43 protein-coding genes (1 of these 43 running past the window's edge) are annotated in these 43,960 nt (G+C 76.9%); 28 read left to right on the top strand and 15 right to left on the bottom strand.

Going from position 1 to position 43,960, the window contains the following annotated elements; genetic code table 11:
* From ACFO3M_RS17260 to hpf, 12 genes are all read left to right on the top strand, one after another.
* On the top strand, nt 1-889 hold the 3' portion of the coding sequence (locus tag ACFO3M_RS17260) for a phosphomannomutase/phosphoglucomutase (RefSeq protein ID WP_387991489.1). The gene continues 473 nt to the left of window position 1, outside the view; the window shows 889 of its 1,362 coding nt (coding positions 474-1,362); its start codon lies off the left edge, out of view; its stop codon occupies nt 887-889.
* Nucleotides 886-1,107, top strand: coding sequence for a Trm112 family protein (locus ACFO3M_RS17265; protein WP_387991491.1), 222 nt, complete (start codon nt 886-888; stop codon nt 1,105-1,107). The genes ACFO3M_RS17260 and ACFO3M_RS17265 overlap by 4 nt, the downstream gene beginning before the upstream one ends.
* Entirely contained in the window at nt 1,104-2,246 is a 1,143-nt protein-coding gene (locus tag ACFO3M_RS17270) for an SIS domain-containing protein (protein WP_387991494.1), read from the top strand. Before ACFO3M_RS17265 ends, ACFO3M_RS17270 begins: the two co-directional genes overlap by 4 nt.
* A gap of 96 nt (nt 2,247-2,342) precedes the next feature.
* Nucleotides 2,343-3,299, top strand: coding sequence for a DUF808 domain-containing protein (locus tag ACFO3M_RS17275; RefSeq protein WP_387991497.1), 957 nt, complete (start codon nt 2,343-2,345; stop codon nt 3,297-3,299).
* A gap of 87 nt (nt 3,300-3,386) precedes the next feature.
* Nucleotides 3,387-4,553 carry a mannose-6-phosphate isomerase, class I gene (gene manA, locus ACFO3M_RS17280; RefSeq protein WP_387991500.1) on the top strand — a complete coding sequence of 389 codons (1,167 nt, stop codon included), beginning with the start codon at nt 3,387-3,389 and terminating at the stop codon, nt 4,551-4,553.
* A gap of 94 nt (nt 4,554-4,647) precedes the next feature.
* A complete protein-coding gene (locus tag ACFO3M_RS17285; protein ID WP_387991503.1) occupies nt 4,648-5,517 on the top strand; it encodes a GmrSD restriction endonuclease domain-containing protein in 870 nt (289 codons plus the stop codon).
* A 123-nt stretch (nt 5,518-5,640) separates the two neighbouring features.
* Complete coding sequence (gene ahcY, locus ACFO3M_RS17290; RefSeq protein ID WP_387991506.1) at nt 5,641-7,128, top strand: adenosylhomocysteinase; 1,488 nt, start codon at nt 5,641-5,643, stop codon at nt 7,126-7,128.
* A 199-nt stretch (nt 7,129-7,327) separates the two neighbouring features.
* Nucleotides 7,328-8,035: an MtrAB system response regulator MtrA gene (gene mtrA, locus ACFO3M_RS17295; RefSeq protein WP_387991509.1), complete on the top strand. Its 708-nt coding sequence runs from the start codon at nt 7,328-7,330 to the stop codon at nt 8,033-8,035.
* A 4-nt stretch (nt 8,036-8,039) separates the two neighbouring features.
* Entirely contained in the window at nt 8,040-9,776 is a 1,737-nt protein-coding gene (gene mtrB / locus ACFO3M_RS17300) for an MtrAB system histidine kinase MtrB (protein WP_387991513.1), read from the top strand.
* Nucleotides 9,773-11,485: an LpqB family beta-propeller domain-containing protein gene (locus tag ACFO3M_RS17305; RefSeq protein WP_387991516.1), complete on the top strand. Its 1,713-nt coding sequence runs from the start codon at nt 9,773-9,775 to the stop codon at nt 11,483-11,485. Before mtrB ends, ACFO3M_RS17305 begins: the two co-directional genes overlap by 4 nt.
* Before the next feature lie 176 nt (nt 11,486-11,661).
* Complete coding sequence (locus tag ACFO3M_RS17310) at nt 11,662-12,417, top strand: ComF family protein (protein WP_387991519.1); 756 nt, start codon at nt 11,662-11,664, stop codon at nt 12,415-12,417.
* A gap of 67 nt (nt 12,418-12,484) precedes the next feature.
* The gene (hpf, locus tag ACFO3M_RS17315) at nt 12,485-13,171 is read left to right on the top strand and encodes a ribosome hibernation-promoting factor, HPF/YfiA family (protein ID WP_387991522.1); all 687 of its coding nucleotides are present in this window, start codon (nt 12,485-12,487) and stop codon (nt 13,169-13,171) included.
* 116 nt (nt 13,172-13,287) lie between these two features.
* Here hpf and ACFO3M_RS17320 read toward each other — a convergent pair whose 3' ends face one another.
* Together ACFO3M_RS17320 and ACFO3M_RS17325 are read right to left on the bottom strand one after the other, a co-directional pair.
* Nucleotides 13,288-13,836 carry a GNAT family N-acetyltransferase gene (locus ACFO3M_RS17320; protein WP_387991525.1) on the bottom strand — a complete coding sequence of 183 codons (549 nt, stop codon included), beginning with the start codon at nt 13,834-13,836 and terminating at the stop codon, nt 13,288-13,290.
* A gap of 143 nt (nt 13,837-13,979) precedes the next feature.
* Entirely contained in the window at nt 13,980-14,372 is a 393-nt protein-coding gene (locus ACFO3M_RS17325; RefSeq protein ID WP_387991528.1) for a TIGR03618 family F420-dependent PPOX class oxidoreductase, read from the bottom strand.
* A gap of 59 nt (nt 14,373-14,431) precedes the next feature.
* On the opposite strand from ACFO3M_RS17325, the gene secA reads away from it, so the two are divergent.
* Together secA and ACFO3M_RS17335 are read left to right on the top strand one after the other, a co-directional pair.
* Entirely contained in the window at nt 14,432-17,533 is a 3,102-nt protein-coding gene (gene secA, locus ACFO3M_RS17330; RefSeq protein WP_387991531.1) for a preprotein translocase subunit SecA, read from the top strand.
* A 128-nt stretch (nt 17,534-17,661) separates the two neighbouring features.
* Nucleotides 17,662-18,177 (top strand): GtrA family protein, encoded by a 516-nt coding sequence (locus tag ACFO3M_RS17335; RefSeq protein ID WP_387991534.1) that lies wholly within the window; start codon nt 17,662-17,664, stop codon nt 18,175-18,177.
* A 3-nt stretch (nt 18,178-18,180) separates the two neighbouring features.
* Here the strand turns inward: ACFO3M_RS17335 and ACFO3M_RS17340 are convergent, their stop codons facing one another.
* Nucleotides 18,181-18,729: an Rv3235 family protein gene (locus tag ACFO3M_RS17340; protein WP_387991538.1), complete on the bottom strand. Its 549-nt coding sequence runs from the start codon at nt 18,727-18,729 to the stop codon at nt 18,181-18,183.
* Nucleotides 18,730-18,807: 78 nt separating this feature from the next.
* On the bottom strand, nt 18,808-19,515 hold the full coding sequence (locus ACFO3M_RS17345) for a LysM peptidoglycan-binding domain-containing protein (protein WP_387991541.1): 708 nt from the start codon (nt 19,513-19,515) through the stop codon (nt 18,808-18,810).
* Between the two features lie 85 nt (nt 19,516-19,600).
* On the opposite strand from ACFO3M_RS17345, the gene ACFO3M_RS17350 reads away from it, so the two are divergent.
* Nucleotides 19,601-20,170, top strand: a complete 570-nt coding sequence (locus ACFO3M_RS17350; RefSeq protein WP_387991543.1) for a hypothetical protein — start codon at nt 19,601-19,603, stop codon at nt 20,168-20,170.
* A gap of 2 nt (nt 20,171-20,172) precedes the next feature.
* Here ACFO3M_RS17350 and ACFO3M_RS17355 read toward each other — a convergent pair whose 3' ends face one another.
* A complete protein-coding gene (locus ACFO3M_RS17355) occupies nt 20,173-20,469 on the bottom strand; it encodes a helix-turn-helix domain-containing protein (protein ID WP_387991546.1) in 297 nt (98 codons plus the stop codon).
* A gap of 213 nt (nt 20,470-20,682) precedes the next feature.
* On the opposite strand from ACFO3M_RS17355, the gene ACFO3M_RS17360 reads away from it, so the two are divergent.
* From ACFO3M_RS17360 to ACFO3M_RS17375, 4 genes are all read left to right on the top strand, one after another.
* On the top strand, nt 20,683-21,606 hold the full coding sequence (locus tag ACFO3M_RS17360) for an SAF domain-containing protein (RefSeq protein WP_387991549.1): 924 nt from the start codon (nt 20,683-20,685) through the stop codon (nt 21,604-21,606).
* The gene (locus tag ACFO3M_RS17365) at nt 21,606-22,901 is read left to right on the top strand and encodes an AAA family ATPase (RefSeq protein ID WP_387991552.1); all 1,296 of its coding nucleotides are present in this window, start codon (nt 21,606-21,608) and stop codon (nt 22,899-22,901) included. Before ACFO3M_RS17360 ends, ACFO3M_RS17365 begins: the two co-directional genes overlap by 1 nt.
* A gap of 91 nt (nt 22,902-22,992) precedes the next feature.
* The gene (locus ACFO3M_RS17370) at nt 22,993-24,375 is read left to right on the top strand and encodes a WS/DGAT/MGAT family O-acyltransferase (protein WP_387991555.1); all 1,383 of its coding nucleotides are present in this window, start codon (nt 22,993-22,995) and stop codon (nt 24,373-24,375) included.
* A 68-nt stretch (nt 24,376-24,443) separates the two neighbouring features.
* Nucleotides 24,444-24,956, top strand: coding sequence for a DUF6912 family protein (locus ACFO3M_RS17375; protein ID WP_387991558.1), 513 nt, complete (start codon nt 24,444-24,446; stop codon nt 24,954-24,956).
* Between the two features lie 8 nt (nt 24,957-24,964).
* Here ACFO3M_RS17375 and ACFO3M_RS17380 read toward each other — a convergent pair whose 3' ends face one another.
* Nucleotides 24,965-29,092, bottom strand: coding sequence for an FtsK/SpoIIIE domain-containing protein (locus ACFO3M_RS17380; RefSeq protein ID WP_387991561.1), 4,128 nt, complete (start codon nt 29,090-29,092; stop codon nt 24,965-24,967).
* 154 nt (nt 29,093-29,246) lie between these two features.
* Between ACFO3M_RS17380 and ACFO3M_RS17385 the strand changes: the two genes are divergently transcribed.
* On the top strand, nt 29,247-29,540 hold the full coding sequence (locus ACFO3M_RS17385; protein ID WP_387991564.1) for a WXG100 family type VII secretion target: 294 nt from the start codon (nt 29,247-29,249) through the stop codon (nt 29,538-29,540).
* 7 nt (nt 29,541-29,547) lie between these two features.
* On the opposite strand, the gene ACFO3M_RS17390 is transcribed toward ACFO3M_RS17385, so the two are convergent.
* Nucleotides 29,548-30,462 (bottom strand): HTTM domain-containing protein, encoded by a 915-nt coding sequence (locus ACFO3M_RS17390; protein ID WP_387991566.1) that lies wholly within the window; start codon nt 30,460-30,462, stop codon nt 29,548-29,550.
* Nucleotides 30,459-30,947, bottom strand: coding sequence for a hypothetical protein (locus ACFO3M_RS17395; protein WP_387991569.1), 489 nt, complete (start codon nt 30,945-30,947; stop codon nt 30,459-30,461). The genes ACFO3M_RS17390 and ACFO3M_RS17395 overlap by 4 nt, the downstream gene beginning before the upstream one ends.
* A gap of 143 nt (nt 30,948-31,090) precedes the next feature.
* Here ACFO3M_RS17395 and ACFO3M_RS17400 point away from each other — a divergent pair, with 143 nt between their 5' ends.
* A complete protein-coding gene (locus ACFO3M_RS17400) occupies nt 31,091-31,600 on the top strand; it encodes a MaoC family dehydratase (protein WP_387991572.1) in 510 nt (169 codons plus the stop codon).
* A 24-nt stretch (nt 31,601-31,624) separates the two neighbouring features.
* On the opposite strand, the gene ACFO3M_RS17405 is transcribed toward ACFO3M_RS17400, so the two are convergent.
* On the bottom strand, nt 31,625-32,053 hold the full coding sequence (locus ACFO3M_RS17405; protein WP_387991575.1) for an NUDIX hydrolase: 429 nt from the start codon (nt 32,051-32,053) through the stop codon (nt 31,625-31,627).
* 106 nt (nt 32,054-32,159) lie between these two features.
* Here ACFO3M_RS17405 and ACFO3M_RS17410 point away from each other — a divergent pair, with 106 nt between their 5' ends.
* From ACFO3M_RS17410 to ACFO3M_RS17430, 5 genes are all read left to right on the top strand, one after another.
* The gene (locus tag ACFO3M_RS17410; RefSeq protein WP_387991578.1) at nt 32,160-32,783 is read left to right on the top strand and encodes a DUF6758 family protein; all 624 of its coding nucleotides are present in this window, start codon (nt 32,160-32,162) and stop codon (nt 32,781-32,783) included.
* A gap of 125 nt (nt 32,784-32,908) precedes the next feature.
* Entirely contained in the window at nt 32,909-33,073 is a 165-nt protein-coding gene (locus ACFO3M_RS17415) for a hypothetical protein (protein ID WP_387991580.1), read from the top strand.
* Between the two features lie 7 nt (nt 33,074-33,080).
* Nucleotides 33,081-33,707: a PH domain-containing protein gene (locus tag ACFO3M_RS17420; protein WP_387991583.1), complete on the top strand. Its 627-nt coding sequence runs from the start codon at nt 33,081-33,083 to the stop codon at nt 33,705-33,707.
* Between the two features lie 35 nt (nt 33,708-33,742).
* Entirely contained in the window at nt 33,743-34,618 is an 876-nt protein-coding gene (locus tag ACFO3M_RS17425) for a PHP domain-containing protein (protein WP_387991586.1), read from the top strand.
* Nucleotides 34,619-34,627: 9 nt separating this feature from the next.
* Nucleotides 34,628-35,494, top strand: a complete 867-nt coding sequence (locus tag ACFO3M_RS17430; RefSeq protein ID WP_387991588.1) for a RecB family exonuclease — start codon at nt 34,628-34,630, stop codon at nt 35,492-35,494.
* A gap of 79 nt (nt 35,495-35,573) precedes the next feature.
* Here ACFO3M_RS17430 and ACFO3M_RS17435 read toward each other — a convergent pair whose 3' ends face one another.
* From ACFO3M_RS17435 to ACFO3M_RS17450, 4 genes are all read right to left on the bottom strand, one after another.
* Nucleotides 35,574-36,443: an oxygenase MpaB family protein gene (locus tag ACFO3M_RS17435; RefSeq protein WP_387991590.1), complete on the bottom strand. Its 870-nt coding sequence runs from the start codon at nt 36,441-36,443 to the stop codon at nt 35,574-35,576.
* Nucleotides 36,440-37,354 (bottom strand): alpha/beta fold hydrolase, encoded by a 915-nt coding sequence (locus ACFO3M_RS17440; RefSeq protein WP_387991592.1) that lies wholly within the window; start codon nt 37,352-37,354, stop codon nt 36,440-36,442. Before ACFO3M_RS17440 ends, ACFO3M_RS17435 begins: the two co-directional genes overlap by 4 nt.
* A gap of 69 nt (nt 37,355-37,423) precedes the next feature.
* Nucleotides 37,424-38,587 carry an outer membrane protein assembly factor BamB family protein gene (locus ACFO3M_RS17445; protein WP_387991618.1) on the bottom strand — a complete coding sequence of 388 codons (1,164 nt, stop codon included), beginning with the start codon at nt 38,585-38,587 and terminating at the stop codon, nt 37,424-37,426.
* A 14-nt stretch (nt 38,588-38,601) separates the two neighbouring features.
* On the bottom strand, nt 38,602-40,578 hold the full coding sequence (locus ACFO3M_RS17450; RefSeq protein WP_387991594.1) for a DEAD/DEAH box helicase: 1,977 nt from the start codon (nt 40,576-40,578) through the stop codon (nt 38,602-38,604).
* Between the two features lie 72 nt (nt 40,579-40,650).
* On the opposite strand from ACFO3M_RS17450, the gene ACFO3M_RS17455 reads away from it, so the two are divergent.
* Complete coding sequence (locus ACFO3M_RS17455; protein ID WP_387991597.1) at nt 40,651-41,301, top strand: ferritin-like fold-containing protein; 651 nt, start codon at nt 40,651-40,653, stop codon at nt 41,299-41,301.
* A 208-nt stretch (nt 41,302-41,509) separates the two neighbouring features.
* On the opposite strand, the gene ACFO3M_RS17460 is transcribed toward ACFO3M_RS17455, so the two are convergent.
* Nucleotides 41,510-41,746 (bottom strand): DUF3107 domain-containing protein, encoded by a 237-nt coding sequence (locus tag ACFO3M_RS17460; protein ID WP_387991600.1) that lies wholly within the window; start codon nt 41,744-41,746, stop codon nt 41,510-41,512.
* A gap of 111 nt (nt 41,747-41,857) precedes the next feature.
* Nucleotides 41,858-42,499: a TetR/AcrR family transcriptional regulator gene (locus ACFO3M_RS17465; RefSeq protein ID WP_387991603.1), complete on the bottom strand. Its 642-nt coding sequence runs from the start codon at nt 42,497-42,499 to the stop codon at nt 41,858-41,860.
* 69 nt (nt 42,500-42,568) lie between these two features.
* Here ACFO3M_RS17465 and ACFO3M_RS17470 point away from each other — a divergent pair, with 69 nt between their 5' ends.
* On the top strand, nt 42,569-43,657 hold the full coding sequence (locus tag ACFO3M_RS17470) for an alpha/beta fold hydrolase (RefSeq protein ID WP_387991606.1): 1,089 nt from the start codon (nt 42,569-42,571) through the stop codon (nt 43,655-43,657).
* Nucleotides 43,658-43,960 lie beyond the last annotated feature (303 nt).

Genomic DNA, 43,960 nt, shown 5'->3' on the forward strand with positions numbered 1-43,960 from the left:
CGCCGCCCACCTGCGCGGACTGGTCGACCTGTCGCGGATCCGCCCGCTCAGGGTGGTCGTCGACGCCGGCAACGGCATGGGCGGGCACACCGTCCCCGTCGTCCTGGCGGGCCTGCCGCTCGACGTCGTCCCGCTGTACTTCGAGCTCGACGGCACCTTCCCCAACCACGAGGCCAACCCGCTGGACCCAGCCAACCTGGTCGACCTGCAGGAGGCGGTCCGCCGCGAGGGCGCCGACATCGGCCTGGCCTTCGACGGCGACGCCGACCGGGTGTTCGTCGTCGACGAGCGCGGCGAGCCGGTGAGCCCCTCGGCGATCACCGCGCTGGTCGCCGTCCGGGAGCTGGCCAAGGGCCGCGGGACGACGGTGATCCACAACCTGATCACCTCGCGGGCGGTGCCCGAGATCGTCCGCGAGCACGGCGGCACCCCGGTGCGCACGCGGGTCGGGCACTCGTTCATCAAGGCCGAGATGGCCCGCACCGACGCGGTGTTCGGTGGCGAGCACTCCGCGCACTACTACTTCCGCGACTTCTGGCGCGCCGACACCGGGATGCTCGCCGCGATGCACGTGCTGGCCGCGCTCGGCGAGCAGAGCCGGCCGCTGTCGGAGCTGACGGCCGCCTACAGCCGCTACGCCGCCTCCGGGGAGATCAACTCCACCGTGGCCGACGCCGCGGAGCGGACGAAGGTGGTCCGGGAGGCGTTCGAGGCCGACGGCGCGACGGTCGACGAGCTCGACGGGCTGACCGTCGACCTGCCCGACGGCTCGTGGTTCAACCTGAGGGCCAGCAACACCGAGCCGCTGCTGCGGCTCAACGTCGAGGCGCCCGACCGGGCGCGGATGGAAGAGCTCAGGGACCGGGTGCTGGGGATGGTGCGCGCATGACTCAGGGGACGACGCAGGGGCCGCTCGGCCTGGACCCGCTGCTGCTGGAGGTCCTCGCCTGCCCGGACACCCACCACAGCCCGCTGACCGTCGACGAGGCGGCGAGCGAGCTGGTGTGCCCGACGTGCGACCGGGCCTTCCCCGTCCGGGACGGCATCCCGGTGCTGCTGCTCGACGAGGCGCGGGTGCGGGGCGGCGGGGGGACGACGGGCCGATGACCTCGCCCGAGCTGGCCGAGGAGGTCCTCGACGACCTCGACGTGCTGCGCGCCCGCGACCCGCGCGGCCTGCTGCCGGCCGTCGCCGGCGCCGGGGCGCAGGTGCGCGAGACCGCGCGGCTGACCGAGGAGGCCGGGCTGGGCCGGGTCACCGAGGGCGGCCGCCCGCGCGGGCTGGTGATCGTCGCCCGGCGCGAGGGGGCGGTGGCGGCGTCGGTGCTGCGGGCGCTGCTCGGCCCGTCCAGCCCGGTCACCGTCGACGTGGTCCCCGGCCCGGACCTGCCGGTGTGGACCGGCCCGACCGACATCGCCGTCGTCGCCACCCGGACCGGCGCCGGCCGCTACGCGGTGACCCCGGCCTACGAGGCGGCCCGGCGCGGGGTGACCCTGCTGGGCATCGGCGCCGACGACGCCCCGCTGCGGGCGGCCTGCTCGACCGCGCGGATGCCCTACGTGCCGCTGCCGCGCTCGCGGGTGCGGCACACCACCCTGTGGTCGCTGCTCACCCCGCTGCTGCGGCTGGCCACCGACCTCGGGCTGCTGCGGGCCGAGGCGGCCGACCCCGAGGCGATCGCCGCGGCCCTCGACGAGGTCGCCGCCGAGTGCGGCCCCGCGCGCGAGTCGTTCACCAACCCGGCCAAGACCCTCGCCCTCGAGCTGCTCGACGCGTTCCCGGTCATCGCCGCTGAGGGGCCGCTGGCCGGCACCGCGGCCGCCCGCTTCGCCGACCAGCTGGCCACCCTCGCCGGCCTCCCGACCAGCGGGTTCCGGCTGCCCGACCAGCGCGTCGCCGCCTGCGCGGTGCTCGGCGGGCCGCTGGCGCCGCGCGACGTCGACGACTTCTTCCGCGACCGCGCCGAGGACACCGGCCGCCGGCTGCGGCTGCTCACCATCCGCGACACCGACGCCGCCGACCACGACGGCGCCGGCGAGCGGGAGCCCCGCTCGGCGCACGAGGCGATGAGCGAGGTGCTGCGCACCGCCGCGGCCAACAACGTGCCGGTGAGCGGGCTGGCCGAGCACGGCGAGCCCGAGCGCCACGGCCGGCTGCCCCGCCTGGCGCGGCAGATGGCGGTGGCCGACTTCACCGCCGTCTACCTCGCGCTGGCCCTGGACCAGGAGCGGGCGCTGCGGCGCTGAGCCCGGACCGGCCGGTGTCCGGGCGGCCGGTCCGGGGTACCGGACCGCGATCGACCGTGAGCGCACCCGACTGCTGACCGACTGGAAGGACCTCCCGTGGCCGGTGGACTCGTAGCCCTGTTCGACGACGTGGCACTCCTGGCCCGCGCCGCGGCCGCCTCCATCGACGACGTCGGGGCCGCCGCCGCCAAGGCCGGCGTCAAGGCCGCCGGTGTCGTCGTCGACGACACCGCGGTGACGCCGCAGTACGTGCAGGGCATCGCCGCCGAGCGCGAGATCCCGATCGTCAGGCGCATCGCGATGGGGTCGCTGCGCAACAAGCTGCTGATCATCCTGCCCGCGATCCTGCTGCTCAGCGAGTTCCTGCCGTGGCTGCTCACGCCGATCCTCATGCTCGGCGGCGCCTTCCTCTGCTACGAGGGCACCGAGAAGGTCTGGCACCGGCTGCGCGGCCACTCCGCCGCGCACGGTGACGCCGAGGGACAGCCGCCGGACGAGAACACCCTCGTGCGCGGCGCCGTCCGCACCGACCTCATCCTGTCGGCCGAGATCATGGTCATCTCGCTGAACGAGGTGGCGAGCGAGGGCTTCTGGTCGCGGCTGGCCATCCTCGCCGTCGTCGGCGTGGCGATCACCGTCCTGGTCTACGGCGTCGTCGCGCTCATCGTGAAGATGGACGACGCCGGCCTGCGGCTGTCGCGGTCGGACAGGAAGGGCGTGGCCGGGTTCGGCCGCGGGCTGGTCAAGGGCATGCCGAAGCTGCTCACCGGGCTCACCGTCGTGGGGACCGCCGCGATGCTGTGGGTCGGCGGGCACATCCTGCTGGTGGGCAGCGACGAGCTCGGGCTGCACGCCGTCTACGGCGCGGTGCACCACCTGGAGGAGGCGGCACACGAGGCCACCGGTGCCCTGGGCGGCGTCGTGGGGTGGCTGGTCAACACGTTCGCCAGCGCTCTGGTCGGGCTCGTCGTCGGCGCGGTGGTCGTCGCCGTCGTGACCCTGCTGTTCCACCGGAGGAAGGAGCGGGCCGCGCACGGGGCCGCCGCCCACTGAGCCCGGGCACCACTCCAGGGGAGGACAAGGGGGCGGAGGACCGGACACGCGGGCCACCCGGCACTAACCTGCCCGGTGATGTGGCAGATGACCAGCGCGGTCCGGCACTACCCCTGGGGTAGCCGCACCGTCATCCCCGAACTGCTGGGCGAGACCGTCCCGGCCGAGCAGCCCTACGCGGAGCTCTGGATGGGTGGGCACCCCGACCTGCCCAGCACGCTGTCGGACGGCACGCCGCTGGACAAGGCGATCGAGGAGCGGCCCGACGCCCTGCTCGGGCCCGCGGTGCACGAGCGCTTCGGCCCGCGGCTGCCGTTCCTCATGAAGGTGCTGGCCGCCGACAGCCCGCTGTCGCTGCAGGCCCACCCGACGATGGCGCAGGCGCGGGCCGGCTTCGCCGCGGAGGAGGCGGCCGGGGTCCCGAAGGACGACCCGACCCGCACCTTCAAGGACCCGTGGCACAAGCCGGAGCTGCTGCTCGCGCTGACCACCTTCGAGGCGCTGTGCGGCTTCCGGCCGGTCGAGGAGTCGCTGCACTGCCTGGCCAAGCTGCAGCTGCCCGAGCTCAAGCCGACCATCGCGGCGCTGGCCCGCGGCGGGCTGCAGGCGGCCATCCCGCAGCTGCTCGCACTGTCGGGCAAGCGGCGCACGCACCTGGTGGAGGTCGTCGCGCTCAGGGCGGCCACGTTCGTCGCCGCGCACGACCCGGAGTTCATCAACACCTACCGCTGGGCCACGACCCTGGCCGAGAAGTACCCGGGCGACCCCGGCGTGGTGATCTCGCTGATGTGCAACCACCTCAAGCTCGCCCCCGGTGAGGCGGTCTTCCTGCCGGCGGGCAACCTGCACGCCTACCTGTCCGGGGCCGGCGTCGAGGTCATGGCCAGCTCGGACAACGTGCTGCGCGGGGGGCTGACGAACAAGCACGTCGACCTCGCGGCGCTCATCGAGGTGCTCGACTTCTCCGACGGCAAGATCCCGGTGCTGCACCCGGTGCTCGGCCCCGGCGGGCTGCGCTACCCGGTGCCGGTCGACGACTTCGACCTCACCCGCTGCCAGCTCGACGAGCTGGCCGGGTCCCTGACCACCCGCGGCCCGCAGGTCCTCCTGTGCACCGAGGGGGAGGCGGTCCTGGAGTCCACGGACGGCGAGGTCCGGCTGACCAGGGGCCGGTCGGCGTTCGTGCCGGCCGGCGCCCCGGTCACCGCCCGCGGCCCCGCGGTCCTCTACCGGGCGACCACGAACCTGCGCTGACGAACCTGCGCTGACGAACCCGCGCTGACGAACCCGCGCTGACGCGGCGCGTGTCGCGGCTGCCGGGGACGCGGCCGCGGACGTAGCGTCGGTCGTGCACCTCCGACCGGCCCGGCCCCGCCCCGCCCCGCTGCGGGCGGCGCTGGCGCTGGGCCTGGTGGCCGCGCTGGGGTCCGGGTGCGCCGCCCTGCTCGGCGACCCGCCCGCCGTCCCGTCCGCCGGCAGCGCGCTGGAGGCGCTGGACTCCGTCGAGGTCCGCGGCCGCGCGCCGCAGACCGGGTACTCCCGCGACGAGTTCGGCGACGGCTGGGTCGACACCGACCAGAACGGCTGCGACACCCGCAACGACGTCCTGGCCCGCGACCTCACCGGGGAGCGCTTCGAGCCGGGCACCCGCGACTGCGTCGTCGTCAGCGGCACCCTCGTGGACCCGTACTCCGGCCGCACCATCGCGTTCCGCCGCGGCGAGGGGACCAGCGAGGCGGTGCAGATCGACCACGTCGTGGCGCTGTCCGACGCCTGGCAGAAGGGCGCCCAGCAGTGGGACGCCGACCGTCGCACCGAGTTCGCCAACGACCCGCTCAACCTGCTCGCCGTCGACGGCCCGCTCAACCAGGCCAAGGGCGACTCCGACGCCGCCACCTGGCTGCCGCCGGCCCGGTCCTACCGGTGCGCGTACGTGGCCCGGCAGGTCGCCGTGAAGGTGACCTACGGGCTGTGGATGACCCGCGCCGAGCGGGACGCCGTCGCCGGCGTGCTGGACGCCTGCCCGGACGAGCCGCTGCCCGGGCGCGGCCCGCTCCCGGGCCAGGAGGCGCCGGGGAGCGCGCCGCCGGCGCCGGCGACGCCCTATCCCGACTGCGCCGCGGTGCGCGCCGCGGGCGCCGCACCCCTCCGTGAGGGCGACCCCGGCTGGAACCCGTCCCTGGACGGCGACGGCGACGGCGTCGGCTGCGAGGGCTGAGCCCGCCGGGCCCGCTGCGTTAGGCTGGACGACGGCACGAGCCCCGCCGAAGCCTCGGCATGCTCGCTCACCTCAGTGACCCCGAGTCCCCGCCGCCGGTGGGGGCCTCGACCCTGGAGCGACATGACCGCCTCTACCGGCACCCGCGTCCTGACCGACGGCGACTTCAAGGTCGCCGACCTCTCCCTGGCGCCGTTCGGCCGCAAGGAGATCCAGCTCGCCGAGCACGAGATGCCCGGACTGATGGCGCTGCGCGCCGAGTACGGCGACGAGCAGCCCCTGGCCGGCGCCCGCATCGCCGGCTCGCTGCACATGACCGTGCAGACCGCCGTCCTCATCGAGACCCTCGTCGCGCTCGGCGCCGACGTCCGCTGGGTCTCCTGCAACATCTTCTCCACCCAGGACCACGCCGCCGCCGCCATCGTCGTCGGCCCCGAGGGCACGGCCGAGCAGCCCGCCGGCGTCCCGGTCTTCGCCTGGAAGGGCGAGACCCTCGAGGACTACTGGTGGTGCACCCAGCGGCTGTTCGAGTTCCGCGACGAGGACGGCACCGTCGTCGGCCCGAACATGCTGCTCGACGACGGCGGCGACGCCACGCTGCTCGTGCACCTGGGCACCCGCTTCGAGGCCGACGGCGCCGTCCCGGACACCACCGAGGCCGACTCCGAGGAGTACGGCGTCATCCTCACCGCGCTGCGCGAGAGCCTGGGCACCGACGCCGGCTACTGGACCCGCATCGGCCAGGGCATCCAGGGCGTCACCGAGGAGACCACCACCGGCGTCATGCGGCTGTACGAGCTCGCCCGCGACGGCCGGCTGCTGTTCCCGGCGATCAACGTCAACGACTCGGTCACCAAGAGCAAGTTCGACAACCTCTACGGCTGCCGGCACTCGCTCATCGACGGCATCAACCGCGCCACCGACGTCATGATCGGCGGCAAGGTGGCCGTGGTCTGCGGCTACGGCGACGTCGGCAAGGGCTGCGCGGAGTCGCTGCGCGGCCAGGGCGCCCGGGTCATCGTCACCGAGATCGACCCGATCAACGCCCTCCAGGCGGCGATGCACGGCTACGAGGTGACCACGCTCGACGAGGTCATCGGCAAGGCCGACATCGTCATCACCGCCACCGGCAACCGCGACATCATCACCGCCGAGCAGCTCGGGCGGACCAAGCACCAGGCGATCATCGGCAACATCGGCCACTTCGACAACGAGATCGACATGGCCGGCCTCGCCCGCACCCCGGGCATCCAGCGGACCCAGATCAAGCCGCAGGTCGACGAGTGGCGCTTCGCCGACGGCCACACGATCATCGTGCTCTCCGAGGGCCGGCTGCTGAACCTGGGCAACGCCACCGGGCACCCCAGCTTCGTCATGAGCGCCTCGTTCTCCAACCAGGTGCTCGCCCAGATCGAGCTGTGGGGCAACCGCGCCGCCTACGAGGGCAGGACCCCCACCGTCACCGTGCTGCCCAAGAAGCTCGACGAGCACGTGGCCCGGCTGCACCTCGACGCGCTCGGCGTGAAGCTCACCGAGCTCACCAAGGTGCAGGCCGACTACATCGGCGTGCCGGTCGAGGGCCCGTACAAGAGCGAGCACTACCGCTACTGACGGAGGACCCCTCTGCCCCCCCCCGCCTCGCAGGCTCGGCGCGGGGCCCTGCAGAGGGGCCGTTCCAGCCCCTCGCCCCGCCCTGCGGGCAGGGGAGGACTCGCCCTGCGGGCGGGGAGGATGGGACGGACGGTGGCGCCGGACCGGTGATTCGGTCCGGCGCCACCGTTATCCGGTCGTGACGTCGCAGAATGGTCACGTGCCTCCGACCGCAGCGAACAACGGGCCCAGTCGCGGCCGCGTCCTGGTCGTCGACGACGACGCCGCCCTCGCCGAGATGCTCGGCATCGTCCTGCGGCGCGAGGGCTACGACCCCGCCTTCGTCTCCGACGGCAACCGGGCGCTGTCGGTCTTCCAGCAGACCCGGCCCGACATCGTCCTGCTCGACCTCATGCTGCCCGGCCGCAACGGCCTGCAGATCGCCCAGGACATCCGCAGCCAGTCGACCGTCCCGATCGTCATGCTCACCGCCAAGGGCGACACCATCGACGTCGTCCAGGGGCTCGAGGCCGGCGCCGACGACTACGTCACCAAGCCGTTCAAGCCCGTCGAGCTGGTCGCCCGGGTGCGCGCCCAGTTGCGCCGCGGCGAGACCGGCCAGGCCGAGACGCTGTCCATCGGCGACGTGCACATCGACGTCCCGGCGCACCAGGTCACCCGGGACGGCTCGCCGATCCCGCTGACGCCCCTGGAGTTCGACCTGCTGGTCGCCCTGGCCCGCAAGCCGCGCCAGGTGTTCACCCGCGAGCTGCTCCTCGAGCAGGTGTGGGGCTACCGGCACGCCGCCGACACCCGGCTGGTCAACGTCCACGTGCAGCGGCTGCGGGCCAAGATCGAGCGCGACCCGGAGAAGCCGGAGATCGTCCTGACCGTCCGCGGCGTCGGCTACAAGGCCGGCCCCCCGTGATCCCGTGAGCACCACCGAGCGGGCGCCGGCGGCACCGGCGGACGACCGCGACACCGCCCCGGCGCCGGCGCGCCCGGCCCCGGCCCGCGCGTCCCGGCGGCGGCCGGCCGACCTGCCCGAGCTGCGCCGCGGTCTCCGCCGGCGGGCGGTCCGGGCGCGGATCCGCGCCCGCCGGCTGGCCGGGCGGGCGGTCACCACCTGGCGGCGGTCGCTGCACGTGCGCATCGGCGCGATCACGATGGTCGTGGCCGGCACGGTCGTGGTGATCGTCAGCCTCGTGCTGTTCAGCCAGATCCGGACCCAGCTGCTGTCGGTCAAGGAGCAGGCCGCGATCGACCAGGCCCAGGCCGGCGTCGTCTACGCCCGGTCGGAGGTGGTGGGCATCGCCGCCGGTGACGCCGCCAGCGTCCGCGCCACCCTGGGCCGCACCGTGAACGGGCTGCTCACCCGCGGCGGCTCGGCCGGTGACTTCGACGTCGTCATGGTCTACCGCACCGGCAACGCCGAGCGGCCGCCCGCGATCAGCCGGCCCGGCGTCTACCCCGCGCTGCCCGACGACCTCCGGGCGGGCGTGCAGGGCGGCGGCCAGTACACGCAGTACGCGCTCGTCCCCGACGACACCGGCGAGCCGCAGCCCACGCTGCTGGTGGGGGTGCCCGTCCCCGGCGACGTCTCCTCCTCCGAGGCGATCGAGCTGTACTACGCGTTCCCGCTCGACCAGGAGCAGGAGACGCTGTCGCTGATCCGCAGCACCGTGGCGATCAGCGGCATCGCGCTCACCCTGTTCGTGGCCGGGATCGGCGTGCTGGTGACCCGGCTGGTCGTCGACCCCGTGCGCCGCGCCGCCGGCACCGCGCAGCGGCTGGCCGAGGGCCAGCTCGAGGAGCGGATGACCGTCCGCGGCGAGGACGACCTGGCCCGGCTGGCCACCAGCTTCAACGCCATGGCCGACAGCCTGCAGCAGCAGATCACCCAGCTGGAGGCGCTGTCCCAGCTGCAGCAGCGGTTCACCTCCGACGTCAGCCACGAGCTGCGCACCCCCCTGACGACGGTGCAGATGGCCGCCGACGTGCTGCACGAGTCGCGCGGGGACTTCCCGCCGCACGTGGCGCGGTCGGCCGAGCTGCTGCACGAGGAGCTCGACCGCTTCGAGCGGCTGCTGTCGGACCTGCTGGAGATCAGCCGCTACGACGCCGGCGCCGCCGTCCTCGACTGGGCGCCCACCGACCTCGGCGCGCTGGTGGGCCGGGTGGCCGACGGGATGACCGCACTGGCCGAGCGGCACGGCTGCGAGCTGCGGGTCACCGGCCCGGCCGACCCGGTCATCGCCGAGGTCGACGCGCGGCGGGTCGAGCGGATCCTGCGCAACCTGGTCGGCAACGCCGTCGAGCACGGCAGCGGGCAGCCGATCGAGGTGACGCTCGCGGCCAACCGGACGGCGGCGGCGGTCACCGTCCGCGACCACGGCGTCGGACTGTCCTCGGCCGAGGCGGCGCACGTCTTCGACCGGTTCTGGCGGGCCGACCCGTCGCGGGTGCGCACCGTCGGCGGCAGCGGGCTGGGCCTGTCGATCAGCCTCGAGGACGCCCGGCTGCACGGCGGCTGGCTGCAGGTCTGGGGCCAGCCGGGCCTGGGCGCGCAGTTCCGGCTCACCGTCCCGCTGGTGGCCGGCACCGACCTCACCAGCTCGCCGCTGCCGCTGCGACCGACGATCGTCCGCCGGCCGGGGGAGCGGCGGTGAGGCGGCTGCCGGCCGCGCTGGCCGCCCTGCTGGTGGGGCTGCTCGCCGCGTGCTCGACCGTGCCCACCGGATCCGCGCCGCAGGCGATCACCGAGGCCCAGGCCCGGCCCACCGGCGACGTCGGCATCGAGCCGCTCGGCCCGCGCGCCGGGGCGCCGCCGGAGGAGATCGTCCGCGGCTTCATCGACGCCGCCGCCAGCACCGTCAACGGCCATCCCGTCGCCGTCGAGCACCTGACCCCCGAGGCGGCCGCGACCTGGTCCGACGAGTCCGGCATCACCCTCGTGGGCCCGGACTACGCGACGGTGACCACCGGCTCGGGCGCCGTGGTCATGACCGGCGACCTGGTCGGCACCGTCGACCCGCGCGGCGTCTTCTCGGCCCCGAACGACACGGTCTTCACCCGCGAGTTCACGCTGGCCGAGGTGGGCGGCGAGTGGCGGATCACCAACCCGCCGGACGGCCTGGTCATGCTCGTCCCCGACTTCGAGCGCCTCTACGACGACCTCGCCGTCTACTTCGTCGACCCGACCGGCACCCGCGTGGTGCCCGACCCGCGGTACCTCGTCTCCGGGGACGCCCAGCCGACGACGCTGGTGCAGCGGCTGGTCGAGGGCCCCTCGCCGGCCCTGGCCGCCGGCGTCACCAACGCGCTGGGCGGCGTGACCCTGACCCGCGCGGTGACCGTCTCGGGGGCGACGGTCACCGTCGACCTCGCCGGCCTCGACGACCTCGCGCCCAACCAGCTCGCCCAGCTCGCCGCCCAGCTCGTGTGGACGCTGGACCAGCTCGAGGGCACGAACTCGGTGGAGGTGACCAGCAACGGCGAGCCGGTCGCCATCGACGGCGTCCCCACCGTCCAGCGCACCGACGACTGGGCCTCCTACAGCCCGGACTCGGTGCCCGCCGACGCCGACGGCCACTACCTCGACGCCGGCCGGCTGATGACCGTCGACGGGCAGCCCGCACCCGGGCCGGCCGGCGAGGGCGCCTACGGGCTGACCGGCGCGGCGGTGTCCGCGGACCCGCGCACCAGCGCCCTGACCGCGATGGCCGGCGTCTCGGTGAGCGGGGGCACCGCGTCGCTGCTGGCGGGCCCCTACGGCCAGCCCCTGGCCCCGGTGATCACCGGCGCCGGCCGGCTGTCGGTGCCGACGGTCGCGGCCACCCGGCCGGAGTTCTGGGTGGTCCGCGACGAGAGCACCGTCGTCCGGGTGCCGGCCTCCGGGCAGCCGCAGCCGGTGAACGCCCCGACCCTGCCCGGGCAGGGCCGGGCGACGGCGCTGCAGCTCTCGCCCGACGGTGTCCGCGCCGCCGCGGTGGTCACCCGCGGGGACGACGCCGTGCTGCTGGTCGGCACGGTCGTGCGCTCCGACGAGGGCCAGGTGGCGCTGCGCGACCTGCGCGAGGTGGCGCCGTCGCTGACCGCCGTGGTCGACGTCGGCTGGCGCACCGCCGGCAGCCTGATGGTGCTCGCCGACGGCGAGGAGGGCGTGGTGCCCTACGTCGTCGGCGTCGACGGGTGGGGGCTGGCGACGGTGCCCACCGCCGGCCTGCCGAGCGCGCCGACGGCGCTGGCGACGGCGCCGGGCCAGCTGCCGCTGGTCAGCGCCGGCGGGACGATGTGGCTGCTGGTCGGCGGCACCTGGGTGACGCTGCTGCGGGGCCAGCAGCCGGTACCGGGCACCGAGCCCTTCTACCCGGTGTAGCGGGAGGACCCCTCTGCCCCCGCCACTCGCAGGCTCGCGCCAGGCCTCGTGCAGAGGCTCGCCGCGAGCTCGCGAGCGGGGAGGAGGACGAGGGTCCTTCTGCCTGCAGAGGGGCCGCTCTCCACAGATGTGGTCGGACCCGGGTGCCGGGGAGCCAGGAGCCGCAGGCTGGGGTGGTGGGAGGTCTCGGCGCGGCGCTCGCCGACCTCGTGCTCCCGCGCACCTGCGCGGGCTGCGGTGTGCCCGGCCCGGCGCTGTGCCGGCGGTGCGCGGCCCTGCTCGGCGCACCGCGCGAGGCGACGCCGCGCCGGCTCCCGCCGGGCATGCCGCCCACCGTGGCCGCCGGCGCCTATGCCGGGCCGGTCCGCCCCGCGGTCGCCGCGTTCAAGGAGCACGGCCGCGCGGAGCTCGTCGGCCCGCTCGGGGCGGCGCTGGGCCGGGCCGTCGGCGTGCACGCGGTGCTGCTGCCCGGCCGGCCGGTGCTGCTGGTCCCGCTCCCGCCGACCCGGGCGGCGCTGCGGGCGCGCGGCCGCGACTGCGTCCGGGAGCTGGCCGCGGCCGCCGCCGACGACCTGCGCGCCGCGGGGGTGCCCGCCGGGTGCGTCCGGCTGCTGACCCGGACCGGGCGGGTGCGGGACTCCGCGGGGCTGTCGGTGGCGCAGCGGCGGGCCAACCTCGCCGGCACCTTCGCCGTCCGCCCGGTCCGGCTCCCGACCGGGGCGGTGCTCGTGGTCGTCGACGACGTCGTCACCAGCGGCGCGACGCTCACCGAGGCGGCCGCCGCGCTGGCCGCGACACGCCCGGACGGTGACACGCCGGTGCTGGCCGCCGTCGTCGCCGCGACGCCCCGTCCCGGCCCCCGGCCGGTCCGCGCGGCGCCACCTGGGTGCTTCCCGGACGGCTCCCCGAGGGCGTCGCGGGAGTCCCGCTGATCGACTGTCCGGCCCACGTGACAGCGACTAGCGTTGCATCGATCACACCCGATGACCGGGAGGTCTGATGGAGATCGTGGTCCGTGGTCGCAACGTCGAGGTGCCCGAGCACTATCGGCAGCACGTGGAGGACAAGGTCGGTCAGCTCGAACGGTTCGACGGCAAGCTCTCGCGCATCGACGTCGAGTTGTTCCACGAGAAGAACCCCCGCCAGTCCTCCAACTGCCAGCGCGTGGAGATCACCCTGCGCGGCAAGGGACCCGTGGTCCGCGCCGAGGCCGCGGCGCCGGACTTCTACGCCGCCCTCGACCTGTGCTGCGGCAAGCTCGACAACCGGCTGCGGCGGGCGAACGACCGCCGCCGCGTGCACCACGGCCGGCGCACCCCGCCCAGCGTGCGGGTCGCCGGTCCCACCGCCGCGCCGCTGGAGACCCCGGCGCTCGGCATCCCCGACGTCGAGCAGCAGTTCGCCGGGGAGCCCCTCGTCACCGACCTCGACGAGCACCTGCCCGGCCGGATCGTGCGGGAGAAGCACCACCCGGCCGTGCCCATGACCGTCGACCAGGCCCTGCACGAGATGGAGCTCGTGGGCCACGACTTCTTCCTCTTCCAGTGCGCCGACACCGGCCAGCCGACCGTCGTCTACCGGCGGCACGCGTTCGACTACGGCCTGATCCGGCTGGTGGAGCCGCCGCTGGGCACCGGGTCCTCCCACGTCGCGGCACCGGCCGAGCCCGCCGCCGTCCCGCGCTGACCGTCCCGGAGGGGCCGTGCCGTGCCGGCGCGGCCCCTCCGCCGTGTCCGGGCCCCGGGAGCCGCGCCCGGCCGGTCCGCCCCGCGGCCGCGGTGCCCGTCGGGGAGGGCCGGTCCTCAGTCGGCGGCCAGCCGGCCGAACAGCACGGCGTCGGCGCGGGTGCCGTCGCGCCGCGGCAGGGCCGAGCGGACGACGCCCTCGCGGGTGAACCGGGCCCGCAGCGCCACCGCCTGCGAGGCGGGGTTGTCCACGTCGACCACCAGGTGCACCCGGGGCGCCCCGTGGGCGAAGGCCCAGCCGGCCAGGCCGTCGGTGACCTCGGTGGCGTAGCCGCGCCGCCGCGCCCACGGCGCCACCGAGTAACCGATCTCCGGGCCGAGGTGCCGCCCGCCGAACACCAGACCCGCCGTGCCGACGAACTCGCCGTCGGCCTCGACCACCACCGGCAGTCCGGTGCCCTCGGCGCGCTGGCGCACCACCGTGTCCACGAACGCGCGGGCGTCGGCGAGCGTGTAGGGCACCGGCGCGGCGCTGATCCAGCGCTGCGTCTCCGGGTCCTGGGTGGCGCGGTGCACCGCGCCGGCGTCGTCGGGGGTGAACGGCCGGAGGACCAGCCGGGCGGTGCGGACCACCTCGGTGGTCAGGTCGATGCCGGTGAGCTCCACGGGATCAGGGTCGTGCATGTCCGGTGGTCTGTCTCGGCCCCGTCCCCGGCCCCCTGCAGGGGTCCGCCGCGAGCGTGCGAGCGGTGGGGGGCAGGGGGTCCGTCTGCCGGGCCTGCGAGGGGTGGGGAGGACGGGGTCCTTCCTCAGGCGTTGCCGAGCACCCGGTCGACCGAGATCTCGACGACGACCCGCGCCGGGTTCTCCCGCGGCTGCCGGTACCGCCGCGCGTAGCGGGCCTCGGCGTCGGCCACCGCGGCCGCGTCGTCGCGCACGACCGCCGTCCCCTCGAGGGTCAGCCACCGGCGCCCGTCGACCTGGCAGACGGCGACCCGCGTCTGCCCGGCGCGGACGTGCCGGGCCTTGGCCGAGCCGCCGGAGGTGATGACGCGCGCGGTGCGGGTGTCCGGGTCGTAGGTGACGCCGACGGGGACCACGTGCGGGCTCCCGTCGGCGCGCAGCGTGGTCAGCGTGGCCAGGTGGCGCTCGGTCAGGAAGGCGAGCGCGCCGGGCCCGAGGGCGGCGGGGTCGGTGGCCACCCGGCGGAGGGTACGTGCGGCGTCCCCGGGGTGCTGGCCGGGCCGCCTACGCTGGTGTCGTGGTGTTCTCGAGAATCCTGCGAGCCGGTGAGGGCAAGATCCTCCGACGACTGGACCGGATCGCCGACGCGATCGAGTCCCTGGAGGGCGACGTCGCCGACCTCACCGACGCGGAGCTCCGGGCGAAGACCGACGAGTTCAAGCAGCGGTACGAGGACGGCGAGACCCTCGACCAGCTGCTCCCGGAGGCGTTCGCCGTCGTCCGGGAGGCGGCCACCCGCACGCTGGGCCAGCGGCACTTCCGCGTCCAGCTGATGGGCGGCGCCGCGCTGCACCTGGGCAACATCGCCGAGATGCGCACCGGTGAGGGCAAGACCCTGACCGGCGTGCTGCCGGCCTACCTCAACGCCCTGACCGGCGAGGGCGTGCACGTGGTCACGGTCAACGACTACCTGGCCAAGCGCGACGCCGAGTGGATGGGCCGGGTGCACCGCTTCCTCGGCCTGTCGGTGGGCACGATCCTGTCCGGCGAGAAGCCCGCGCACCGCCGCGAGCAGTACGCCTGCGACATCACCTACGGCACGAACAACGAGTTCGGCTTCGACTACCTGCGCGACAACATGGCCTGGTCCAAGGCCGACCTCGTGCAGCGCGGCCACCACTACGCGATCGTCGACGAGGTCGACTCGATCCTCATCGACGAGGCCCGCACGCCGCTGATCATCAGCGGCCCGGCCGAGTCCGCCGGCAAGTGGTACGTGGAGTTCGCGCGCATCGTGCCGCTGATGAAGCGGGACGAGCACTACGAGGTGGAGGAGGCCAAGCGCACGGTCGCCGTCACCGAGGAGGGCGTCGAGTTCGTCGAGGACCAGCTCGGCATCGACAACCTCTACGAGGCGGTCAACACCCCGCTGATCGGCTACCTCAACAACGCGCTGAAGGCCAAGGAGCTCTTCCACCGCGACCAGCAGTACATCGTCAGCAACGGCGAGGTGCTCATCGTCGACGAGTTCACCGGCCGCGTGCTGGCCGGCCGCCGCTACAACGAGGGCATGCACCAGGCCATCGAGGCCAAGGAGAAGGTGCAGATCAAGGACGAGAACCAGACCCTCGCCACGATCACGCTGCAGAACTACTTCCGGCTCTACGACAAGCTCTCCGGGATGACCGGCACCGCCCAGACCGAGGCGGCCGAGCTCTCCCAGACCTACAAGCTGGGCGTCGTCCCGATCCCGACCAACCGGCCGATGGTCCGCGAGGACCGCTCCGACGTCGTCTACAAGACCGAGAAGGCCAAGTTCGAGGCGGTCATCGACGACATCGCCGACCGGCACGAGAAGGGTCAGCCGGTCCTCGTCGGCACCGCGAGCGTCGAGAAGTCCGAGGTCCTGTCCAGGCTGCTGCTGCGCCGCGGCATCCCGCACGAGGTCCTCAACGCGAAGAACCACGCGCGGGAGGCGGCGATCGTCGCCCAGGCCGGGCGGCTCGGCGCGGTCACCGTGGCCACCAACATGGCCGGCCGTGGCACCGACATCCAGCTCGGCGGCAACCCCGAGTTCATCGCCGACGAGGAGCTGCGCGCCCGCGGCCTGTCGCCGTCGGAGACCCCGGAGGAGTACGAGGCCGCCTGGGACGAGGCGCTCTCCGCGGCCAAGGACCAGGTCAAGGCCGAGCACGAGGAGGTCGCCGAGGCCGGCGGTCTCTACGTGCTGGGCACCGAGCGGCACGAGAGCCGCCGCATCGACAACCAGCTGCGCGGCCGGTCGGGCCGGCAGGGCGACCCGGGGGAGTCGCGGTTCTACCTCTCCCTCGGCGACGACCTCATGCGCCGGTTCAACGGCCCGATGCTCGAGTCGATGATGACCACGCTGCGGGTCCCCGAGGACCAGCCGATCGAGTCGAAGATGGTCTCCCGGGCCATCCGCTCGGCGCAGACGCAGGTCGAGCAGCAGAACTTCGAGGTCCGCAAGGACGTCCTCAAGTACGACGAGGTGCTCAACCGGCAGCGCACGGTCATCTACGACGAGCGCCGCAAGGTGCTCGACGGGGAGGACCTGCACGAGCAGGTGCAGCACATGCTCGACGACGTCGTCCGCGCCTACGTCGACGGCGCCACCGAGACCGGCTACGCCGAGGACTGGGACCTCGAGCAGCTGTGGACCGGCCTCAAGTCGCTCTACCCGGTGGGCCTGGACCGCCAGGAGCTGATCGACCGGGTGGCCGACGGCGAGCAGGCGGCCCTGACCGCCGACGTGCTGCGCACCGAGCTGCTCGAGGACGTGCACCGGGCCTACGCGGAGCGCGAGGCGGCGCTGGGCTCGGAGGTCATGCGCGAGCTCGAGCGGCGGGTGCTGCTCTCCGTGCTCGACCGCAAGTGGCGCGAGCACCTCTACGAGATGGACTACCTGCGGGCCGGCATCCACCTGCGCGCGATGGCCAACCGCGACCCGGTCGTGGAGTACCAGCGCGAGGGCTACGACATGTTCACCGCGATGCTCGACGGCATCAAGGAGGAGTCGGTCGGCTTCCTGTTCAACCTGGAGGTCAAGACCAGGGAGCAGCAGGAGGCCGAGGCCCGGGCCCAGCAGGCCGAGGCCGAGGCCAAGGCGCTGGCCGCCGCGCAGGAGGGCACCGCCCGCGTGCTCGCCCGGCAGCGGGCGGCACAGGAGGCCGCGGCCCGCGCGGCTGCCGCGCCCGCCCCGGCCGCCGACGGCGCCGCTGCGCCTGCTCCTGCCCCTGCCCCTGCCCCTGCCCCCGCTCCGGCCGCTGCCTCCGCTGCCGACGACGGGGCCGCGCCCGTGTCGATGGCCAAGCCGTCCGGCGGGCCGGCGGCCCGCCGCTCGACCGGCGCCCCGGCCGGGCGGCCCACCGCCCGCAGGAGCGGCACCCGGCCCGCGGCCCCGGCGACGCCCGAGGCGGAGGCCCCGGCGCCGTCGGGCACCGGGCCGCAGCTGGCGGTCAAGGGCCTCGACGAGCCGCGCCGGCAGGAGGACCTGAGCTACTCGGCGCCCTCGCTCGACGCCTCGCCGAAGGAGAGCGGCCCGGCCAAGGCGGCCAAGACCGCCACGGTCACCGGGACCAAGGAGCCGGCCCGCAACGCGCCGTGCCCCTGCGGCTCGGGCAAGAAGTACAAGGTCTGCCACGGGGCTGCCGGTCGCTGACCGCTCCCGCGCACACCCCGGCGCCCCGCCGACCCCCGTGGTCGGCGGGGCGCCGTCGTCCCGGGATCAGGTGCGGGATGAGGGTCTTCCCTGATGTGCCGGAGCCGGGGAGCGAGGAGCCTGGCCGCATGCCCGGGACCGTCCTCGCCCCTCCACCCGACCGGGTGGGGACGCGGGCCCCCGCGGCCCCGGCGCCGACGCTGCTCGACCGGCTCCGCAGTGACCGCGTGCCGGCGCAGTTCGTCCGGTTCGTGCTGGTCGGCGGCTCGGCGAACGTCGTCTACGCCTGTCTGTTCCTGGCGTTGTCCGGGCTCGGGGACCAGCTGGCCAACCTCGTCGCGGTGGTCGCCTCGACGGCCGTGGCCAACGAGCTGCACCGCCGGCTGACCTTCCGCGCCGGCGACCGGGTCGGCTGGGCGACGGCGCAGTGGGCCGGAGGGGGGATCGCCGTGGCCGGGCTGGCGACCTCCAGCCTCACGCTGGCCGCGCTCGACGCCTGGACGGTCTCCGCCGGTCCGCTGGCGTCGGCGCTCGCGGTCATCGCGGTCAGCGGCGTGGTGGGCCTCGCCCGGTTCGTCGGTCTCCGCTGGGTCCTCGTGGTCCGTCCGGGCGCGGCGGCCCACCCGACGCGGGTGCGGACCTGACCGTCAGCCGATCGACAGGGCGGTGCACCGCCAGCGGCCGTCGATGCCCTCCAGCCGGGCGGCCACCGCGTGCGCGCGGCCGGCCCGCCGCGCCACCGCGCTGACCTCCGCCACGCCGTCGACCGGCTCGCACACGTGCACCGGGCCGAGCAGCAGCGGCGCGGTGCCGGCGGCGCACCAGACCGGTCGGCGTCCGGCGACGAGCGCGGCGTGCACGCCGGGGGAGGCGAGCCGCTGCACCTGGGACAGCGGCCGGCGGCCGGCCAGCGCCTCGAGCACGGTCGTGAACAGCAGCCGCCCGGTGGCGCGGGGGTCGGGGAGGTCGGCCCGTACCGACCAGGCCGGGGCGAAGAGGTCCGGCCTGCGGCGGCGGGGTCCCTCCGGCGCCGGCCGCGGACCGGGCCGGTGCGGCGGACGGGGTGGCGGCGTGGTGGGGTCGACCAGGGCGACGGCCGGTCCGGTCAGCGGCGGGTGCAGCGGCGGGACGAGGCTCAGCCGCAGGGTCCGCAGCGGCGCGGCGGTCGGGGGGACGGGCTGGGTGGACGCGGTCACGGGAGCTCCCGGGGTCGGGTCGGGGTGGGGGCGACGGGGCCGGGGGAGCGGCCGGACGGGCTCGGCGGGGTGCGGCCCTCACGGCGGCGGGCGCAGCACCTGACCGGGCAGCAGCAGGTCGGGGTCGGGGCCGATGACGGCCGCGTTCGCCGCCCACCAGCGGCCGACGGCGGCGGCGGTCGCGGAGTCGGGGGGCTCGACGCCGGTGCGGGCGCGCAGGTCGGCGGCGGCGATGGTCCACAGGCACTCGCCGCGCAGCACGACGTGCTCGCCGGGGGCAGGCATCGGCCAGTCGGGCACCGCGGGAGCGGGGACGGGCGCCGCGGGGGCGGGGGCGGGCGCCGCGGGGGCGGGGACGGGCGCCGGCCAGTCGGGGACGGCCAGCGGGGCCGGCGCGCCGGTGGTCGCGACGACGACGGGCCCCGCGGTCGCGCACCCGGTCAGCACCGGCGCCGTGACCAGGCCGACGCCGAGGACGAGCGCGGCGGCCCGCCGGCCGGACGCCGGGACCACCCGCCGCAGGAGGACGCCGGCGGCGGCTCCGGCCAGGCCGGGCAGCGCCGACAGCGCGGTGAGCACCAGCCCCAGCGCGCCCCAGGCCCAGACGGCCCAGGCGGCGGCCGCGACCGCGTCGAGCAGCAACGCCTCGGGGCCGGCGGTGTCGACGAGGGCCTGCAGGTCGCCGCCGCTGCGCAGGAGAGCGGCGAGGTCCGGGGTGAGCGCACGCAGCCCGGCGGCCAACGCGGCCATGACCGCCGTCGTGATGACGAGTCGACGTGCCGACACGAGCCCTCCTTGCGTTGACGTCGGCGTACTGAAGCAAGCAAATACGATCAAACGCAAGAGTCCTTGTGGATCTAGGCTCGGCGACGTGCGCTGGCAGCAGCTGTTCGCCGACCTGCAGGCGGAGTTCGAGGCGGCCGCGGTGGCCGAGGAACGGGCCGAGCTCCCGTCCCGGTCCCGCGCGGAGGTCGGGGCGCTGCGGCTGGCGGACCGGCTCGGCGGGGCCGTGGGCGGACACGTGTCGCTGCGCTGCCGCGGCGCCGGGGAGGTGGCCGGCCTGCTCACCGGGCTGGGGCCGGACTGGGCGCTGCTCGACGACGGTTGCGGGCGCGAGGTGCTGGTGGCGCTGCCGGCCGTCGTCGCGGTGTCCGGGCTGGTGCGGACCACGGCCGCCGCCGCGCCGCCGTCGGCCGTCCGGGCCGCGATGGACCTGCGCCGGGCGCTGCGCGGGCTGGCGCGCGACCGCAGCACCGTGGCCGTCGTCCTCGACGACGGCGGGGTGCTGACCGGGACGGTGGACCGGGTGGGGGCCGACTTCGTGGAGCTCGCCGAGCACGCGGCCGACGACTTCCGCCGGGCCGGCGCGGTGCGCGGCGTGCGGGCGGTGGTGCTCGCGGCGGTCGCCGTGGTGCGGACGCTCGCGCCCGGCGCCGCCTGACCTCAGCGGGTGCGGCGCCGTCCCCGGGCGGGCGCCTCGCCGGCCGGGACCTCGTCCCCGGTGGCCTCCGCGCCGTCGGCCGCGACCTCGTCGGCGGGGGGCACCGCGCCGGCGCGGGCCTCGGCGTACTTCTGCTGGATGAAGCGCTCCAGCTCGTCGACCTCGACCCGCCACTGGCCGCGGCCGCCGATCTGGATGGCGATCAGCTCCCGCCGCCGCACGAGGGCGTAGGCCTGCGACCACGAGACGTTGAGCGTCTCGGCGACGTCGTCGAGGGTCAGGAAGCGCGGTGTGGGCATGGGGCTCTCCGTCCGGTCCCCGCCAGTCTGTCAGGAACGCACTCACCCGCACGCTTCCCGTCCACACCCGAACGTGTGGACAACCGGTGCACGCATCCGCATCCGTACCGCATCATCTGCGTCCGACCGAGCCTCGCCGTGCCGGTCGGGACGGACGCCCGCCGGTCGGCGGGCCGCCGGGGGATGCCCGGCCAGCGGAGGGAGGAGCGCCCGGTGAGCGCTGCGACGCGCACGGTGCCGGCGGGCCCCGCCGCGGAGACGCCGGCCGGGCCGGTGCCGCGCCGCGTGCGCCCGCCCCGCTGGCTGGACCTGCGCCTGGTGCTCGGCGTGCTGCTCGTCCTGGGCTCGGTGCTGCTGGGAGCCCGCGTGCTCACCGCCGCCGACGCCACCGTGCCCGTGTGGTCGGTGACCGCCGACCTCGCCGCCGGCACCGTGCTCGGCCCCGAGGACCTGGCCGCCGTCGACGTCCGGCTCGGCGACGCCGCCGGCGCCTACCTGTCCACCGGCACCGACCCCGCGGGCCGGACCCTCGCCCGGGCGGTCCGGACCGGCGAGCTGCTGCCCCGGACCGTGCTGGAGGAGCCGGAGGACCTCGTGCAGGTCGCGCTGCCGGTGCAGGCCGGCTACGTGCCGCCGGGCCTGGTCCGCGGCTCGGTCGTCGACGTCTACGGCGTCACCGACCCGGCGGGCACCGCGACGGGGGAGGGCGTCGTGCTCGTGGTCGGCTCGGCACCGGTGCAGGCAGTCAGCGGCCGGGCGGAGGGCGTCCTCTCGACGACGACCACGACCGTGCAGGTGGTGGTCGGCGTGGCCGCCGACGAGGCGCCCGACGTGCTGGCCGCGATCGGCGGCCGGCCGCTGGTGGTCGTGGTGCACGGGTCCGTCGACGACACCCGTGCGCCCGCGGTCCCCCGGTCCCCGGCCGCCACCTCGTCGTCGGCCGCCACCTCGTCGTCGGCCGCCACCTCGTCGTCGGTGCCGACCTCCTCGTCGCCGCCTGCGACCCCGACGCCGGGCCCGAGTCCGGCTCCCGTGCCCGTCCCGCCGGTGCAGCCCGCGCCCGCGCCGGTGGCGCCCGTGGCCCCGCCGGTGGCCGTCGACCCCGCGGCCGGTGCCCCCGCCGCGCCCGCCGCCTGATGGCGCTGCAGGTCGTCACCGCGGTCACCGGCGCGCCGTGGGAGGCGGCGCTGGTCGGTGCGCTCGACCGCGCCGACCACGGCGTCACCGTCGTGCGGCGCTGCGTCGACGCCTCGGACCTGCTGGCCACCGCGGCCACCGGCACCGCCCAGGCCGCCCTGCTGTCGGCCGACCTGCACCGGCTCGACGGCGACGCGGTCGCCCGGCTGGCCGCCGCGGGGGTGGCCGTCGTCGGGCTGGCCGATCCCGGGGACGAGCGCGCCGGCGACCGGCTGCGCGCCCTCGGCGTGGGGACGGTGCTGCCGGCCGACGCCCCGGCCGAGGACGTCGTGCGCGCGCTGCGGGTCGCCGTCGCGGGCGGGCCGGCGGCCGGGCGCGACGTCGCCGCCCCGGCCGCGGCGCTGCCCGGCCCGGCGCTGTCCGGGCCGGAGCCGGAGGAGCAGCGGCCCCCGCGCGGCCGGGTCGTGGCGGTGTGGGGCCCGACCGGCGCGCCCGGCCGGACCACCGTCGCGGTCGGTGTCGCCGACGAGACCGCCCGCCTCGGCGTCCCCACGCTGCTGGTCGACGCCGACGTCTACGGCGGCGTGGTCGCCCAGGTGCTCGGGCTGCTCGACGAGTCGCCGGGGCTGGCCGGGGCGGCGCGGCAGGCGGCGGCCGGCACGCTCGACGGCGCCGCGCTCACCCGGCTGGCCTGGTCGGTCCGCCCGCACCTGGCCGTGCTGACCGGGCTGGCGCGCGCCGACCGCTGGCCCGAGCTGCGGCCCGCCGCGGTCGCCGCGGTGCTCACGGAGGCGCGGCGGGCGGCCGACCTCGTCGTCGTGGACTGCGCGTTCAACCTCGAGGAGGACGAGGAGCTGTCCTTCGACACCGCCGCGCCCCGGCGCAACGGCGCCACGGTGACCGTGCTCGAGTCCGCCGACGACGTCCTCTGCGTCAGCGGCGCCGACCCGGTGGCGCTGCAGCGCACCGTCCGCGCCCTCGGCCAGCTGCGCGACCTGCTGCCGGAGGTGGAGCCGGCGGTCGTGGTCAACCAGGTGCGCCGCGGGCCGGTCCCCGGGGACCCGCGCGAGGAGATCGCGGGCGCCCTCGAGCGCTTCTCCGGCCGCGGGGTCCGCGCGTTCCTGCCGGCCGACCGCCGCGCCACCGACGCCGCCCTCGCCTCCGGCCGGACGCTCGCCGAGGTGGCCCCCGGCTCCCCGCTGCGCGCCGCCCTGCGGTCGCTCGCCGCCGGGCTCGCACGGGTGCCCGAGCCCTCCGCGGGCCGGCGCGGCCGTCTCCGCCGGAGGGCCGGGTGACGCCGCCGTCCCGGCCCGGCGCCTCCCCGTCCTGCAGGTGTGCCGGCCTCCGCCCGCGACGTACGGTGGGCTCCCGATCCGGAGGAGGACTATGGCCGAGCGGCTGAGCACCCTGGACGCGTCGTTCCTCTACCTGGAGGACGACGGGGTGCCGATCCACGTCGCCGGAGTCCTGGTCCTGGAGCCGGTCGAGGGCGGTCTCGACACCCTCGCCGAGCTGGTCGAGGCGCGGCTGCCGCTGGTGCCGCGCTACCGGCAGCGGATCGTGCCGGTGCCGGGCCACCTGGCCAACCCGGTGTGGGCCGACGACCCCGACTTCGACGTCGCCTACCACGTCCGGCGGTCGGCGGTGCCGCGCCCGGGAACCGAGGCGCAGCTGCTCGACCTGGTCTCCCGGGTGACCTCGCGCCCGCTGGACCGCGGCCGGCCGCTGTGGGAGGTCTACCTGGTCGAGGGCCTGTCCGGCGGCCGGGTCGCGGTGGTCACCAAGACCCACCCCGCGCTGGTCGACGGCCTGGGCGCCGTGGACATCGCGCAGGTCCTGCTCGACCCCTCGCCGGACGCGCCGGTCCCGTCGGCCGACGACTGGGCGCCGCGGCGGGTGCCCGGCCCGGTCGAGCTGGTCCGCGACGCGCTCGGGGACTACGTGCAGCGCCCGACGGCGGTGCTCGAGACCGCACGGTCGGCGGTCGGTGACCTGCGCTCCACCGCGGCGCGGGTGCGGGGCGTGGCCGGAGGGCTGGTGCGGGCGGCCCGCTCGGCGGTCGTCCCGGCACCGCACGGCCCGCTCGCCCGCACGCTGGGCAACCAGCGGCGGGTCGCCGTCGCGCGCGCCGACCTCGAGGACCTCAAGGTAATCCGCAACGCGCACGGCGGCACGATCAACGACGTCCTGCTGACCGTGCTCAGCGGCGCCCTGCGCGACTGGCTGCTGTCCCGCGGCGAGCCGGTGCTCGGCTCGACCGCCGTCCGCGCGCTGGTGCCGGTGTCGGTGCAGGGCGAGGAGCAGGACGCGCCGGGCAGCAGCGTGGCGGCCTACCTGGTCGACCTGCCGGTCGGGGAGCCCAACCCGTGGGTGCGGCTGGCCCGCCTCAGCTACGCGATGCGCGGGGTGACCGGCTCGGGCCGCTCGGTCCGCGCCGACACGCTCGTCGCGCTGACCGGTTTCGCCCCGCCGACGCTGCACGCGCTCGGTGCGCGCGCGGCCCGGGGGCTGTCGCGGCGGATGTTCAACCTCGTCGTCACCAACGTCCCGGGCCCGCAGGTGCCGCTGTACGCCGCCGGCAGCCGGATGCTCGAGGTGTTCCCCGTGGTCCCGCTCGTCGGCGGGCAGGGCCTGGCGGTCGGCATGACCAGCTACGACGGGCACGTCTACGTCGGGCTCAACGCCGACCGGGACGGCGTCGGGGACGTGGACGTGCTGGCCGACCTCGTCGAGCAGGAGGTCGGGGCGCTCGCCGACTCCGTGCGCTGACCCGGCGGCGGACCCGCGCCGGGGGTGCGGGATACGGTCGCCTTCCCCGACAGGAGAGGAGCGGCCGGGTGCGGATCTACCTGCCGGCGACCACGAGCGTCCTCCGCACGCTCGTGGACGAGGGCCGGCTGAGCGGGCCGCACACCGGCTTCGCGGTCACCCCGCGGCTGCGCGACCACTACGCGCTCAGCGACGCCGCGGCCGACGTCGAGGAGCTGGAGTACGCGGCGCTGCTCGCCGCCGCCCGGGCCAGCCTGCGGCTGGTCGACGTCGACCCCACGGCCGCCCGCCGCCGCGTGGTGCTCGCCGCCGACGTCCCCGACGGCGCGGTCACCGAGATCGACGACCCGGACACCGACCCCGGCGCCGTGCGGGTCACCGCCGACGTCGCGCTCGCCGACGTGGCCAGCGCGCACGTCGACGGCGCCGAGGCCGAGGAGGACGTGCGCGCCGCGGTCGCCGTGGTGCTCGAGGCCGACCTCGGCAGCGAGGAGGCGCAGTTCGTCGTCGACCAGGCCGAGGGGCACGAGCTGGCCTGGTACGCCACGCAGGAGATCGGCCCGGCGCTCGACCTGCTCTGACCGGCCGGTCACCGGCCCGCCCGCCGCGCGCGGGCGACCTGGACCCGCTGCGGGGTCCCGGCGGTGACCAGCCAGCCCGACCCCGGCCGGACCGGCACCGGCGTCCGGGGCAGGCGGGTGCCCAGCAGGTCCGCGTCGCCGGGGCCCGGGCACAGCAGCAGGCCGCTGCGGCCGCGGCGCAGCTCGGCGACCGGGCCGCGGAAGGCGGGGGAGAGCTCCCCGGCCGTCCCGGCGGCGAGCACGAGCACCTCGCCGTCGGTGCGGTCGCCGTCGGTGCGGTCGCCGCCGGTGAGGGCGGTGCCCACGGGTGAGTCGGCGAGCGTCCCGGCGTCGTCCAGCAGCACCGCGCCCGGGCGCCCGGCCAGGCCCGCGCACCACGCCCGCCAGCCCGCGACGTCGTCGGCGGGGAGCACCGGCAGCCCGTCCGGCGCGGACCGGCCGCCCCGGGCCACCCGCACGACGGGGACGCCGACCGCCGTCAGCGTCGTTCCCAGCGCCGCCAGGGTGCTGGTGCGGCCGCTGCCGGGCGGGCCGACGACGAGCAGCCCGCCGGTGCGCAGCAGGTCGACGGTGAGCAGCTCGCCCTCGTCGCCGCCGGGACCCAGCGGCACGCGGCGGAGCAGGTCGGTGCCCTCCCCGGGAGGCGGCTGCACCGGCGGCGGGTCCGGCGGCAGCTCGGGGACGACCAGCGGCCCGGCGCCCGGTGGGGCGGCCGGCGCGGTGCGGCACAGCGGCCGGGGCAGCGCGAGCTGGCACTCGAGCGCCTCCCCGCCCAGCAGCGCCCGGCCCGGCGGGCGCGCGCCGGGGACCGCGCGGACCGGCACGCCGGCCACGGCGTAGTCGGCGCGGTCGGGCAGGGGGAGGACCAGGCGGGTCCCCGCGGCCGCGGCCAGCCGGCCCCCGGGCACGGCGCGGTCGGCGGTCAGGACGCAGGTCAGCGCGGCGGCGCCGCCGTCGCGGACCAGCCGGAGGAACTCGGCCGCGCCCTGCCCCGGGACCGCCTCGTCCAGCTGCGCCAGCAGTGCGTCCACCCCGTCGACCAGGAGCAGGACCGCCGGGGAGTCCGCACCTCCTCCGGCCCGCCGCCCGGCGACCTCCGCGGCCAGCCGGGACACCAGCCGGACGGTGCGCAGCGCGTCGCCGCCGCCGACCACCGTCCCGCTGTGCGGCAGGCCGGCGGCCTCGGCGGCCAGCGCGCCACCGGCGTGGTCGAGGACGTGCACGTGCAGGCGGCTGGGGGACAGCCGCTCCACGGCCTCGGCGAGCACCGTGCGGAGCAGGGTGGTGCGGCCGCTGCGTGGACCGCCCACGGCCAGCCAGCCGCCGCCGCGGTCGAGGTCGAGCAGCAGCGGCTCCCGCGCCTGCCGGTCGGGGCGGTCGACGAGCCCCACCACCAGCCGCGTCGGAGGGCCGCCCGCGACGGGGAGGTCGGTCGTCCTCAGCTCCTCCGGGAGCGCCGGCTGCCAGGGCCGGTGCGGCCGCCGCGCGCCCGACGCCGCGGCGTGGCCGGTGGTCGCCGCGGTGACCCGGGCGAGGTCGGTCGGGCCGGCGGGCCTCCCGGGCGCGGTCCCCGCCGGGGGTGCCGGCCAGGACCAGCGGGTCACCGTCGGGCCGGCAGCCGCCGCGGGGCCGAGCGACACCCGTGCCGCCTGGAACGGGACCGGGCGGCCGCTGCCGGTGCGCAGGTACCCGCGGCCGGGACGGTCGGCCGGCACCGTCGCGGCGACCCCGCTGCCGAGCACGTCGCGCGAGTCGGCCTCGTCGGTGGTGCGCAGGCACAGCCGCAGCGAGCAGTTGGCCCGGATCTCGGGGGACACCACGCCGCCGGGGCGCTGGGTCGCGAGCACCAGGTGCACGCCGAGGGAGCGGCCCCGCTGGGCGATGCCGACCAGGCCGGCGACGAACTCCGGCAGCTCCTCGGCCAGGCCCGCGAACTCGTCGACGACGATCACCAGCCGCGCCAGCTCCACCTCCGGCGGGAGCGCCGCGAGGTCGGGGACCCGCGCCGCGGCCAGCAGCGCCTCGCGGCGGGAGAGCTCCGCGGTCAGCGACCGCAACGCCCGGGCGGTGGCCGCGCCGTCCAGGTCGGTCACCAGGCCGACGGTGTGCGGCAGCGCGACGGCCTCGGCGAAGGCGGCGCCGCCCTTGTAGTCGACCAGCAGGAACGAGCACCGGTCGGGCGGGTGCGCCAGCGCGAGCCCGGCGACCAGCGTCTGCAGCAGCTCGGACTTCCCCGATCCGGTCGTCCCCGCCACCAGGGCGTGCGGCCCGTCCCGCACCAGGTCGACCCCGGCTGCGCCGTCCGCGGTCACGCCCAGCCGGGCGGTGAGCGACGACCGCGTGGCCGACCACGCGACCGGCACCTCCCCGGCGGGCAGGTCCCGGCCGTCCGCGAGCAGGTCGAGCAGGCGCACGGTGCGCGGCAGCCCCGCGCCCTGCCGGGCGGGCGCCAGGGGAGCCAGGGCGCGGGCGAGCCGTGCCGCGGCGGCGAGGGGCAGCCGGTCGACGACGACCTCGGCGGAAAGGGCACCGTCGCCGAGGCCGAGCCGCCCGGTGTCGCCGGTCTCGCCCCCGACCTCGAGGACGGCCGGGACGCAGCCGCCGAGGTCCTCGCCGCGGCGGGCGAGTGCCAGCAGCACCGCGCCCCGCTCGCGGCACCGGCGCAGGAGCTCCGCGAGCGCCGGGTCGACCGGCCGGTCGACGACGAGGACCGGCGTCCCCTCGGCGTCCCCGCACCCGTCGGCAAGGCCGGTCAGCCACGAGGGCAGCGCCGGGTCGGCTCCGGGCCCCGGGAGGTGGACCGAGACCGCGCCCGCCGGCAGGTGCGGCAGCCACCGCGCCCAGGACCAGTCGGCCGCACGCCCGGCGGAGGCGAGGACCGCGACGTCGACGTCGCCGGGTGCGGACAGGGCGACCAGCTGCGCCAGCAGCCCCCGCACCACCCCCAGCGCGGGCTCCCGCGGGCCGGTCACGGCCAGGCCCCCGGTCCGGCGCAGGTCGACGGTCACCGGCAGGTCGGCCGCCGCCTCGGGCAGCCGCCGGCCCGCCTCGACGCGGACCACCCGGGTGGGGCCCGCGCCGGTCCCCACCCGCACGGTCAGCGCCGCCGCGTCCCCGGGGCGGCGGGACCACAGCAGGGTGGTCCGCCGGCGCGCCGCGGCGGTCAGCGCCGCCAGGTCGGGAGCGGCCGCCCGCGCCGCCCGGACGTCGGCCCGGACCGCCTCGGCCAGCCGGGCGCGGGTCTCCTGCACCTCCCCGGCGTGCGCCGCGGCCGCCCGCCGGCCGGTGCGCGACCCGCTCCACCGGTCCGACGCCCAGCTGCCCACCGCCACCAGCGGGCCGAGCAGTGCGAAGAACAGGAAGGTCGGTGCCGACAGCACCAGCGCGAGCGCGACCCCGGCGACCGCCGGCAGCACGACGGCCACCCAGCCCAACCGGCGCCGTGGTGCGGCAGCGGGCGGGTCCGGCCACGCCACCTCCACCTCCGGGCGGTGCGCGGGCGGCGGGACGCCCGGGCGGACGAGCCGGCGGCCGCCCGGCCCGGGCCGCAGCGCCGCGCGCCCGTCCCGTGGTCCGGTGACGGTCACCGAACTCGCGCCCAGCCGCAGCACCGCCCCGGGGCGCCACGGGTGCGCCGCGCCGTCGAGGTCGGCGTCGTCGAGCCGGCTGCCGTTGGTCGAGCCGAGGTCGGTCACGGTGATGCCACTGGCGCCGACGTCCAGCGCGACGTGCCGACGGGAGACCCCCGGATCGGGGAGGGACAGCGTGGCGCCGGCGCCGCGGCCGAGCACGTGCCGGCCGGTGGCCAGCGGGACGGCGGTGCCCGCGGCGGGCCCGCCGACCACGTGCAGCTCCAGGGGGCTGGCGGCCGGCTCGCCGGACGGGGGGACCGGGCGGCCCAGGCCCAGGACCGCGCCGTGGACCAGGCGGTCGTCGGTGAGGAGGAGCTCCCCGGGCAGTCGGGTGCTGCCGGACCACAGCCCCGCCGCCGCGGTGCCGAGGGCGGCGGCCAGCGGGACCAGCACGGTGTCGAGCCGGGCGTCGTCGGAGGCGCGGACCTCGACGTCGACGGCGCCGTCGGGGCCGACCACCGTCCAGCAGCGGGCCTCGGCGCCGGCGGGGAGGGGAGCGGACACGGGCGCGACGCTCCCGGCCGCGGGCCGGCCGCGGTGCCCGCCGGCCGGGGTTGTGGACGGGGCCGGGGCTGTGGACGGCGTCGGCGCCTCCGGGACGGGTGCGGCCTAGCGTCCGCAGCCACCCGGGAGGGACCCGGGACGGACAGGAGGAGCCATGAGGGTCGACATCGGGACGCTGCAGTCGATGGCCGGGCGGTGCCAGGCGGAGGCGGCCGAGACCGCCGCGCGGCACGCGACGCTGTCGAGCACGGTCACGAGCTCGGTGCTCGACGGCTGGACCGACAGCCAGGCCGCGGTGCAGTTCAGCGCGCTCTACGAGCAGTGGCGGGTCTCGGCCCAGGGGGTGAGCGACGCGCTCACCGGCATGGGCGGGCTGCTCACCGCGGTCGCCGCGTCCTACCAGCAGCACGAGGCGGACGTGGCCGCCCGCATCGGTGCGCTGATCTGACGCCGGGTCAGCCGGGTGGTGCCGCGGCGGACAGCGTGGCGGCTCGCCCGGGCTGCAGGCGCCGGCGCACCGCGGCGACGGCCTCGGGTGCCCGCTCCCACGGCAGGATCGACAGGATCGCCACGCAGTGCGGCAGGAAGATGATCCGCAGCCCGCCGAACACCATGAGGTGGAAGCCCAGCAGGAACACGACGAGGGCGACGCGGGCCCGGTCGGACCGGACGAGCAGCATCAGCGGCGCGGCGAACTCGAACACGAGCATCACCCACTGCACGGTCACCAGCAGGCCGGGGACGTCGAGCATCCAGTCCGACAGGGCGGTGCCCCGGCGGATCACCGCGCGGGTGATGGTCGAGCCGGTCGCCCAGTCCCAGCCGCCGAAGCGCATCTTCGCCCAGGCCGCGAGGAAGTAGGTGAGCATCACCGTCACCATCACGGCGGCCATCGCCCATCCGGCGGCCTCGGACCGGCGGCGGTCGCGCCAGCGGACCCGGCCGATGGTGGGCAGCACGGCGAGCGCGACGAGGTAGGCGATGCGGTCGTGGTCGACCTTGCCGTAGCTCATCGCGATGACCATCCACTCGAGGTACAGCACGAACACGGCCGTGCCGAGCAGACGGGGGGCGCGGCCGGTGGCCGCGGCGAGGGCGGTGAGGACCAGTGCCCACTGCACGACGTGGACGACGGTCGACGTCGGCGTGGGCAGGTGCAGCACGCGGGCGATCTCGAGGGGCTGGTACCAGACGGTCGGCACCTCGGCGTGCGCACGCACCCAGGCGGTGGTGAGGAAGACGTCGACCGGCACGAACAGGTAGGCGATGGTGCGGAACACCGCGATGCGGGCCAGCGGGACCGGGCGGGTCCAGAAGCCGCGCAGGCCGCGGACCGCGGAGACGAGGGAGGTGACCGGTGAGGAGCTCACGCGCCGGCCCCCAGGTCCTGCTCGACGAGGACGCGGTCGGTCCACGCGCCGGTCGGCTGCCCGTCGGCGAGCTCGAAGTGCCGCTGCACCACCTGCACCTCGACGAGGTCGGGGGCGTCCGGGTGCCGGCGCGCGTAGGTCTCGGCCAGCGTGACCAGCAGCGCGGGGTCGTCGACCAGCCGCGGGAGCTGCCCCTCGAACTCGGCCCGGCGCAGCCCCACCTCGCCGCCGGACAGGCGCACCTCCTCGCCCTCGCCGGTCAGGCCGACCACGCGGGTGGAGACCACCGGCGCGTTCACCTCGGCGCGGGTCGAGTACATCTTGAACGGGCCGAACGGGAACGAGGCGTCGGTGCCCCAGACCGTCCCGGCCAGCAGCAGCGCGAGGACGGCCAGGGAGGCAGCGAGGCGGACGCGGCGCCCGCCGGTGGAGAGCCTGACGACGTCCGCCTCCGCGGGGTCGCCGGCGCGGGACGGCTGGACCACCCGGGCATCGTAGGATCGGCGCCCGTCCAGATGGGTCACCGACGCCGCGTGGTGGGCAACTGGCCTGCCCGGCCCGGGACGGCCCCTGCGCCCGCGCACGACGTCGGCACCGTCCACCGCACGACGACGTCGGAGGAGCGCACATGCAGTTCGGTCGGTACTACGAGGAGTTCGAGGTCGGGGCGGTCTACAAGCACTGGCCCGGGAAGACCGTCACCGAGTACGACGACCACCTGTTCTGCCTCATCACGATGAACCACCACCCGCTGCACCTGGACACCCACTACGCGGCGGAGACCACGGACTTCGGCAGGAACGTCGTCGTCGGCAACTACGTCTACTCGCTGCTGCTCGGCATGAGCGTGCCCGACGTGTCGGGCAAGGCCATCGCCAACCTGGAGATCGAGTCGCTGCGGCACGTGGCGCCGACCTTCCACGGCGACACCGTCTACGGCGAGACCACCGTCCTGGACAAGACGGAGTCGAAGTCGAAGGACGACCGCGGCGTCGTGTACGTCGAGACGATCGGCTACAAGCAGGACGGCACCGTCGTCTGCGTCTTCCGGCGCAAGGTCATGGTGCCCAAGCGCTCCTACGGCGAGGCCCGCGGCGGCGAGCAGCCCGGCCGCCCGGAGCCGAAGCCGCGCTCCTGAGGGGCGGGTGCGCTGCCGGACCGGTCAGGACGGCAGCGCACCCCAGCCGCGCAGCGTCGCGACCAGTCCCGGCGTGCAGGCCAGCCGACCGAGGTCGGCGGCGCCGGCCCAGGTGACCGCGTCGGCGTCGTCGCCCGGGACCGGCGTCGCGGCCGGGGCCTCGAGGGTGCAGGCGAAGTCCACGACGTCGTAGACGACGCCGTCGCCGGGGACGGTCACCCGACCGACCTCCGCGCCGACCCGGACCGCCAGCCCGGTCTCCTCGCGCACCTCGCGGGCGACCGCCGCGGGCAGCGTCTCACCCGGCTCCACCCGCCCGCCGGGCACCGACCACAGCCCCCGACCGGGGGCGTTGCGCCGGCGGACCAGCAGCAGCCGGCCCTCCCCGTCGAGGACCACGGCGCCGACGCAGGCCTGCACCGGCAGCCGGTCGCCGGGGGAGTCGGGAGCCACGACGGCAGGCTACGGCCGGGCCCGCGGCGGGACGGCCCGGCCGGGCGGCACGGCGCCGTCCGCCAGCGCTTGACGTCAGCCCCGAGTGACAGGACGGTGTCTTGCGATGAGCGCCTCCCCGGTCTGTCCCCGCTGTGGCGAACCACTGGTGGTGCGCCCCGGGGACTCGGCGGTGGCCTGGTGCCACGTGCACGGCGCGGTCACCCCGCTGCACCACACCACGCTCATCGCCCACGACGCGATCGCGGCGGTGACCGCCGACGCCCGGGTGCCGGCGTGGGTGCCCGACCCGGTGCCGCCGGGCTGGTCGGTGACCGGCCTGGCCTGGGGCGGGGAACCCGGGGCGCGGGCGATCGTCGTCGGCTGCGCCGGCCCGGCGCCGCTGGGCGGGTCGGCAGAGCTGGTGCTGGTCGCCGAGGAGCCGGGCATGGGCGTGGGCTGCGGCTACGCCGGCTTGCCGGGCCTGGACCCCGGCGACGTCATCACCGGCCCCTCGTCGGCGTCGGTGGAGGCCGCCGGCCAGCACGCGCCGCTGTGGGCGGTGCCCACCTCCGACGACCGGGCCGCCTTCGTCGGCGAGGCGTTCGGCGTGTGGCTGTGGTTGGTGATGTGGCCGATGTCGGCGGCCTGGCTGCTGGCCGAGGAGATGCGCCTGCTCGACCTCCGCGAACGGCTCTACCCGGACCTCCCGCTCGGCCCGCCCAGCGAGCACCTGCTGCCGGGGGACTGACCCGTCCGTCCGCCGCCCGGCGTGTCCCGGCGGAGGGCACTGGGGCCTGTGTTACCCATGGGGCCGGCCCTCGGGGCCGACCCGCGCGGGCACGTCGTCCGCCGGTCCGAGCGGATCCCCCGGGGGTGGCGGTGAACCTGAAGAAGGTGCTCGTCTGGCTGGCGGTGGCCTTCGTCGTGTTCTACGTCATCCAGCGCCCCGAGGCCTCGGCCGACGTGGTGCGCGGCGCCGGGGAGGCGCTCGGTAGCGCCGCGTCGTCGATCGCGGCCTTCGTCGGCTCGCTCGTCTGACCCCGCCGTGAGCGGCCCGGCCGGCGGCCGCCCGCCGCGGTGGGCCAAGGACGCCGCCAAGTACCTGCTCCCCGGTGAGCAGGCGGTCGTGGCGACCCGCCGGCACTGGGCGGTGCTGCTCTGGCCGGGCGCGAAGGCGGTCGCCGTCCTGCTCGCCGGGCTGTGGGTGCTCACCCTCGACCCCGGCAACCGGGTCAGCGCGAGCGTCGGGCTGCTCGTCGTCCTCGGCGCCCTCGGCTGGTTCGCGCTGCGGGCCGGCGAGTGGTGGATGCGGCACTTCATCGTCACCCGCCGCCGCGTGCTGCTGACCTCGGGGATCGTCGCCCGCACGGTCAGCCTGCTGCCGCTGCGCCGGATCACCGACCTGACCTGGAAGGAGACCGTCCCCGGCCAGCTGCTCGGCTACGGCACCTTCCGGTTCGAGTCGGCCGGCTCGCAGCAGGCGCTGTCGCAGATCACCCACCTGCCGCGCGCGGACCTGCTCTACCGCGAGGTGAGCGAGCTGCTGTTCGGCAGTGACGGGGGCGGCGCCGCGGCCGGCGACGACGAGGGCAACCCGGACGACAACGGGCGCCCCGCCGCGGCGCCGCCCCGGCACGACACCCAGCCGATCCCGCGCCTGCCGGGGGCCTGAGCAGCGCGCGCCCGCCTGGGGGAGGCTGGACGCCGATGCGCATCGACCTGCACACCCACTCGTCGGTCTCCGACGGCACCGACACCCCGGCCCGGCTCCTGGCCGCTGCCCGCGCCGCCGGCCTCGACGTCGTCGCGCTCACCGACCACGACACGACCGACGGGTGGGCGGCGGCCGCCGCGGCCCGGCCGGAGGGGCTGACCGTCGTCCCGGGCCTGGAGCTGTCCGCGCGCTGGTTCCCCGCCGAGGGGCGGCCGGTCAGCGTGCACCTGCTGGCCTACCTGTTCGACCCGGACCACCCGGAGCTGGCCGGCGAGCTGCGGCGGCTGCGCGAGGAGCGGCTGACCCGCGGCCAGCGGATGGTCGCCGCGCTCGCCGCGGCCGGCTACCCGGTGGAGTGGCAGCGGGTCCTGGACTCCAGCGGCGGCGCGGTGGTGGGCCGCCCGCACGTGGCCCGGGCGCTGGTCGAGGCGGGCGTCGTCGCGTCGGTCGAGCAGGCCTTCACCACGCTGCTGCACCAGGGCGGCCCGTACCACGTGACCAAGGCCGACACCGACGTGCTCGAGGGCATCCGGCTGGTCCGGGCGGCCGGCGGCGTGCCGGTGTTCGCCCACGGCCTGGCGACCCGGCGCGGCCGGGTGGTCGACGACGCCGCGATCGCCGCGATGGCCGACGCCGGGCTGGTCGGCCTGGAGGTCGACCACCCCGACCACGACCCGGCCCAGCGCGAGCACCTGCGCGGCCTGGCCGCCGACCTCGGGCTGCTGGTGACCGGGTCCAGCGACCACCACGGCGCGAACAAGGCGACGCCGCTCGGCGCGTGCACCACCGACCCGGAGCAGTACGAGGCGCTGGTGGCCGCGTCCACCGGCAGCGTGCCCCTGGCCGACAGGGGCGCCGTCGCCGGTTAGCGTGGCCGGGTGAGGCAGTCCGACGGCGCACAGCTCGAGATGCCCGGCATGCCGCGCCGGCTGTTCCCCGCGACGCCGAGCAAGCTGGCCACCTTCGCCGACTGCCCGCGCCGCTACCGCTTCGCCTACGTCGACCGGCCGACGCCGCCCAAGGGCCCGCCGTGGGCGCACAACACGGTCGGCTCCGCCGTCCACGCCGCGCTGCGCTCGTGGTGGGACCTGCCGCGGGCACGCCGCACCGCCGTCGCCGCCCGGCAGCTGCTCTACGGCGTCTGGTCGGCCAACGGCTTCCGCGACGACGAGCAGGCCGCCCGCTGGCGCGCCACCGCGGCCGGCTGGGTCACCGGCTACGTCGAGGCGCTGGACCCCGCCGAGGAGCCGGTCGGGCTGGAGCGGCAGGTCTCGTGCACCACCGAGCGGCTGGCGCTGACCGGGCGGGTCGACCGCATCGACCAGCGCGGCGACGAGCTGGTCGTCGTCGACTACAAGACCGGCCGGGTGCCCAGCACCGACGACGAGGCGCGCGGGTCGGCCGCGCTGGCGGCCTACGTGCTCGGCGTGCGGCGCACGCTGCGCCGGCCGTGCAGCCGGGTCGAGCTGCACCACCTGCCCACCGGGACGGTCGCCTCCTTCGAGCACACCGAGCGGTCGCTGGCCAACCACGTGCGCCGGGCCGAGGACGTCGCGGAGGACATCGCCGTCGCCACCCGGCGGGTGGAGGACGGCGTGCCGCCGGACGAGGCGTTCCCCGCCGTCCCCGGCCGGCAGTGCGGCTGGTGCGACTTCCGGCCCAGCTGCCCGGTGGGGCAGGCGGCGACGCCGCCGCGGGAGACCTGGAGCTTCCTGCCCGCCGACGTGGACCCGGCGGGGGCCTAGGACCGGGGGCCCGGGACCGGAGGTCGGGGACCGGAGGTCGGGGAGTGGAGGTCGGGGAGTGGAGGTCGGGGAGTGGAGGCTAGGCGCCGACCTCGACCGCGCCCGCCGTCCGCTCGAAGGCGGCGCGCCGGATCGGGGAGTGCCGGGCCCGCTCGGGCAGCGCGAGCATCCCGGTGCGGAACGCCCGCAGCGCCGCCGTCGCCGCCGTGTCGGTCAGCGTCAGCCCGGGCAGCGAGGCCATCCGGCGGGCCCACGGCGGCAGGGTGGCCACCGCCAGCGACGCCAGCGACCCCCAGGCCGGCCGGGCCGGGGTCAGGAACTGCACCCAGCGCGGCATCGGCGGGACGACGAGGAAGCGCCACGCCTCCCGCCCGGCCGCGGTGAGCGTGAGCTCGGGCCGGAGCCGCTCGAAGTAGCCGGCGAGCGCGGCCACCGAGTCGGGGACGTCGGCGCGGTCGATCCCGATGAGCTCGGCGGCGGTCACCTGCTCGGCCACGTAGCGGTCGGCCTCCGCGGGGGTGACGACGCCGACGCGGCGGGCGACGTCGAGCAGCGAGTCGACCTCGCAGTTGTGCACCCACAGCAGCAGGTCGGGGTCGTCGACGCGGTAGGTGCGGCCGGTGGTCTCCTCGGTGCCGCCCAGGCGCCGGTGCACGCCGCGGACCCGCCGCACCGCGCGGATCGCCTCACGGCGGGTGCCGAAGGTCAGCGTGTCGACGTACTCGGCGGTGCGCACCAGCCGCTGCCACGGCGACGCGCGGAAGACCGAGTTGCGGGCCACGCCGTCCATCGCGACCGGGTGCAGCGCCTGCAGCAGCAGCGCGCGCAGCCCGCCGACGCCGTAGACCGGGTCGGCGTGCACCCGCCAGGTGACGCTGTCGGGCCCGAAGAACCCCAGCAGGTCCTCCTCCGCCGTCCAGTCGCGCGCCGAGGGCCGGGCGGCGCTCACCGGGTCCCCTCCGGCACCGAGGACCAGAACGCCTCGAGCACCTCGAGCGTGCGGCGCGGGTTCTCGACGGCGGGGGAGTGGATCGCGCCGTCGATGACCTCGTGCCGGGCGCCCAGCCGGCGGGCCATGTCCGCCTGGACGTCCGGCGGCCAGGCGTCGTCGGCCACGCCGTGGGCGACCAGCACCGGCACGCCGGTGGCGGCCAGCTCGGCCACGCGGTCGGGCTCGGTGGTCATCGCGTCGGCCATGCCGCGCAGCCCCGCCGCGGTGTTGCGGAGGAACCGGCGGGCGTAGAACGCGCGGGTGGGGGCGGGCACCGCCTGGGCGCGCTCGTCGGTCATCGCCAGCTGCTCGAGCGTGGCGTGCACGGCGGGGACGCCGCCGGAGTCCAGCAGCGGGCCGAGGTGCTCGAGCAGCTCGGCGCGCCGGCCGCCCAGCCGGGCGGGGCCCGACCCGAGCAGCGTCAGCGAGCGGAAGGCGGCGGGGTCGGCGAGGACGGCGCCGCGGCCGACCAGCCCGCCGAAGCTGTGCCCGAGCAGGTGCGGGGTGCCGGTCTCCTCGCGCAGCAGGGAGGCCACGGCGACGACGTCGGCGGCGAGCTCGGCGACCGAGTAGGCGGCGGGGTCGTCGGGGCCGGGGGACTCGTACTGCCCGCGCTGGTCGATCGCCACCACCCGGTAGCCGTCGGCGGCCAGCGGCGCGAGCAGCGGGGCGAAGTCCTCCTTGCTGCCGGTGTACCCGGCGACCAGCAGCACCGTGCCGCTGGGCCCGTCGCCGCCGGTGTCCAGCGCGGCCAGGGGCCCGGCCCGCCCGGAGAGGGTGCGCGCCGTCGCGTCGTGGTCGGCGAGCTGGCGCAGGTCGTCGGCGGCGATGGCGAGGTCGGGGCTGTGCGAGGTGCCGGGCAGGACCATGGTCCCCAGTGAACCCCGCCGTCGGCGGCCGCGCCGCCGCACGGGGGCCGCGCGGGGACTACGCGGGGACTACGCGTACCCGAGCACCCGGTCGGGGAGCGCGTAGACGAGCACCGGCCCGGCGACGGCGGCGCGCCCGCCGGGCGCCGGCGGGTCCTGCAGCGCCACTCGGGAGAGCTCGGCGCCGGTGGCCGGGTCGCGCAGGACGAGGCCGTCGGGCTCGGGCACCCAGACGCCGGCCTGCCCGGCCTCGCCCTTGCCGGCGGCGGAGGCGGTGGGCAGGCCGAGGGCGGGCAGCGACCACAGGGTGGCGCCGCTCGTGCCGTCCAGCGCCCGGACGGTGCCGCGCGCCCACACCAGCGCGACGTCGCCGGTCCCGGACTGCAGCACGGGATCGCCCTCCGCGCCGCCGTCGGTCGCGGCCGGGAGCGCGAGCTCCTGCAGCTGCGTGCCGTCGTCGGGGCGGTGGACCAGCAGGGCGTCGCCGGTGACGACGGCGACCAGCCGGTCCACGCCGGCCAGCCGCACGTCGGCGCCGCCCGTGGCGGCCAGGTCGCGGGTCCAGCGGGCCTCGCCGGAGAAGGAGTCGAACAGCCGCAGCTGGACGGCGGCCGAGCCGGTGCAGCGCTGCAGCACCGCGACGCCGGCGCTGCCCGCGGCGGTGTCGAGCAGCGTGCAGCCGGACTCCGCGCCCGCCCGCCAGCGGACGTTGTCCCCGACCGGGTCGAGGACGACGACGCCGGTGTCGCTGCTGGCGAGGACCACCTGGTCGGCGCCGGTGACGGTGGCGTCGCCGCGCAGGCTCAGGTTGCGGGTCCAGGCGCGCACGCCGGTGGCCGCGGTGAGCGCCAGCGCCTCGTCGCAGCGGTCCGCGGTGCGGAAGACGGCGACGACCAGCCCGTCGCCGGCGGAGAGCCCGCACAGCGCGGCGTCGGTGCGCCGGTAGTGCCAGGCCTCCTCGCCCGTGGCCGGGTCCAGCGCCGTGACGCCGTCGGCGACGGGCACGACCACCCGCCCGCCCTCGACGACGGCGTCCGGCAGCGGGACGTCGACGTCGGCCGACCAGGCGGGCGCGAGCTCACCGGCCGGCGCGGTCGAGGGGACCGGCGGCTCGCCGGCGGTGGTGCTGTCGGTCGCGGCGACGCTCGACCCCCGCCACAGCAGGGTGGCGACGACGGCCAGCGCGAGCGCGGCCGCCGTCCAGACCCACACCCGCAGCGGCGGGGGACGCATCGCCACGCGGCGTCTTACGCGGCGGACTCGGAGTCGCCGCCGTCGCCGTCCTGGCCCTCGGCGCCGGAGGCCGCGGAGGCGCCGGAGCGACCCCGGCCGCCGCGGCGGCGACGGCGGCGCGGCCTGGCCGCGCCCTCCCCGGACCCGTCGGTCGCGTCCCCGGCCGGGGACGCGGGGGCCTCGCCGGACCCGGCCTCACCCGACGCGGCGGCGGCGGGCGCGGCGGCCACGGCCTCGGCCGCGGCGCCGCCGCGGGTGCGGCGGCGCGAGCGGGACCGGGCCGGGCGCTCGCCCTCGGTGCGGGACTCCTCCCGCGCGGGACCGCGGCCGGCGCCCCTGGTCTTCTTGCCCGTCTCGCCGAGGTCCTCGAGCACCTCCGCGTCGAGGCCCTCGCGGGTCCGCTGCGCGCGCGGCAGCCGGCCCTTGGCGCCCTCGGGGACGTCGAGGTCGGTGTAGACCCACGGCGAGGTGGAGTAGGTCTCCGGCGGGTCCACGAACGGCAGGTCCAGCGCCTTGTTGATCAGCTGCCAGCGCGGGATGTCGTCCCAGTCGACCAGCGTGACGGCGACGCCCTCGCGCCCGGCGCGGCCGGTGCGGCCGATCCGGTGCACGTAGGTCTTCTCGTCCTCGGGGCACTGGTAGTTGACGACGTGGCTGACGCCGGTGACGTCGATGCCGCGGGCGGCGACGTCGGTGGCGACCAGGACGTCGACCTTGCCGCTCCGGAACGCGCGCAGCGCCTGCTCGCGGGCGCCCTGGCCGAGGTCGCCGTGCACGGCGGCGGCCGCGAACCCGCGGTCGACCAGCTCGTCGGCGACCTTCTGCGCGGTGCGCTTGGTGCGGCAGAAGACCATCGCCAGGCCGCGGCCGCGGGCCTGCAGCACGCGGGCGAGCAGCTCGGGCTTGTCGAGGTTGTGCGCCCGGTACACGAACTGCGTCGTCTGCGGGACGGTCGAGCCCTCGTCGTTGCCGTGCGCCCGGATGTGCGTCGGCTGGGTCATGAACGACCGCGACAGCGTGACGATCGGGCCGGGCATGGTGGCCGAGAACAGCATCGTCTGCCGCTGGGCCGGGACCATGCCGAGGATCCGCTCGATGTCGGGCAGGAAGCCCAGGTCGAGCATCTCGTCGGCCTCGTCGAGGACCAGCACGCGGACCTTGCCGAGGATCAGGTGGCCCTGCTCGGCCAGGTCCAGCAGCCGGCCGGGGGTGCCGACGACGACCTCGACGCCGGCCTGCAGCGCGGACACCTGCGGCTCGAACGCACGGCCGCCGTAGATCGCCTGCACGCGGATGCCGCGCCTGGCGCCGGCGGTGCCGAGGTCGCGGGCCACCTGGACGCACAGCTCGCGGGTGGGGACGACGACCAGCGCCTGCGGGACGCCGTCGCCGCCCTCCGCGGCGGGGACGACGCGCTGCAGCAGCGGGACGCCGAAGCCGAGGGTCTTGCCGGTGCCGGTGCGGGCCTGCCCGATGAGGTCGTTGCCGGCCAGCGCCAGCGGGAGGGTGAGCTCCTGGATCGCGAAGGTCCGGGTGATGCCGGCCTCGGCCAGCGCCGCGACGACGTCGGGGTGGACGTCGAAGTCGCTGAACAGCGGCGCGGTCTCCTCGACGGGAGCGCCGCCGAGCGCCTCGACGGTCTGCTCGACCTGCTCGGGGGCCGGCGCGCCGGTCTCGGCGTGCTCGAGCTCGGTGCTCGGGGTGCCGGTCCCGGTGGGGGTGTTCTCGGTGGGGGTGTTCTCGGTGGGGGTGTTCTCGGTGGAGGTCAGTGCTCTCGCCTCTGGTCGGCTGGGGGAGCTGCCGGGGGCGACGGCGTCGTCGCCCGGGCGCTCCGCGGTCGGGTGTCGCGGGATGCGTTCCAGCGCCGACGCGGCCAGCGGACCGGGGAGGACCGGGACGCACCCGGTGCCCGGTGGGGGCTCCTCAGGGCGTCGTCCGACGTTCGTCAGCGCACAGATACCAGCGCGCCTGGCGGCCCGCCTGTTCCCCATGCTAGCGCGGACAGCGGCTAGCCTCGGTCGCCGCGCGGCCCCGTCCGCCCCGACACCACCCGGAGGTGGCACGTGACCACGGTCGACACCCGAGCCGTCGTCGACCTGCTCGGCGTGCTCGCCTACGCGGAGCTGACCGCGTTCGACCGGCTGGCCGAGGACGCGCGGATGGCGCCCACCCTGGCCGGCCGCGCCGCGCTGGCGCGCATGGCCGCCGCGGAGATGGGCCACCACGACCGGCTGGCGCAGCGGCTGACCGAGCTGGGCGCGGAGCCGACCGAGGCGATGCGCCCGTTCGTGGCCGCGCTCGACGGCTTCCACGAGGGCACCCGGCCCCGCACCTGGCTCGAGGGGCTGGTGAAGGCCTACGTCGGCGACGGCCTGGCCGCCGACTTCTACCGCGAGATCGCGGGCTCCCTGCCCGAGCCGGACCGGTCGCTGATCCTCGAGGTGCTCGCCGACACCGGCCACGCCGACTTCGCCGTCCGCGAGGTCCGGGCCGCGATCGCCGCGCAGCGGACGCTGGCCGGCCGGCTCGCGCTGTGGGGGCGCCGGCTGGTGGGGGAGGCGATCTCCCAGTCGCAGGCGGTCATCGCCGAGCGGGACGGCCTGGCCCGGCTGATCATCGGCGGCACCGGCGACCTGACCGGCGTCGTCCGGCTGGTGGACCGCATCACCGCCGCGCACACCGAGCGCATGAAGACCCTGGGCCTCAACCCCTGAGACTGTGACACTGCGATCCTCCCGGATCGCACCGCGGCCACGTGCCGTTCCCCAGTCGCGCTGAGCCGCTCCGTCGCACCCGCCGGGGACCCTCCGGGCCCGCCACCGGGCACGACCCTCGCGGGGCGGCTCACGTCGTGGAGTCCCGCGACACGTCGACGGGGCGCCCCCGCGCAGTGCGGGGACGCCCCGTCGGGACGTGCGGGTCTCAGGCGCCGGCGACGAAGCCCACCCGGCGCTGGTCGGCCTGGGCGATCTCGACGTAGGCGATCCGGTCGACCGGGACGAGGACACGGCGGCCCCGCTCGTCCTCCAGGGTCAACAGCCCGTCCTTCGTGCCGCCGGACACGGCGGCGGCCACGTCGGCAGCGATCTCGTCAGGGGTCTTCGGGCTGTCGACGACCAGCTCCCGGGGGGAGTGCTGGACACCGATCTTGACTTCCACGGGGGATGCCTCCTCGGGTTGCACGGCTGCCGACCACGCTAGTCCAGCGCGGGGTGCCCGGCCCCGGCGTGCGCCTGTGCCCTCAGCGAACAGGCACGGCGCGGGACCGGATCAGCCCGCGGCCGGCTCGCCCTCGACCCGGGGGAAGCGGGAGATGCCCCGCCACGCCAGCGCGGACATCAGCGACACGGCCTCGTCGCGGGACACCGTGCCCTTCTGCGCCAGCCACCACCGGGCGCTGGTCTCGGCCAGGCCGGTCAGCCCCGAGGCCAGCAGGTGCGCCTGCTCCGGCGAGCTGCCGGTGTCGCCGGCGATCACCTCGGCGATCGCCTCGACGCACGCCCGGTTGCCGCGGTCGACCAGCGCCCGCACGTCGTCGTCGTTGCGCAGGTCGGACTCGAAGACCAGCCGGAACGCGCCGCCCTCGGCGTCGATGAAGTCGAAGTAGGCACCGACGGCGCCGTGCACGCGCTGCCGGTTGTCCTCGGTGCCGGCCATCGCCTCGCGCACCCGGTCGGTGAGCTCGGTGACCTGCTGCTCGAGCAGTGCCAGGTAGAGCTCCCGCTTGCCCGGGAAGTGCTGGTAGAGGACGGGCTTGCTGACGCCGGCGCGGTCGGCGATGTCGTCCATCGCGGCGGCGTGGAAGCCGTGCGCGACGAAGACCTCCTGGGCGGCCTGCAGCAGCTGCAGCCGCCGGGCGCCGCGGGGCAGCCGCGACGTGCGGCGGACGGGGGCCGGTCGGGAGGACTGCATGGTCCCGGGGATGTTACCGGCGGGTCACCCGCCGCACGCGACACCTCCGGCTGGCATACCGTTCGCCGCGTGCCCGAGGTCCGTCGTGCGCGCCGCCGCCCGCCGGCGCCCCCGTCGATCGCCCCGTCGTCCACCGCCCGGCTGTCGACGGCGCCCCTGCCCGTCCCCGGCGCGCCGCCGGACGCCTGGCCCGGCGAGGAGCTGGCGGTCAGCGGCGGCACCGTGTACGTCCGCACCACCCCGTGGGCCGGTCCGCCCGGGGCGCCGCGCGAGCGCGCGCTGTACGTCCACGGCCTCGGCGGCGCGTCCACCAACTGGACCGACCTGGCGGCGCTGCTCGCCGTCCGCTGCGCGGGGTGGGCGGTGGACCTGCCGGGGTTCGGCCGCTCGCAGCCGCCGACCGGCGGGTCGTACTCCATCCGCGGGCACGTGCGCGCCGTCGTGGAGGTCCTCGAGCACGTGCGGGACCAGCCCGGCGACGGGCAGGGCGGGCCGGTGCACCTGCTCGGCAACAGCCTCGGCGGCCTGGTCAGCCTGCTGGTCGCCGCCCGCCGGCCGGACCTCGTCGCGTCGCTGACGCTGGTCTCCCCGGCGATGCCGGTCTACCGCGTGCCGCAGGCGTTCAGCCGCGCGCTGCTGCTGCTCCTGCTGCCGGGCGTGCCGGGCGTCGCCGAGCGGCGGCTGGCCGGCGTGACGCCGGAGCAGTCGGTGCGCGGCATGCTGCAGATGTGCTTCGGCGAGCCCGGGCGGGTGCCGCCGGAGCGGATCGACGCCGCCGTCGCGGAGACCCGCGAGCGGGCGCGGCAGGAGTGGGCCAACCGGGCGCTGACCCGCAGCATGCGCGGCCTCATCACCTCCTACCTGCGGGTCGGCCGGGCCAACGCCTGGCGGCTGGCCCGCGCGCTGCGGATGCCGACGCTGGTCGTCTGGGGCGACCGCGACCGGCTGGTCGACCCGCGGCTGGCCCCGCGGCTGGCGGCGGCCGTCCCCGACGCGCGGCTGCTGGTGCTGGAGACCGTCGGCCACGTGGCGATGCTCGAGGCGCCGGAGGAGACCGCCCGGGCGGTGCTCGGCCTGCTCGAGGACCTCGACGCCGGGGACCGCCGCAGCGCCGCGGAGGCCGGGGACGACGACGAGCCGGAGGCGCGGGCCGGCTGAGCCGGGACCGCGCGACGCGCCACCAGCGGGTCGCACGGGTCTCGTGTGACGCGTGAGAGCCTGACCTGGACGCGCGGTGACGCCGCCCGCGACACTGCGTGACCGGAAGGACGACCGGCAGCCCGGCGGCCACGAGGCCCGACACGGCGAGGAGGCGGCACCGTGGCAGGTCCTCCGCCCGGCCGGCCCCCCGGGGCCCTGACCGGGCGGGAGGCGGCCCGCGGCCTCCCGCCGCTCCCGCCGCTGCCCGCCCGCCCGCCGTCCTCGCGCCCCCCGTCGCCGGCGGCCGACCGCCGCGACCCG

This window comes from Geodermatophilus arenarius (assembly GCF_042654585.1).
GTDB lineage: Bacteria > Actinomycetota > Actinomycetes > Mycobacteriales > Geodermatophilaceae > Geodermatophilus > Geodermatophilus arenarius.

What these genes read in the sequence shown, in the direction of transcription:
- ACFO3M_RS17335 (WP_387991534.1), top strand. Translation starts at nt 17,662, where the DNA reads ATGCCCGGGACCGTCCTCGCCCCTCCACCCGACCGGGTGGGGACGCGG.
- ACFO3M_RS17465 (WP_387991603.1), bottom strand. Translation starts at nt 42,499, where the DNA reads ATGCAGTCCTCCCGACCGGCCCCCGTCCGCCGCACGTCGCGGCTGCCC.
- ACFO3M_RS17410 (WP_387991578.1), top strand. Translation starts at nt 32,160, where the DNA reads ATGAGCGCCTCCCCGGTCTGTCCCCGCTGTGGCGAACCACTGGTGGTG.
- ACFO3M_RS17445 (WP_387991618.1), bottom strand. Translation starts at nt 38,587, where the DNA reads ATGCGTCCCCCGCCGCTGCGGGTGTGGGTCTGGACGGCGGCCGCGCTC.
- ACFO3M_RS17450 (WP_387991594.1), bottom strand. Translation starts at nt 40,578, where the DNA reads ATGGGGAACAGGCGGGCCGCCAGGCGCGCTGGTATCTGTGCGCTGACG.
- manA (WP_387991500.1), top strand. Translation starts at nt 3,387, where the DNA reads ATGACCAGCGCGGTCCGGCACTACCCCTGGGGTAGCCGCACCGTCATC.
- ahcY (WP_387991506.1), top strand. Translation starts at nt 5,641, where the DNA reads ATGACCGCCTCTACCGGCACCCGCGTCCTGACCGACGGCGACTTCAAG.
- ACFO3M_RS17355 (WP_387991546.1), bottom strand. Translation starts at nt 20,469, where the DNA reads ATGCCCACACCGCGCTTCCTGACCCTCGACGACGTCGCCGAGACGCTC.
- ACFO3M_RS17365 (WP_387991552.1), top strand. Translation starts at nt 21,606, where the DNA reads ATGGCGCTGCAGGTCGTCACCGCGGTCACCGGCGCGCCGTGGGAGGCG.
- hpf (WP_387991522.1), top strand. Translation starts at nt 12,485, where the DNA reads ATGGAGATCGTGGTCCGTGGTCGCAACGTCGAGGTGCCCGAGCACTAT.
- ACFO3M_RS17370 (WP_387991555.1), top strand. Translation starts at nt 22,993, where the DNA reads ATGGCCGAGCGGCTGAGCACCCTGGACGCGTCGTTCCTCTACCTGGAG.
- ACFO3M_RS17265 (WP_387991491.1), top strand. Translation starts at nt 886, where the DNA reads ATGACTCAGGGGACGACGCAGGGGCCGCTCGGCCTGGACCCGCTGCTG.
- ACFO3M_RS17400 (WP_387991572.1), top strand. Translation starts at nt 31,091, where the DNA reads ATGCAGTTCGGTCGGTACTACGAGGAGTTCGAGGTCGGGGCGGTCTAC.
- ACFO3M_RS17425 (WP_387991586.1), top strand. Translation starts at nt 33,743, where the DNA reads ATGCGCATCGACCTGCACACCCACTCGTCGGTCTCCGACGGCACCGAC.
- ACFO3M_RS17385 (WP_387991564.1), top strand. Translation starts at nt 29,247, where the DNA reads ATGAGGGTCGACATCGGGACGCTGCAGTCGATGGCCGGGCGGTGCCAG.
- ACFO3M_RS17270 (WP_387991494.1), top strand. Translation starts at nt 1,104, where the DNA reads ATGACCTCGCCCGAGCTGGCCGAGGAGGTCCTCGACGACCTCGACGTG.
- ACFO3M_RS17440 (WP_387991592.1), bottom strand. Translation starts at nt 37,354, where the DNA reads ATGGTCCTGCCCGGCACCTCGCACAGCCCCGACCTCGCCATCGCCGCC.